Below are 48,952 nucleotides of genomic sequence, written 5' to 3' on the forward strand. Positions count from 1 at the left end.
GAGATGTTCTACAATCCGAAGCGCAAGCATGCGAGAAACGGGATGCTGTCGCCCGTAGAGTTCGAACGGCAGCGGAAACCGAGACCCGAAGGCGTCTAGGAAACGCGGGGCTATTCAGTGCTACGCTCGCATCGACCGGTCCCGAAAACAGCTACGGGAGAGATAAGTGATGAATATCTTGGAGATCATCGGGGCAATCACGCAAATTCGGGAAGCCGTTTCTTCGATGAAGCGATCAAGGGCGGGGAGCGGTCATTCGCTGCGTCCTAGACGAATGACCGTGATGTGCACGAAGTGGACCTCCCGAAATAGATGTGGATCAGGCATCCACACTAAAAAGTCCCTTATGTATCTGGTCGAATAATTTTTTGAAATGAGGAAAATCCTTGCTGAGCAATCCAGAGCTTTTCGTGGCCTCAAGTAGCTTGGCTTTTAAATCGTTCCGCGCATCATTCTTTTCTTTAGAAACGACAGACCCCATAGCCTGAACAAGATCCGCGTTATCAGCATAAACCTTTGATTTTATGGATTTAGGGAGCAGCCCTTCTATACATCTACCACCCGGGGAATCTTCTCCGATCGCGCAGAAGTCTCTTCCTTCGACAAGCTCCAAAGCTTCAAGTTTTTTCTGAACCTCACCCTTAGCATCCAAATCAAATGTGATAAACGCTCTTTCCATTCTGCCTATCATAAACTTGAGAATTTGCGTGTTTTTTAGGGCATCTTTTCCATTATAGGGAAGAATCTCGACATCTTCTCCAATTTTGTAGATGTCTGCATGTTTATCTTTGAAGTATGCAAAGTACTCGACATCTATGTCTCCCTCCACCAATACTACTTGGCCGGTTCCGGCACTGAATATCTGAGACCACTCTTGGAATTCTTCCGGAACAACACCCAATATCTTCGAGAACGGAAGCATCCACTTTTCACCATCAGTAGACACGCGTACAGTCTCCTTTAGCGCCCCTCGGAAAGTCTTCCTGTCGAGCAATGTGTTTGCCAATGGCTCCTTCATATTCAGAAGGTAAGGGCTGTGCGTAGTGGCGATAATCTGAATGTCATGCTCATCGGCCAACCCTGCCAACACTTGCCCAAAATCGCTTTGAGCTGACGGGTGCAAAAAGCTCTCAGGCTCCTCTACGAGGAGAACAGGCGTTAGCCTTTCTTGATCATCCGTGTGGCTTTTCTTTCTGATTGCTTCCAGGAGCGTCATGAGAAGCCGAGTCCTATTTTGTGTTCCAGCGCCCCAGTCCTTCAACGGAACATCAACACTTTTATCAAGCAACTTCACTTCTAGGCTATAAGATGAAGGCTTCCCTCTATCGACCGTCGCAAGTTCTACCTGATATTTATCTTTTAATCTCCCAAGCAACTTATCTATTTCACTTTTGTGCTGCTTCGTTGCAGCTTTTATTCTCCTCTGTAACGTTGTTTGAGCGCTAGAGATTTTGCTTCTATCTTCAGCTGAAAAGTGAGCCTCGACAACTTCGAGCACCCTTTGTCCGCCAAAGTAGAAAGACCTTCCAGGCATCACAGAGTTATGAAAGATAATGGAGTTGGTGCTTCGTATTTTCTTTAGTATTTCGCTACCAATACGATCCGCAACTGTTTTGTCGTTTATCTGACAAACAAGGTTTGTGGTAGCTTCATCTATAAATTGATGGGTAAATTTTAATGTGTATGCGCTGCCAGCCGCCTTATCTCCGATGTATGATTTAATTACGAAAAATACTTCGGAGTCTTCGTGCTCAAGCACCTCAATTGAGATGGAGACTTCGATTCCATCATCGTTATTCGAGACCCATTTTGTCTTGTCGCTCGCGAAGTCGATTTCACCTTCATCGAACATGAAGAACGGGTCGTCACTTCCTTTCACCAAAAAATGCTGAATGATTCTTAGTATTGAAGACTTCCCACAGTTATTGCGTCCGGAAATCGCGCAATAGTTGTGATTAAAGTCAATGGAAAAATCCTGAAGTGTGCGGAAGTTTTTCGCGGCAACGTTCGTAATTCGCAAACTTATCGTCCTTGTTCTGCAAGCTAGACGGGTAAACAACGCCCGAGATTGGTTCAAATTGCTGGCCCTTAAGTGCACTGTCAATGCAGGGTCGTATTTATGGTGTGCCAGACACGCTCCGACTATCATACTGCTGGAACTGTGAGGCATCTCCTGCCTGCTTGTAGGGTTGCGCAGCCATGGATGCTCCTCCACAGTGCCCTCCGTTCCGCAGGTCCACCTGTTCCCCTTCGTGTCGGCCCTGATCTCGGTGCTGCGCTGGTCAGGAATGTCGCGAAAGGACAGACACCGGCCATCTGCCGCACCCGGCACGGATGGCGAGCCTGGGCCGGGCGCGTCGATGAACGCCTCGCTTCAAGTGCAAATAGCCGGCGGAGAGCGATGGTCAGCTAGCCTCGAAACGGACCCTTGCCGCGCCGGGTCTGAACGGCGGCCATGGGCCGCCACAATCGGGCTGAACAGCTTTGTGGCCCCTCGAGAATGATTGTAAGAAAATTATCCCTCAATTCTCGGACCAACGACTCGAGCGGGTAAATCTCTACTTGCTGGTCGTCCTCGCTTATGCGCCCGGACCCGTACCACTTTCCCGTCCGCGTAAAGTCTTTCATGCTCGGCTACCCAATGTTCAGTGGGCGCAGCTCGGCTCGCGGCCTGTGCTTTCTCAAAGCGAAGCCTGGCCTTTTGCTCTACCAAGTGTCGCTCACCGGCCGGTCCAATTCGAATGGTCACGTGAGACTTGAGCACTTCGGTCATCCAAGCCTTGCCAAACTTCCGCGCTGACTTTGCCTGTGATGTCGAGAGGCTCGCCACCTCGTTCGACATCAAGTCGTCCTCCCGCGCAGCGAAGGCAGCGAAGAGCATGAACCCGATTACCATCTCGTACGTGAGGTGACCTTTGTGTTCCTCGAAAAATTCTCTCAATGAACTTTCATCGGGCAACAGTCCGGCCCTCATAAGCCCCGCAAGCACGGTCCGCTGAGGTTTCCAACTGGTGTTACTAAAGTCGGGTCGACCATCTTGCGATTTTGATATCTCCAGCACAAAGGGCGCATCAATGAAGATGTTGTCCGCAATTGCAGAGAAAAGACGCACACTCAGTTTTTCAGAAGAACGATTATCAAAGAGGAACCCTCGCTGATGCCGGTTGCTCAGCTCCCTCTCTTCGAGGGTCGTTATTCCTCGAGCGGAACGGTTTTCCCACAGTTGGCGGTCGTCATACTCGATCCAAATGAGCTCTCGCGGAAGTTCGATATCGCGTACATAGTCTTGAATGACGGACTCAGGATGATCCTGCCAGGGCATGCCCTGGATATCCATTCTCAACGAGTCGAGATAATTCGCTGCGTTGTGGTCCAGCAAATAGATCCTCGCCGAGGAGAGGTCGCTAAGAACTCCTTTCCAGTGCTGGCGAATTTCGTTTGATGAGACCCGCTGCCCATCGGCGTCATGCATACCCACCGGCACTTCATTTTCGAGGTGGTGTCCAAACTTTAGTGCGATCGTCTTGTAAAGGATCATTGATTTTACTCAAGAACTAGGTGGTGACATCCCGGATAGCTCGGATAACCCTCAAGGAATGTCAACTTTGATGCCGCCGCAATGTGGCAGAGCCGCTTGTTGCAAAGGATGGTTCGGGCCGAGGCTCTATGGAAACGCTGTTTCGTGGCAAGCTTCTGCGAGGCAGCGGGCGCAGGACAAAACCAATCGTCGTGTTTGTGCCAGCGGCGCTGTTTCCCACATTCACGTCTTGTTCATTGTATGTCTGTGGGATGAAATTCGTGCATGGCGTTGATCTGCATCGGTTTCGTCAGAATTCAAAATCCGCCGCCGCAAGGCATGCCGGTTCGAGTCCGGCCTCGGGTACCATTATCATATGCAGCATCAGGAGGCGTGCTTGACCTAGCGATAGCCTTGGGCTTGCAGTTCGAAAAGCTCTCGATACTGTCCGTTCTGCTCTACAAGCTGATCATGAGTGCCACTGGCTTCGACCCGGCCATTTCCAAGCACGATGATCCGATCGGCCATGCGGACGCTGCTGAAACGGTGTGAAATCAACAATGCGCTGCGTCCGCTGGAAAGCTCTTTGAACCGCTGGAACACTTCGTATTCGGCGCGTGCATCCAGCGCGGCGGTGGGTTCGTCCAGGACCAGCAACTGAGCGTCGCGCATATAGGCCCGCGCAATCGCCAGTTTCTGCCATTCACCGCCTGACAGCTCGACCCCGCGGGCGAAACGCTTGCCGACCATCTGGTCATAGCCCTCGGGCAGTTTGGCGATCACCTGATCGGCCATGGCGCGTTCGGCGGCGGCGGTGATGCGCGACCGGTCCGCGCGTGCCTCGATCCGGCCGGTGGCGATATTGTCGGCGGCGGTCATGGCGTAGCGGACGAAATCCTGAAACACGATGCCGATGGTGGCGCGCAGCTGATCCAGATCGTAATCGCGCAGGTCGCGCCCATCCAGCAGGATGCGCCCTTCGGTCGGGTCGTAAAGGCGGCCCAGCAGTTTCACGATCGTTGTCTTGCCCGCGCCGTTTTCGCCCACCAGCGCAACGCTTTCGCCGGCGCCAAGGTGAAAGGACAGGCCGCGCACCGCCCAACGGTCGGAACCTGGATAGCGGAATCCGACATCGTGAAAGCTGAGCCCCTTCCGGATCGGGGTCGGGACGGGCAGGGGCCGCGCGGGCGAGGCGATGGCCGGTTCCTCGTCGAAAAAGCGGTACAGGTCGTCCAGATACATCGCCTGTCCTGCCATGCTGGAAAAGGACGACAGCAGGCCCTCGATCAGTCCGCGCATCCGCAGAAAACTGCCGGAGAGGAAGGTCAGATCGCCGATCGACAATTGCCCGGTCAGGGTCGATCCGATGATCCACAGATAGGCGCCATAATAGCAGATCGTGCCGATCCCGGTCAGCAGCGCCAGCGTGATCAGCTGGCGGCGATTGATGGCGCGGTTCTCGGCGTAGAAACGCTCGGCCAGGTCCAGATAGCGGTCGCGCAGGAACCGGTTCAGGCCAAAGATCTTGACCTCTTTCGCGGTCTCAGTCGTGGCGCCGATCATGCGCAGATAGTCGCGTTGCCGCCGTTCGGGCGCGCGCCGCCAGTTCATGTCGTAAAGTGCCGCGTTGAAATGCATCTGCCCGATCAGCGTCGGGATCAGCGCGACCGCCAGCAGCAGGACCAGCCATGGGTTATAGGCGATCAGACCGGCGGCAAAGCTGGCGACGGTGACGCCGTCCTGCAATTGCTGCATGATCTGCCCGACCAAGGGGATCCGCCCCATCGTCTGACGGCGGGCGCGGTCCAGCCGGTCCTGAAAGCCCGCATCCTCGAAACTGGCAAGGTCCAGATCGGCGGCGTGGTCCATCAGCCGCATCGACAGCGAAATCACCAGCCGTTCCTGCAACAGGGTGTCGGCATAGCTGACCAGCCGCCCGAAAATGTCCGAGGCCAGCGCCAGCCCCAGCTCCGCCAGCATCAGCAGGATCAGATGGTCGGCCAGCCCCGATTGCCACCACGCGATCAGCGTTTGCAGCGTGTCGGGCAGGGCCAGCAGGCGAACGACCTCGTCGATGATCAGCTTGCCCAGCCACAGCATCGAAATCGGCAGCAGGGCGCGGATCAGCCGCAGCAGGATCATGGCGACGGTCAGGGCGGGGCTGGCCTGCCAGACCATGCGCAGAAAGGGCGGGATGTTCTTCAGCGCCGCCCACCGCGCCCGATAGCTGGTTCCGCCGACGGGCGCGGCCATGTCAGGCGGCCTCGGTCTTGCGGGCGCGCGCGATCTCTTCCTCGGTCAGGGGGCCGGGGAAATGGCACGCGGTCCGGTGATCCTGACCCATCAGCGCGGGCACCTGTTCGGCGCAGGCGGCCTGCGCGCGGGGGCACCTTGTGCGAAAGACGCAACCCGATGGCGGGTTCATCGGCGACGGCAGATCGCCCGACAGCGGCACGACCGAGCCCGCAACGTCATGGTCCGGATCGGGCACCGGCACCGCCGACAACAGCGCCTGCGTGTAGGGGTGCTGGGGATCGGCGAACAGATCGTCCGAACTGCCGATTTCCATGACCTTGCCCAGATACAGGACCATCACCCGGTCGCTGATATGTTTGACCACCGACAGGTCGTGGGCGATGAAGACAAGGGCCAGCCCCAGTTCCTTCTGCAACCGGATCAGCAGATTGATCACCTGCGCCTGGATCGACACATCCAGCGCGCTGACGGGTTCGTCGCAGATGATCAGCTTCGGCTCGACGATCAGGGCGCGGGCGATGCCGATGCGCTGACATTGCCCGCCGCTGAATTCATGGGGATAGCGGTTGATCTGGTTGGGCAGCAGCCCGACCTTTTCCATCATCGCCTTGACGCGGGTCTTGACCTCGGCCGAGGACAGGCCGGGGCGATGGGTCTTCAGCGGCTCGGCGATGATCTGGCCCACGGTCATGCGCGGGTTCAGGCTGGCCAGAGGGTCCTGAAACACCATCTGGATATCGCTGCGATAGCGCATCATCTGGCGCGGGGTCATCGCGACCAGATCCTTGCCGTCGATCCATTCGGCCCGGCCCGTCGCCGGAACCAGACCGATCAGCGCCCGTGCCAACGTGGATTTCCCGCAGCCGGATTCGCCCACGACACCCAGCGTCTCGCCGGGATTCAGGCTGAAATCGACGCCGCCCACCGCATGCAGCGGCGTGGGCGCGGTCCAGGGCATCGCGCCTTCGCGACGGATCTGAAAGGTCACGCGCAGATCGCGCACATCAAGCAGGGGCTTAGTCATGTGTGTCCACCTTGCTGGGGGCGGCCGCCATGCCGGCGCCTGCGACGGCGGCTTCGGGCATGAGCTGGTCGTCCTGTTGATCGCCAAGGGCGGCATCCAGATCCGCGACGCGCACGGTTTCGCGGCCCGCCAGCACATCGGCCAGGGGCGCGAAACAGGCACGCGCGCGGTCTGGCGCGAAGCCTTCCAGCGGCGGGCGCTGATCGTCGCAGCCCCCGCGGCGATAGGGGCAGCGCGGCGCAAAGGCGCAGCCTGCGGGCGGATGGGTCATGTTGGGCGGCGATCCGGGGATCGCGGCCAGTTCCTCGCCCTGTTGGTCGATGCGCGGGATCGCGTGCAGCAGACCCTGCGTATAGGGATGCGCGGGTTCGGCAAACAGCGGACCGACCGGCCCGGTTTCGCGAATACGGCCGCCATACATGACCGCCACCCGTTCGCAGGACCCGGCCACGACACCCAGATCATGGGTGATCAGGATCATGGCCATGCCGAATTCGCGTTGCAGATCGGCCAGCAGCGTCATGATCTGGGCCTGCACCGTGACATCCAGCGCGGTCGTCGGCTCATCCGCGATCAGCAGTTGCGGACGGCACAGCAGCGCCATCGCGATCATCACCCGCTGACGCATGCCGCCCGAAAATTCATGCGGATACAGCCGCACGCGCCCCCTTGCATCGGGGATCTTGACCGCGTCCAGCATCTGCACCGCCTCGGCGACGGCCTGCCGTTTGGACATGCCCTTATGCAGGGTCAGCACCTCGGCCATCTGGTCCGAGACCCGCATGTAAGGGTTCAGCGAGGTCATCGGGTCCTGAAAGATCATCGCGATCTTTTCCGCGCGGATCCTGTTCAGGACCCTGGGCGGGGCATTCAGGATTTCCTGCCCGTCAAAGCGCACGCTGCCGCTGGCGCGACCGTTCTTGGCCAGAAGCCCCATCAGCGCGAAGGACAGCTGCGATTTGCCCGACCCGGATTCGCCAACGATGCCAAGCGTTTCGCCCGGATCGACCGACAGGTTCACCTGATTGACGGCCTGCACCTCGCCGTCATTGGTGGCAAAGCGGACGGACAGATTGTCTATTTCCAGCAGGGCCATATCAACGATCCTTCGGGTCAAGTGCGTCGCGCAGGCCATCGCCCACGAAGAAAAAGCCGAACAGCGTGATGACAAAGAAGAACAGCGGGAAGGCCAGCTGCCACAATGTGCCATAGTTCATGGTGCCCGCACCTTCCGAAATCAGCGCACCCCAACTGGTCAGCGGTTCCTGCACCCCAAGTCCAAGAAAGCTGATGAAGCTTTCGGTCAGGATCATCAGCGGCACCAGCAGCGTGGCATAGACCGCCACCACGCCCAGAAGGTTCGGCACGATATGGCGCAGGATGATCTTCCATGACGGAACGCCGGTCGCGCGTGCGGCCTCGATGAATTCGCGGTTCTTCAGGGACAGGGTCTGACCACGCACGATGCGGCTCATGTCCAACCAGGAAATCAGCCCGATGCCCAGAAACAGCATCGCGATCGAGCGTCCGAACATCACCAGAAGCAGGATCAGCACGAACATGTAGGGGATCGACATCAGGATATCGACGGCCCGCATCATGATCTGATCGGTGCGCCCGCCGACATAGCCCGCGGTCGCGCCGTAAAGCGTGCCGACGATCACGGCGATGGCCGCGCCGACGATGCCGACCATCAGGCTGATCTGGGTGCCCTGAACGGTGCGGGCAAACAGATCGCGGCCCAGATCATCGGTGCCGAAATAATGCCCGTTTTCCAGCGAGGGGGCGCCCATGGTGGCGACCTGTCCCATGACGGCAAAGTCCAGATCCTCGTTCGACCATTGCGCGAAATACCCGCCCAGCAGCGCGAACAGCGCCACCGCGATCAGGATGATCAGGCCGGTCATCGCGGCCTTGTTGCGGAAGAACCGCTTGCGCGCATCGGCCCAGGGGCTGCGGCCCTTCACCTCGTCCTGCGCCATGCGGGCGGCAAGGGATTGCATCTTGTCTTGCTGAATGACCATGGCTCAGTACCTGATCTTCGGGTCGATCCACGCGTAAAGCACATCGACGATAAGGTTGAACAGGATGGTCAGCGCACCGACCAGAATGGTCACGCCCATCATCACCGCATAATCCCGGTTCAGGGCCGAATCCACAAAGGCCTTTCCGATCCCCCCGGTCGAGAAATAGATGTCGATCACGACCGATCCGGTGATCATCGACACGAAAACCGGACCCAGATAGCTGATCACCGGCAGCATCGCGGGTTTCAGCGCATGGCGCAGGATGACGCGATGTTCCGGCATCCCCTTGGCGCGGGCGGTGCGGATATGGTTGCTGCCCAGAACCTCCAGCATGGCCGAGCGCGTGATCCGCGCGATCGAGGCCATGTAGCTGGTGCCAAGCGCGATCACCGGCATGATCCAGAAGCTGGGATCGTTGAACGACCAGCCGCCGCCGGGCAAAAGCCCGTACCACAGCGTGAAGATCAGCACGAGGATCGGCGCCATCACGAAATTCGGCAGAACCTGCGCGCCGATCGAGATGCCGACCGCCAGATAGTCAAGAAAGCTGTTGTGCCAGATCGCGGCAACCACGCCCAGACCGACCCCCATTGCCACCGCCGCCACGAAGGCCAGCGAGCCATAGGTCAGCGTCACCGGAAAGCCTGCGGCGATCAGTTCGTTCACGCTGCGGTCGGGATAGACAAAGCTGGGCCCGAAATCGAAATGCGCGACGATGCCCCAGATATAGTTGATGATCTGTTTCCAAAGCGGGTCGTCCAGCCCGTATTTGGCGTTCAGATTGGCCAGAACCTGCGGCGGCAATTCGCGTTCCTGCGTGAACGGCCCGCCCGGTGCCAGATGCATCAGGATGAAGGAAAAGACGATCAGCAACAGTAGCGTGGGTACCGCCACCGCCAAGCGCCGCATGATATATGCGAACATCGCGTGCAGCCTCCCTGCAAAGGAAAGTTAAGCGTCTATGACGCAAAACCGGAAGGGGGCAATCCCCCTCCCGGCATGGTGATTGATCGGGTCGCGATCAGTCGGCCAGGCGATAGAGGTCCTTTGCATACCAGGTGTTCAGCACGTTTTCGGTCGGCAAGCCCTTGATCTCGGGGCTGATCATGTCGACGGTCGAATAGTGATAGACGAAGACGGCGGGCACTTCTTCGGCCAGGATTTCTTCGGCGCGCTTGTAAAGCGGTCCGGTATCTTCGGCGGTTTTTGAATCGGCCATCAGCTGATCATATTCGGCGTTCGACCATTTGCCGCTATTATAGCCGTCGGTGCGGAACCAATCGAGGAAGGTCGAAGCTTCGTTATAGTCCGCGCACCAAGCATAGCGGGCGATGTCGAAATCCTGATTCTGCATCCGGTCGGTATGCACCTTCCATTCGACATTGTTCAGCGTGATGTTGACGCCAAGCGGTTTCCAGAACTGCTGTGCCGCGATGGCCAGCTTCTTGTGGTTCTCATCGGTGTTGTATTGCAGCGTCAACGAGATCGGGTTGTCGGGACCATAGCCGGCCTCGGTCAGCAATTCCTTGGCGCGTGTGGTCTTTTCCTCTTGTGACAGGGTCGCCAGCTCGGTTTCCGGCTGCTCGAAACCTTCGATGGCCCAATGGGTCCAGGTTGTCGAAGGCCGCTGGCCGCCTTGCAGCACGTTGTTGACCAGAATTTCGCGGTTCAGCGCCAGAGAAAGCGCCTCGCGTACGCGCACATCCTTCAATGCCTCGGGGCCTTTGTCCGAGACGTTATAGACATAGGCATAGGAACAGGCATAGGGGATCGAGATCGCCTCGTCCGGCGCTTCTTGCGACAGGCGCGGATACTGGCCGGCGGGAATGTCCACGCGGTCCAGCTCACCTGCCTGATAGCGGGTCAGCGCGACATTGTTGTCATTGACGGTGATGCCCTTGACGGTCTGCATCACGACATTTTCGGCGTCCCAGTATTGGGGGTTCTTTTCCATCGTGATGTCGACGCCCAGGTTGTGCCCGGTCAGGACAAAGGCGCCGTTCCCCACCAGATTGCCGGGCTGGGTCCAGGCGTCGCCATGTTCCTCGATCACCTTCTGCGGTACGGGATAGGTGGTGGCATGCGACAGCGTCTTGATGAAATAGGGGGTCGGCGTCGTCAGCGTGACCTCCAGCGTCTTGTCGTCGATGGCCTTGACGCCAAGGTCTTCCGGGGCAGCCTCTCCTTTGACGATTTCGGTGGCATTCACGACATTCATCAGCTCGATGAACCAGGCGTATTCCGACGCGGTGTCAGGGTTTACCACGCGTTGCCAGGCATAGACGAAATCGGCGGCGGTAACCGGATCGCCATTGGACCATTTCGCATCGCGCAGGTGAAAGGTGTAGGTCAGCTTGTCGTCGCTTTCCTCGAAGCTCGATGCGATGCCGGGGATCATCGCACCGGCAGCGTCTTCGTTCATCAGGCCCTCGAACAGCGAACGCAGAACGTCCGAACCTTCGACATCGGTATTCTTGGCCGGGTCCAGCGACTTGATCGCATCGAGCAGCCAGAAATTGTAGGTCTGATTTTCTGCAAGGGTCTCACCCTCTGCGGGTTGGACGGCATAGGCCGGCAACGTCATGGCGGCCAACAGCGCAGTTGTCGCAAACAGCTTCGTCATCAAAGCCTCCTCCTGATTGTATGGCGGTGTCTTGATTGCACCTGAATGCGCAAAGACTAGCTATGTGATGGCGAGGGTAAAGCAGATTTGCCGCTTCCATCCTTGCGAGTGGTATGGAACAGATATGAACGATGACAGAATCTGGACGGATCATTCTGGTAACCGGAGGCGCGCGATCCGGTAAATCAGCCATCGCCGAACGGTTGGTGGCGCGCTACCCCGCGCCCTGGACCTATATCGCCACGGCCGAGGCGCGTGACGACGAGATGCGCGAAAGAATTGCGCAACATCAACGGCGTCGCGGCGATGGATGGCGTTGTATCGAGGAACCCAAAGACCTGTGCGGGGCCTTGCGTAACACCGATACCGGTGCCGTGAGGATGGTTGATTGCCTGACGCTTTGGTTGGCCAATTGCGGTGGGGCCGCTGATGTTCCACGGCTAGTTGCGACGTTGCGTCAGCAATCCTGTCCTGTTGTTCTGGTTACCAACGAACTGGGGCTGGGAATCGTGCCCGATAATGCAATGGCGCGTGAATTTCGTGATCGGCATGGCTGGATGAATCAGGCGGTCGCAGATATCGCGCAAGAGGTGTGGATGGCGGTCAGCGGCCAACCCCTCAGGTTGAAACCGACACGAGAGAATATTGATGAGATCCTTTGATCACGCCGCCGCAGAAGCAGCGCGCGCACGACAGAACAGCCTGACCAAACCGGAGGGTTCATTGGGAAGGCTAGAGGATATGGTCGTGTTTCTGGCCGGTTGGCAAGGGCGCGCGCGCCCCCGGCTGGATCGTGTTCAGGCGGTGATTTTCGCGGGAAATCATGGGGTTGTAGCGCAGGCCGTGAACCCCTTTCCTCAAAGCGTCACCGCGCAGATGGTGCAGAATTTCCGCACCGGTGGTGCCGCGATCAACCAGATATGCAAGGTGGCCTGGGCCGATCTGGATGTCGTGCCGCTGGAGCTGGATCGACCGACGCGCGATTTCACCCGTGAATGCGCGATGACCGCCCAAGAGGTTCAGGAAGCGATGCATCGCGGTGCCGAGGCGGTCAGCGCGGATAGCGACCTGATCCTGCTTGGTGAAATGGGTATTGGAAACTCGACGGTGGCGGCTGCTTTGGCGGCTTCGGTCTATGGCGGTGGGCCGGATGATTGGGTCGGACCGGGTACCGGGGCACAGGGTGACATGATGTCGCGCAAACGGCAGGCGGTTGCCGATGGTCTGGCCCGGCATCAGCCAGGGAACGGTGCCGATACGCTTGCGGCCTTTGGCGGACGGGAACAGGCCGCAATCTGTGGGGCGATCCTGCGTGCGCGCGAATTGGGTATTCCCGTCATTCTGGATGGCTTCATCTGCTGCGCAGCGGCGGCGGTGCTGACGCGCGACGATCCCGATGCGCTGGCACATTGCCTGTTGGGACATGAAAGCGCCGAGCCGGGGCATCAGCGGCTGGTTGCCGCGCTAGCAATGACTCCGATCCTGTCGCTTGACATGCGGCTGGGCGAGGGCAGCGGCGCGGCGATGGCCTTGATGATCCTGCGTGGCGCATTGTCGTGCCATAACGGCATGGCCACCTTTGCCGAGGCCGGCATTGGCTAGGCTGCACCAGTTTGTTCTTGCCGCGGTGTTCCTGACGCGGCTACCGCTGGCGCGGTTTCTGCCGACAGAAGAGCTGGCGATCCGTGACAGCATCTGGGCCTTTCCGCTGGTGGGGGCGCTGATTGGGTTGTTGGCAGGGCTGCCCCTGTGGATCGACGGGCCTGAATTGTTGCTTGCGGCGATGTCCTTGGCTCTTTCAGTCCTGCTGACCGGATCATTGCACGAGGATGGGCTTGCCGATTTCGCGGATTCGGCCGGTGGGCGGGATCGCGATGCGCGTTTGGCCATCATGCGTGATTCGCGCATTGGCAGTTATGGTGTCATGGCGCTGATCCTGACATCGGGCCTGCGCCTTGGGGCGTTGGCGGCGATCGGCAATCCGCTTGTGCTTGTCGCGGCGGCGGTCTGTGGGCGAGCCGCCATCGTCCTGACCATGGCCGCGTTGTTGCCGGCGCGTTCCGATGGTCTGGGCTGGGGGGCAGGGCGGCCGGGATGGCGGCTGGTGATTTTGGCGACCTTGCTGGCGCTTCTTGGGTTGCTGATTGCGGGTGACGGTCTGGCAGCCGCCGCAACCGCCGCGTTGTTGATGCTGGCCGTGGTGATCCGGCAGGCGCGTGTCTGGCTGGGGGGGCAGACGGGGGATGTGCTGGGCGCGGCATCGGTTCTGGTGGAAACGGCGGTGCTTTGCGCCTTTGCGCTGGTCCTGGCGGGGCAGGCGAACGGCTGATTTTCTTGACCGCTATCCATGCTTCGCGCATAGGTGGATACTCAGATGTTCTGCCGGGGACAGGCAGCCCGCATTGGCGGAGAAAGACCGAGGGAGGTTGACTATGGAAGGGCTACTTGCCCTGTCGCGCGGCATTGACCGCGTAAACACGATCATCGGTCGCAATGCGTCCTGGCTGATCTTGCTGGCGGTTTTTGTCAGCGCCATCAATGCCATCATCCGCAAGATGTTCAGTATTTCCTCCAATGCATGGCTGGAATTGCAATGGTATCTTTATGGTGGCGCATTCATGTTGGCTGCCGCCTATACGCTGCTGGAAAACGAGCATATCCGAATCGACATCATCTATGGCCGCTGGTCGCGGCGCACCCAGCATTGGATCGATCTGCTGGGAACGATGCTGTTTCTGATGCCGTTCTCGCTACTGATGATCTGGCTGGTTTATCCGTCGATGATGACCTCATGGCGCACGCATGAAATTTCGATGAATGCAGGCGGATTGCTGATCTGGCCGGCCAAGGCCATTTTGCTGGTCGGTTTCTGTCTGCTGTTCCTGCAAGGGATTTCAGAGTTCATCAAGAAAATAGCTGTCATGAAGGGCCGGATACCAGACGCCCACGCGCCGGTATCCTCGCATGAGGCCGCGGTCCGCGAGGCCGGTGTCATGTTGCTGGATGACGAAGAAAACGATGGGCGGGGAGATCGCGCGTGATCGATATTATCGCACATAACCTTGCGCCCATCATGTTCCTTTCGATGGTCGTGTTCCTTCTGATCGGCTATCCGATCGCCTTCGCTTTGGCCGCCAACGGTTTGCTGTTCTTTCTGATCGGCGTTTTCCTGACCCCCTATAGCGATCAGGTCAACCTTGGCTGGAATTTGCTTGGCGCATTGCGCGATCGGGTTTTCGGGGTCATGCGAAACGATACCCTTCTGGCGATCCCTTTCTTTACCTTCATGGGGATCGTTCTGGAACGATCCCGCATGGCCGAGGATTTGCTGGACACGATCGGTCAGCTTTTCGGCCCGGTTCGCGGCGGGTTGGCCTTTGCCGTGATCCTGGTTGGCGCCCTGTTGGCGGCGACGACAGGTGTTGTTGCCGCTTCGGTCATTTCGATGGGTCTGATCTCCCTGCCGATCATGATGCGCTACGGCTATGACAAGCGCCTATCCTGCGGGGTGATCGCGGCATCCGGGACCCTGGCGCAGATCCTGCCGCCATCCTTGGTGCTTATCGTTCTTGCGGACCAATTGGGGCGTTCGGTGGGCGATATGTATCGTGCCGCGATGGTTCCTGCGCTGGCCCTGACGGGCATCTATATCGCCTATGCGGCCATTCTGTCGGTGATAAGGCCGAAGTCGATGCCGGCCCTGCCGCCCGAGGCACGGCAACTTGGATCGGGCGGTTGGTCGTTGTTTCTGGCTTTTGCCGGTGCTGTCGGATTGTATTTCGTGGCGGCACGTCTGCTTGTGCCCTATGCGGGGGATGATGCCGGGATCTGGGGGGCGTCGATCGCGGTGATCGGGCTTTTCCTGCTTGCGATCCTTGATCGCGCGCTGGGTGTGGGGCTGCTGTCCGCGATGACGAGGCAGGTCATTCTGGTGATGATCCCGCCATTGGCACTGGTGTTTCTTGTGTTGGGCACGATCTTTCTGGGCATTGCGACGCCGACCGAGGGCGGCGCGATGGGCGCTGTTGGCGCGTTGGCATTGGCGGCCATGAAGAAACGGCTCAGCTATACCGTGATCAATCAGGCGTTGCTGGCTACCGCACGCCTGTCATCTTTCGTGATGTTCATCCTGATCGGCGCGACGGTCTTTTCGCTGACCTATTATTCGATCAATGGACATGTCTGGGTCAAAGATCTTCTGACGGCATTGCCCGGCGGGGAATATGGCTTCCTGTTCGCCGTTTGCTGCATCATCTTTTTCCTGGCTTTCTTTCTGGATTTTTTCGAGCTGGCCTTTGTCATCGTCCCGCTGTTGATTCCGGCAGCGAATGCGCTGGGGATCGATCTGGTCTGGTTCGGGGTCATCCTGGCGGTGACGATGCAGACGTCCTTCCTGACACCGCCGGTCGGTTTCGCGCTGTTCTACCTGCGATCGGTGGCCCCACGAGAGCCGTATAAGGATCCGGTGTCCGGCAGGCAGATGGATGCAATCACCACGGGGCAGATCTATCGCGGGACCATTCCGTTCGTGATCCTGCAGATCCTGATGATTGCCATGGTCATCGCGTTTCCGCGCATGGTGATGCATTACAAGGGGCCGGTCGTGGATACATCCGACATCCAGATCCAGATCCCGACGGGGGGCTTTGGTGGCAATAGCGGTGCCGGCGGTTTTGGCGGGCTTGGTGGCTTGGGCGGATCGCCGTTCGGCGGCGCATCGGGTGGCGACGACACGCCAGCCGGAGGGCTTGGAGGACTGGGCGGCGTGCCCGATTTCGGCCAAACCCCGAACACGGCCGAACAGGATAATGGCGGTGGGGGCGGCATTGGCTTTGGTGCGCCACCCCCCGGCCTTGGTGGCAACTGAGCGGGACCAAACAGAAAAACCGCCGCAGTGTCCTGCGGCGGTTCTTCTTTTCGGGATGTCAGACGCGCTTACGGGGCCAGTTTGCCGTTGCGCTGCTGGATCATCATGAAAGTGTCGAAGGTGTATTCCGACGTCTGGGCATAGAGATACCAATCGTCACGGAATTGCAGCATGGCGTCATACTGCTTTTTGAACCATTCGTTTTCGGCCGACAGCTCTGCATAGACTTCGTTGGCGGCATCGAAGGCTGCGGTCAGGATTTCCTCGCTGAACGGACGCAGCTGGGCGCCTGCGCCAACCAGTTCTTTCAATGCGGCGGGATTCTTGCTGTCGTATTTCGCCAGCATGTTCTGATCGGTGGCCTGGGCGCAGCTGCGAACCAGCGATTTATAGTTGTCGGGCAGCTGGTCCCACTGTTCCTTGTTGAAGAAGAAGCTGACCGTCGGGCCGCCTTCCCAGAAGCCGGGATAGTAATAATAGGGCGCGACTTTCTGGAAGCCCAGCTTGTTGTCATCATAGGGACCGACCCATTCGGTTGCGTCGATCGTGCCCTTTTCCAGCGATGCATAGATGTCGCCACCCGCGATCTGCTGTGGCACCACGCCCAGCTTGCCAACCACGCGGCCCGCAAGCCCCGCGATGCGCATTTTCAGACCTTGCAGATCCGCAAGGCTGTTGATTTCCTTGCGATACCAGCCACCCATCTGGGTGCCGGTGTTTCCGCCGGGAAAGCTGACCAGATTATACTGTTCCAGAAACTCGTTATAGTTTTCCAGACCGCCGCCATGATAGTTGAAGGCCGCCTTGGCGCGCCCTGAAAAGGTGAAGGGAAGATCGGCGCCGCAGGCAAATGCCGGGTCCTTGCCCCAGTTGTAATAACCGACCGAATGCGCACATTCGACGGTGCCGTCGGTTGCGGCGTTGATTGCATCCAGCCCGGGCACGATTTCGCCACCGGCAAAGACCTGAATCTTGAACTTGCCGTCGGTCGCCTCTTCCAGGCGTTTGGCAAGCTCGGGGCCACCGCCATAGATGGTATCCAGCGAGGTCGGGAACGACGATGCCATGCGCCAGTTGATCGAGGGCATTTCCTGGGCGATGGCTGGTGCGGCCAGGGTGGTTCCTGCTGCGGCAGCGGCACCGCCCACGGAAGCCCGCGTCAGGAAAGAACGCCGGTCCAGAGCTTTGGATTGTTTCATGTAGTCTCCTCCAGATGGGTCGGGTGGGACGATCGCCCCGACGAATACCCGCCCTGCATAAGCCAGCAGTTTAGCCAGTAACGTGCACCTGTCGAGGGGGCCAAGCAGGTAATATTTCGGGATTAATTCGCTTTACCCTGCGTCATCCGGCGGTCGCTCACCACTTTGATCGTTAGGGCTGAAAATGCCCCGCCCGATACATCCGGACGGGGCATCTGTCTTAGCGCAGGATCGAACGTCCCGCGTATTCGGCGGTCTCGCCCAGCATTTCCTCGATGCGGATCAGCTGGTTGTATTTTGCCAGCCGGTCCGAACGCGCCAGCGAGCCGGTCTTGATCTGCCCGCAATTGGTAGCCACGGCCAGATCGGCAATGGTGGCATCTTCGGTTTCGCCCGAACGGTGCGACATGACACTGGTGAAACCGGCGCGGTCGGCCATGCGCACGGCGTCCAGCGTTTCCGACAGTGTGCCGATCTGGTTCACCTTGACCAGCAGGCTGTTGCCACAGCCCTTGGCAATGCCATCAGCAAGGCGAACAGGGTTGGTGACGAACAGGTCGTCCCCGACCAGTTGCACCTTGTCGCCCAGCTTGTCGGTCAGCAGCTTCCAGCCGTCCCAATCGTCTTCCGCACACCCATCTTCGATCGACAGAATCGGATAGTCGGCGCAAAGCGCGGCAAGATAGTCGACATTCTCGGCAGGGGTCAGGGATTTTCCTTCGCCCTTCATCTCGTATTTGCCGTCCCTGAAATATTCCGTCGATGCACAGTCCAGCGCCAGCATGATATCGTCGCCTGGCTTGTAGCCGGCTTTCTCGACCGCCTTCAGGATGAAATCCAGCGCGTCACGGGTGCTGGACAGGTTCGGCGCAAAGCCGCCCTCATCGCCGATGCCGGTGGACAGGCCAGCCGCCGACAGTTCCTTTTTCAATGTGTGGAAGACCTCGGAGCCCATTCGCACGGCTTCGCGGATATTGCCCGCACTGACCGGCATGATCATGAATTCCTGAATGTCGATCGGGTTATCGGCATGTTCGCCGCCATTGATGATGTTCATCATCGGCACCGGCAGCACACGTGCCGAGGTGCCGCCGACATAGCGATACAGAGGCTGGGCGCAGGCTTCGGCAGCGGCCTTGGCGACGGCCATGGACACGCCAAGAATGGCGTTGGCGCCGAGACGGCCCTTGTTGGGGGTGCCGTCCAGATCGATCATCAGTGCGTCGATGGCACGCTGCTCGGTGACATCCTCGCCGATCAGGTTCTCGGCGATCTCGCCGTTTACGGCGGCAACAGCTTCCAATACGCCCTTGCCCATATAGCGCGACTTGTCACCGTCGCGCTTTTCAACGGCCTCATGCGCCCCTGTCGATGCGCCCGAAGGCACCGCGGCACGCCCCATGGTGCCGTCTTCCAGCGTGACATCGACCTCGACAGTCGGATTGCCGCGGCTATCCAGGATTTCTCGGGCGAAAACGTCGATGATGGCGGTCATGAGCCTCTCTCCATTAATCAATGTTAGCGCCTACATACTTGCCGCCGGGGCAAGTAAAAAGCGCCAATTTCATGGCAGGGTGATTTCGGCCCAGATCGGCAGGTGATCCGATGCCATTCGGGCAGGCATTTCGTTGAAAACACCGCTGCGCAATAACCGGAGGTCGCGCGAAATGACAAACTTGTCCAAGGCAAGTTGGGGCATCGGGGCGGGATAGGACGGGCCCGGCGTCACGATTCTGTATTGAGCCAGGGATTCCAGGCCCCGATCGTCGCGCCATTCGTTGAAATCACCCATCATGACGATATGATCTTCCGAGATCCGCGCGGCCTGTGCTGCGATACGTGCCAGCTGTGCGCGCCTCGATGAACGCGCCAGGCCCAGATGCATGCCGATGACCGTGATGTCAGGCAGCCGGATGGCCAGGGCGCCACGGGGTTCCAGACCGGGCAATGGCAGACGCCGGATCACGGCCTGCCGGGCCAGATCGGGCCGTAGCAGCAATGTTTGCCCGTGCCATCCAAGCGATCGCACGCCCGTCCGACCTGAAATCTCCAGAGGAACCAGGCCGGTTTCCTTTTCGATCAGACTGCGGGGCAGGGCCTCGGGGCGGGCTCCAAAGCGGAAGTCTACCTCTTGCAAGGCAATGATGTCGGGTTTCAGCGCGCGAATGACGGCCAGATTGCGTTCAGGCGCGTGCGGGCCGGTCATGCCACGGCATTTGTGAAGGTTGTAGCTGGCCAGTCTTAACACGCGCGCCCCTGCGTTCCCGTAGAAAACACCATAACCTCGACCGTCAGCACCGCAAGGGTGTGGTCGGGTGTAATCCGGTCAGGTTCCGCAATAGGTATGCTGAACAACCTGTTGCGGCGTCGGCTTGTCGGCCAGATCGTTCCATTCATCCCGATGATCGCAGGGATGGGTGATCGCCGCGAACAGCCTTTCGAACGGAGCCAGATCGTCAGCCACGGCCGCGGCGATCACCTCTTCGATGCGATGGTTTCGCGGAATTCTTGCCGGATTCGCTCGGCGCATCACATCGATATCGGGGCCAAGCGCCTGCCAGCGCCCGGTCCAGTCGTCAAACGGGGCCGGATCCACGAATTCGGCCCGGGCGCTGCCATCTGCAAGGCCCGCGAATACGCGCGTGAAATCTGCGCGCTGGCTGGCCATTGTCGTCAGCAGTTCCTCGATCAGCGGCTGGGCCGCATTGCCGTCATGCAGGCCCAGCTTTTCACCAAACCGCCTTAGCCACGCGGCCTGATAAAGTGGGGCGAAACTGTGAACGGCCCGGGTCGCGGTTTCGATTGCAGCATCGCGATCACCCATCAGCGGGATAAGACAGGTCGCCAGTTGCGCGAGGTTCCAGACGGCGATCTGTGGTTGTTGTGCCCAGGCATACCGTCCCGCTTGATCGATCGAGGAAAACACCGTGTCGGGGTGATAATTGTCCATGAACGCACAGGGGCCATAGTCGATGGTCTCGCCCGAAACCGCCATGTTGTCGGTGTTCATGACCCCGTGAATGAAACCAAGGGCCATCCATTGCGCAATGGTTTCCGCCTGTCGCGCCACGACCTGTTCAAGAAATGACAGCGGGCCGTTTGCATGCGGGTAATGGCGGGACATAACATGGTCGACCAAGGCCGACACTGCCTCGGTCTGGCCGCGCACGGCGAAATACTGAAAGGTCCCGACCCTGATATGGCTGGCCGCCACACGCGTCAGCACGGCACCGGGCAGGCCATGTTCGCGCCATACGGTTTCTCCGGTGGCGACGGCGGCAAGGGCGCGGGTCGTGGGCACCTGCATCGCGGCCATGAATTCGCTGACGATATATTCGCGCAGAACCGGACCCATCCATGCGCGCCCGTCACCCCGACGCGAAAATGGCGTCTGGCCGCTGCCCTTGAGCTGGATGTCAAAGCGCGTGCCGTCAGGCGCGATCATCTCGCCCAGCAAGACCGCCCGTCCATCACCCAGCTGTGGAACAAACCCGCCGAACTGATGCCCGGCATAGGCCTGGGCCAATGGCTCGGCACCTTCGGGAACCTGGTTGCCTGCCAGGATCTGGACCCCTGCATCCGATCCAAGCCACGCAACCGAAAGGCCCAGCCGCGTCGCCAGTTCGCAATTCAACGCCAGCAATCTGGGTTCCGCAACGGGGGTCGGGCTGACCCGGGCAAAGAATCCTTTGGGCAAGCGGGCATAGCTGTTGTCAAAGCGGATCATGCTGTGACCTCCTGTTTCGTTTATCTAGGAACGCAAGAGGCATAGAAAAAGGGCCGCCCCTGCGGGCGGCCCCAAATTTAGCGGCTCAGGACTTAACCTTGGGGTTTGACATGGGGTGAACGCGTGATCCCGGCACCATGCAACAACCCGGCAAGCAGCCCCCCCGCCAGTGGCGCCAGGATGAACAGCCACAGATCCGCCAAGGCCTGTCCGCCGGCAAAAAGGGCCGGGCCGATCGAACGTGCGGGGTTCACGGAGACGCCCGTGACATCGATGCCCACCAGATGGATGCCGGCCAGGGTCAGGCCGATGGCCAGCCCGCCGAAACCGACAGGGGCATCGGATTGGGTGGCACCCAGAATGACGGTGACGAACAGGAACGTCGCCACGAATTCGAAGATCAGAGCCGCCAGCATCGAATATCCGCCATTATATCCTGCACCATAGCCGTTCTGGCCCAATCCGTTTTCAGCAAGTGAATAATCGGCCTTTCCGGACGCGATCATCAACACCACGGCGGCGGCTGCGACCGCGCCGAGGATCTGGGCAATGCAATAGGTCACAAAATCGGACATCCCCATGCGCCCGGATGTCAGAAAGCCAAGGGAAACTGCCGGATTGAGCTGTGCGCCCGAAATGGCACCGAACCCATAGGCCGCCGCGACGATCGAGAACCCGAAAGCCATGGCAATGCCGTGAAAGCCGATCTGATCGCCCATCAGAACTGCGGAACCGACGCCGAAAAAGACCAGGATGAAGGTTCCGATAAATTCGGCGATTGCCTTGCTGGACATGTTGGATCTCTCTTGAAAAAATATGGTGATCGTTAAAGGTGATAACATTTTCGCGATCAGGGCGATTTGGTCAAGCAATAAACACATCTGTCCCACCCCTTGCGTGTGGTGGGCTGGGCGCGTATCGCGTTGCCGAAAGGAGCCAGCCGATGAAATTTCTCGATCTCGCCAAAGTTTACATCCGCTCGGGCGGCGGGGGCGCGGGCTGCGTGTCGTTCCGGCGCGAGAAGTTCATTGAATATGGCGGGCCGGATGGCGGCGATGGAGGGCGTGGCGGTGATGTCTGGGCCGAAGCCGTCGAAGGGCTGAACACGCTGATCGATTTCCGGTATCAACAGCATTTCTTTGCGAAATCGGGCCAGCATGGCATGGGCAGCCAGATGACCGGCAAATCAGGCGACGACATCGTGTTGCGGGTGCCGGTCGGAACCGAGATTCTGGAAGAAGACGAAGACACCGTTATTGCCGACCTCACCGAGGTCGGTCAGCGGGTGCTGTTGGCCAAGGGTGGAAATGGGGGCTGGGGCAACCTGCATTTCAAATCCTCGACCAACCGCGCCCCCCGGAATGCCAATCCGGGCCAGCCCGGAGTCGAACGCACCATCTATCTGCGTCTCAAGCTGATCGCGGATGCCGGTTTGCTTGGCTTGCCCAATGCAGGCAAATCGACATTCCTGGCCGCCGTTTCCAATGCGCGGCCCAAGATCGCGGATTATCCGTTCACGACGTTGCACCCGAATTTGGGGGTTGTGGGCGTTGACGGGCATGAATTCGTTGTCGCCGATATCCCCGGATTGATCGAAGGCGCCAGCGAGGGGCGCGGCATCGGCGACCGGTTCCTTGGCCATGTCGAACGCTGTGCGGTGCTGTTGCACCTTGTCGATGGCACATCCGAAAATGTGGCCGAAGACGCCCGGACGGTGCTGACCGAGTTGCAGGCCTATTCGCCGATCCTGATGGACCGGCCACGTGTGACGGCGCTGAACAAGATCGATGCGCTGGACCCCGACACGATCGCCGAACGTCGCGCCGAGCTGGGGGCCGAGATCGGCGGACCGGTTCATCTGATGTCGGGTGTTGCGCAACAAGGTGTCACCGAAGTGCTGCGCACCCTGTGGACCGAGGTCGCCCCCACCCGCGAGATCATCAAGGACGAACCCGACGCACCATGGCAGCCCTAGCCCCAAGCCTGAATGCCGCGCGACGGCTGGTGATCAAGATCGGATCGGCATTGCTGGTCGGTCCGGATGGATTGCGGTCGCAATGGCTGCGGGGCCTGTGTGGCGATGTGGCCGAATGGCGGCGCAGGCAATGCGATGTCGTGCTGGTGTCTTCCGGGTCGATCGCGCTTGGCCGAAGGGTGCTTGACCTGCCCGATGGTCCCCTGCCGCTAGAACAGGCGCAGGCAGCCGCTGCGGTCGGGCAGATCCGGCTTGCGCGCGCCTATGAGGAAGCACTGGCACCGCATGGGGTGAAAACCGCACAGATTCTGCTGACATTGGAAGACAGCAGCAATCGCCGGCGCTATCTGAACAGCCGCGCGACCTTGCAGACCCTGATGTCCCTGGGCGTTGTGCCGATCGTCAATGAAAACGATACGGTGGCCACGGACGAGATCAGGTTTGGGGACAATGACCGCCTGGCCGCGCAGATTGCGGTGACCTGCGGTGCGGACCAGTTGTTGTTGTTGTCGGATGTTGATGGGTTGTATACGGCGAACCCCAAGACGGATCCGACCGCGCGCCATCTGCCGGTCATCGAGTATTTGACCCCCGAGATCGAGGCCATGGGCGGGGATCCGGTGTCGGGGCTGTCCAAGGGCGGGATGAAAACCAAGCTGATGGCGGCGAGAACCGCCGTATCAGGCGGCTGCGCGATGGCGATCGCAGAAGGCTCGGTTGATCGGCCGTTGACGGCGGTCATGAATGGCGCCCGCAGCAGTTGGTTCCTCGCCGAAGGCGACCCGCAGGCGGCGCGCAAACGTTGGATTGCCGCAATGAAACCCAAGGGAACGCTGGTCATCGATGCTGGCGCGATGCAGGCATTGCAGCACGGAAAATCGCTGCTGCCTGCCGGGGTTGTCACGGTCGCCGAGACATTCGGCCGCGGCGAGCCGGTGAAGATCACCGGTCCCGAGGGGCAGTCACTGGGTTGTGGGCTAAGCCGTTACACCGCAGATGAAATCCGACGCATTGCGGGCAATCACTCGGGGCGTATCGAAGCGATTCTGGGGTATCCGGGCCGTGCGGCGGTCATCCATCGCGATGACATGGTGCTATAGGCCCCGGGCGACGCTTTTCGATCCGCGCACCAGCCGGTTTCCGCCGCTGCCTTGCATCAGCCGCGCGGCCTCGGGGCCGGGGGGCGGCAGGGACAGCGTGGCTTCGCGCAGGATCGCGATGGCCTCGTCGCTGTTCCTGGGGAGTGACCTGGCCGGGATCGGTTTGCCAATCGTAATTCGATAGGATTGACGCGGCTTGTTCAGCACCTCGTTGAACAGCGTGACGTCGCGCAATGTGGGATGCAGCGCATCCAGAAGGTAAAACAAGGCCGAGTTGCGCGCCCGAATCCGCAAGGGAATGACCGGCACGTCGAATTTGCGTGCGATCATCGCGGCGCTGGCCATCCAGGGGCGCTCGGTCAGGGTCAGGCCGCTGCGTTTTGCCAGCCGCCCCGAAGGAAAGATCAACCCGATCCGCCCGGCGCCAAGAGCGCTGCGGGTGTAATCCATCGTGGCCTTGGTCTTGGCGTGACTGCGCTTTTCCAGCCGCCATTCGACCGGGGCGATCAGGTCTGCCATCTGGGGCAGGACGCGGATCATGTCCTGATTGGCATAGATGAACAGATCATCGCGAAGTGGCGAAATCATCGCATTCAGGAAAATGCCGTCGGCAATGCCGGTCGGGTGGTTCGAAACGATCAGCGCGGGTCCGGTGGCGGGAATATGGTCCATGCCGTCAACCTGAAGGTCGCGCACGATCAATTGCGCCATTCTGCGCATGATTTCCTGAACGGGCAGATCGCGGAATTCGGCCCCAAGACGGATCGTGCGCGGATATTGCAGCAATCCCATCATTGCCAGCCGCGCAAGCCGGTGATGCGGTTTTCCCGAATAGAGCCAAGGGGCCCGCTCGGCGATGAGCGGGTCCAGACGTGCGCGCATATCGGCGCGGGCTTGGGCAGATCGGTCAATCATCCCGGGTATCCTGCCGTGGCTTGATCAGGTTCACAAGCGGGCATTGCCGCCGGCGGCAATCATTCGCGACACCATTTCGCCAAGATTGCGGCTGATCCCGTCCATGTCCGCGATCCGTTGCAGGGCATTCAGGGCCTTGGCTCGCCGTTCGGGATCATAACGCGACCAGGTTTCAAAGGCCGTAGACATCCGCGCGGCGATCTGAGGGTTGGCCCTGTCCATCTTCATCAACCATTCTGCGGTGAAATCATACCCCTTGCCATCAGCCCTGTGAAAACCCGCGTGATTGGCGGCAAGCCCGCCCAGAAGCGCACGAAAGCGGTTTGGGTTCTTCCAGTCGAAATCGGATCGACGCGCCAGTTCCGTCGCCACATCGGCGGCGTCTTCGGGTGCAGCAGCCATGGGCTGCACGGCGAACCATTTGTCCATGACAAGCCGGTTCGATGCGAATTGGTCTGCCATCGCTGCAAGGGCGGCCTGACCGCGACCGCGCCTGATCAGGCAGGACAGGGCGGCCATGCGTTCGGTCATGTTGCCTGCTGTGCCGAACAGAACCTCGGCCCGATCGCCACCGTCGATCCGGTTCAGCAATCCCAACGCGGCGATCCGCAACGCGCGTTTCGCGGCTGCTTCTGCATCGGGTGAATAGGCTCCGGGCACCGCCATGTCGTCATAGATCTGGGCCAGAAGATGCGCATGGGCATTCGCGACGCGGCGGCCCAGATCCTCGCGCGCCCCGTGAATGCGGTCCGGGTCGGGCGTCGTGCCCGCCGCCGCCAATCGGGTCGCTATTTCTTCTTCGGAAGGCATGTTCAGGCACAGGGCACGAAATGCAGGGTCCGCCCTCTGGTCACCGGCAAGCTGGCCGATCGCGTCAACATATCCCGCGCCGGCATCCTTGCCCATGGCCAGATCGGTCAGTGCCGACAGGGCCAGTTCACGCCCGGCTTCCCAACGGGCAAACGGATCCGTGTCATGGGCCAACAGAAATGCGCGCATGTCATCATCGATCTGGCGGTTCAGCATGACGGGCGCCGAAAAAACCCGCAATGCCGAAACCACGGGCTGTGCGCCCAACCCGTCGAACACGAAATCCTGTTCCGGTTGATCCAGTTCCAGAATACGGGTCTTGCCGACCTCTTGACCGTTCGGCCCGATCAGCCCAACGGCAACGGGAATAACGCGGGCAGGTTTTTCCGGCTGGCCCGGCGTGGCGGGGGTGTGCTGGCGCAGGGTCAGTGTCAGCCGACCATTTGCGGCGTCCCAGCTTTCCTGCATGTCGACATGCGGGGTGCCTGCATCCGTATACCAACGCTTGAATTGCGACAGATCGCGGCCCGTCGCATCTTCGAAGACCTTCAACCAGTCTTCGATCGTGGCGGCATCGCCATCGTGGCGGTCGAAATACAGATCCAGTGCCTTGCGGTAACCGTCATCACCGACAAGCTGACGCAGCATGCCGATGACCTCGGCACCTTTTTCATAGACCGTCGCGGTGTAGAAATTGTTGATTTCCTGATAGTGGTCCGGGCGGACGGCATGGGCCAGCGGCCCCTGATCCTCGCGGAACTGCCGGGCGCGAAGGGTCTGCACATCAGCGATGCGTTTCACCGGTGCGCTGCGCATGTCGGCGGTGAACTGTTGGTCGCGATAGACCGTCAACCCTTCCTTCAGGCAAAGCTGGAACCAGTCGCGGCAGGTTATGCGATTGCCGGTCCAGTTGTGGAAATACTCATGTGCGATAACGCCTTCGATACGTTCGTAATCGCCATCGGTTGCCGTTTCCGGCGAGGCAAGGACCAGCTTCGAGTTGAAGATGTTCAGCCCCTTGTTTTCCATTGCACCCATGTTGAAATCATCGACCGCGACAATGTTGAAAACCTCCAGATCGTATTCGCGACCATAGACCTTTTCATCCCATTGCATGGATTTGATCAGCGATTCCATTGCGAATCCCGCGCGATCCTCGTCGCCGGGGCGCACCCAGACATTCAGCGCGACGTCACGGCCCGACATCGTGGTGAAACGATCACTGATTGCGACCAGATCCCCCGCGACAAGCGCAAAAAGATAGGCAGGTTTGGGCCAGGGGTCCTGCCAACGCGCCATTCCCGGACGGCTTTCGACCGGATTGCCGTTGGACAACAGAACCGGCTTGTCGGACTGAATCGTCACATCAAAGGGCGCCATCACATCGGGGCGGTCGGGGTAGAAGGTGATATGGCGAAAGCCTTCGGCTTCGCATTGGGTGCAAAACATGCCACCCGAGATATAAAGACCTTCGAATGCGGTGTTCGCTGAAGGATCTATTTGCACCTCGGTTTCCAGCACGAATGTCGTCCGGGGCAGGGCCTCGGCGCGAATCGTCAGGGTTTCGCTCTGACGCAGCACCATTTCGGCCGCAGGCTCGGCCCCGTCGATCGTCAATGACAAAAGCGTCAGCCCTTTGCCGCCGTCAAGAACCAGATCCCGGGGATTGGCCGGGTCGCGTGGCTGAAAGCTCAGCCTGGCGGTGACTTGCGTGTTGTCGGGCGCAAGCTGAAAGGACAGCGCCGTCGAATTCAGCGTGAACGGATAGGGGCGATAATCGGAAAGATACTGGGTTGCGTGCTGTTGCGGCTGAGACATTTTGCTCTCCGTTCAGAAAAAAGCTGCGCCTGGGATGGAACCCGACGCTTTCGCTTGTGTTAATCGCCTGTAAGCCGGGTCGCAAGCCGGGCCTCTGCGTCTATGCGATTGACTTGGGGGCGCGGCAGGATCACAGGGATACAAGTGTAACCCGGTGTTTCGAAAGTTTAATGGAGGCCAGTAATGACCTATGACCCGAACGACCCCAAGCGCACGAATCCCGTAGACAGCGATCCGGCCGCGCCAAAAGAGGCCTATGTGGAACCGGTCGAGCGCCGTTCGTCGCCGCTGCCGTTGATCATTGGCGTTCTGCTTGCGCTTGCGCTGGCCTATTTCGTGCTGCAGCGCTTCATGACCGAAGATACTGTGGAAGTCGAAGGCGACACCACGACTGTAACCACCGAAGAAGCGCCGGCTGCAGCTGTCGAAGATGCGACGACCGAGGCTGAAACCGCAGTCGAAGACGCTGCCGCAGATACCGAGGCTGCTGCCGATGCAGCCGCTGCGGATGCAGAGGCTGCCGTTGATGATGCCGTCACGGATGCCGAAGCTGCGGCCGACAATGCCGAAGCTGCTGCGGAAGATGCGGCCGCCGACGCGGAAGCCGCTGCCGATGATGCTGCGGGTGATGCCGAAGCCATGGCTGACGACGCAACGGATGCCGCCAGCGAAGCCGCCGACGAGGCTGCCGCCTCGGCTGAAAGCGCGGCAGACGCAATTGGTCAGGCTGCCAGCGATGCCGGAGAGGCCGCTCAGAACGCCGCAAGCGATGCGATCGACGCGGCGAACGAGGCGATCGAAGACGCAGGTGATGCGTTGAACGACGCGATCACGGTCGAAGACCCGGCTGCCGATACGACCGAGCCCGCCACGACCAACTGATTGATCGACCCGAAACCATGAAAGGGCCGCGCAACTGGCTTGCGCGGCCCTTTTTCATTCCTGTCCCTGCATATTAATCATCGATGCGTGGCAATAAGAAAGCTCGCGCCCTTGTGAAAGATTATTGCGCGATGCTATGGAGTGCCGGTTGCGAACTCAGGACACGGGGGCTTGAACGCCATGAAGATTGGCGCTTTGAAGGAGAGTTTTGAGGGTGAGGCGCGTGTATCGATCACGCCTTCATCCACCGGACATCTTCAGAAGCTTGGACACGAAATCTACATCGAATCCGGTGCCGGGCGGCGCTCGGGTTTTTCCGACGAAGACTATATCAAGGCGGGCGCGACGATCGCGGCAGACGCGGCAGAGCTGATCAAGGCCGTCGATGTCGTCGCCAAGGTGCGCCAACCCGAAGAAAACGAAATCACGCAGATGCGTGAGGGGCAATCGCTGATCTCGTTCTTCTATCCGGCCCAGAACGGCGAATTGCTGGAAAAGGCCAAGGAACAGGGCATTACCGCCATTGCGATGGACATGGTGCCACGCATTTCGCGGGCACAGAAAATGGACGCACTGTCCTCGATGGCGAATATCGCCGGGTATCGTTCGGTGATCGAGGCGGCGAATAATTTCGGTCGCTTCTTTACCGGCCAGGTCACCGCGGCGGGCAAGGTGCCGCCGGCCAAGGTGCTGGTCGTGGGTGCGGGTGTCGCAGGTCTGGCAGCCATCGGCACGGCCACCAGTCTGGGCGCACAGGTCTATGCCTTTGACGTGCGCCCCGAGGTTGCCGAGCAGATCGAATCCATGGGTGCCGAATTTGTCTTCCTCGATTTCGAGGAACAGGCAACTGACGGTGCGGCCACGGGCGGCTATGCCGCGCCTTCCAGCCCGGAGTTCCGTGAAGCGCAGCTGAAGAAATTCCGCGAGCTGGCGCCCGATATGGATGTGGTCATTACCACTGCCCTGATCCCGGGCCGCGATGCGCCGGTCCTGTGGACCAAGGACATGGTCGAGGCAATGAAGCCCGGCAGTGTCATTGTCGATCTGGCCGCTGAAAAGGGCGGCAATTGCGAACTGACCGTGGCCGATCAGCGCATCGTGTCCGACAATGGCGTGGTCATCGTCGGCTATACCGATTTCGCCAGCCGTATGGGCACCCAGGCGTCTGAGCTTTATGGCAACAATATCAGACACTTCATGACTGATCTTACACCAAAGAAAGATGGTGTGATCGTTCATGATATGGAAGATGATGTGATCCGGGGCGCGACCGTGACCCATGGGCATGACATCACTTTCCCGCCGCCCAAGCCGAAGGTCGCTGCGATTGCAGCGCAAAAACCCAAGGAAAAGCCCAAGGAACTGACGCCGGAAGAACGTCGCGCCCAGGAAGTCGCGGCATTCAAGGCCGAAACCAAGTCTCAGGTCATGATGCTTGGCGGCGGCGCATTGGTCTTGCTGTTGGTTGGCCTTGTCGCCCCTGCCAGCTTCATGTCGCATTTCATCGTCTTCGTTCTGGCATGTTTCGTCGGCTTCCGGGTGATCTGGAACGTGGCGCATTCGCTGCACACGCCGCTGATGGCCATTACCAACGCGATCAGCTCGATCATCATTCTGGGTGCCTTGATGCAGATCGGGTCCGGTTCCGCCTGGGTCGTTATCCTTGGCGCGCTGGCCGTGCTGATGGCGGGTGTCAACATCTTTGGCGGTTTCCTGGTGACGCGCCGGATGCTGGCCATGTTCCAGAAGTCGTAAGGAGAGGGGCAAATGGAATACGGATTTACCACGGCCGCTTATGTGGTCGCATCGGTCCTGTTCATCCTGTCTCTGGGTGGGCTTTCGGGACAGGAAAGTGCGAAACGCGCCATCTGGTATGGCATCGTCGGCATGGCGCTGGCCGTTCTGGCAACGCTGTTCGGTCCGGGTGCGGGCAATTGGTGGCTGTCGGCCATCATGATCGCGATCGGCGGCTCGGTCGGCTGGGTCGTTGCCAAGCGCGTCCAGATGACCGAAATGCCGCAGCTTGTGGCGGCCATGCACAGCCTTGTCGGTCTTGCAGCGGTGTTTGTCGGCTTCAACGCCCAGATCGAACTGGCCCGTGTGCTGCGCATCAAGGCCGAGGGCGCCGCGCATGAGTTTCAGGGATTTGCTGCCGTTCTGGCGCACAAGACCCCGGCCGAAATCGCCATGCTGAAGATCGAGGTTTTCCTCGGAATCTTTATCGGCGCGATTACCTTTACCGGCTCTGTCGTTGCCTTTGGCAAGCTGGCAGGCAAGGTCGACGGCAAACCCAAGAAGCTGCCCGGTGGCCATATGCTGAATGCCGGCGCATTGCTGCTGTCGATCCTGTTCGGCGTGCTTTACTGCGCAGGGGTCGGTTCGGGCGTGTTCTGGCTGTTGCTGATCATGCTGCTGGCCTTCTTCATCGGTTACCACCTGATCATGGGCATCGGGGGCGCCGATATGCCGGTCGTCGTGTCGATGCTGAACAGCTATTCCGGTTGGGCGGCTGCGGCCATCGGCTTCACGCTTGGCAATGACCTGCTGATCGTGACGGGCGCGTTGGTCGGCTCGTCCGGTGCGATCCTGTCCTATATCATGTGCAAGGCGATGAATCGCCATTTCGTTAGCGTCATTCTGGGCGGCTTTGGCGGTGAAACCGGCCCGGCTGCCGAGATCGAGGGCGAGCAGGTCGCCATCGATGCAGACGGTGTTGCCGCGGCGCTGAACGATGCCGATAGCGTCGTGATCGTGCCTGGCTATGGCATGGCGGTCGCACAGGCGCAAAGCGCGGTCAGCGAATTGACCCGCAAGCTGCGCGCCGCCGGAAAAGAGGTTCGCTTTGCGATCCATCCGGTCGCTGGTCGTCTGCCCGGTCACATGAACGTGCTGCTGGCCGAAGCCAAGGTGCCTTACGACATCGTTCTTGAAATGGACGAAATCAACGATGATTTCCCCGATACCGATGTTGTCATCGTCATTGGCTCGAACGATATCGTGAATCCGGCCGCACAAGAGGATCCGAACAGCCCGATCGCCGGGATGCCGGTTCTGGAAGTGTGGAAGTCGAAGCAGGTCTTCGTCAGCAAGCGCGGGCAGGGCACCGGGTATTCCGGGATCGAGAACCCGCTGTTCTTCAAAGAGAACACGCGCATGTTCTATGGCGATGCCAAGGATTCGGTGAACAAGCTTCTGCCGATGCTGGACTGATCGCCTGAACTGGCGAGTATCTGGGCAGTGTATCTGGGCCGTCCGCTTGCGGGCGGCCCTTTGCTTGTGGGGGTGGAGCCTTGCTTGACATATGTGCCACTTCACGCCAATCGAGATGGAAAGAATGTGAAAGGGCCATCATGGATCTGCGTCAGCTAAGCCCGTCTCTTGCGGTTTCCCCCCAAATCCAGCCATCCGATGTCGCTTCGCTGGCCGAAGCGGGGTTTCGCGTGCTGGTGAACAACCGTCCCGACCAAGAGGTCGATGCGGCAATCGATCACGAAGCCATGGCCCGCGCGGCCGAAGAGGCAGGAATGACCTATCATTACCTGCCATTCGTTCCCGGCCAGATCACGCCACAATTGATCAATGATTTTGCCGAAGCGACCGCCGGCCTGGGCCCCGTGATGGCCTATTGCCGGTCGGGCAATCGCAGTGCGGTTCTTTGGGCACTCAGCCAGGCCGGCAAGCGCCCGGAAGGCGAAATCATGCAAATCGCGGCCGAGGCCGGATACGACCTGACCCCGGTGCAGCCATTGATCGCATCTCTGGTCAGCCGCAAGGTCTAGTCGACCGTTGCTTTTGATCTAGGCCGGGACCCCGAGCGCGCGTTTGACATTCGCGGTCCAGCCCAGCAGGCGCAGGTCCGCGGCGATGATCGCCGGGCGTTTCATGACACTGGGTTTTGCGCCCATCATCTGAACGGGATCTGCCTGCTTTTCTTCGTCTGACATGCCACGCCAGGTCAGGCTGGCACGGTTGATGATCTTTTCACCGAATTCGCCGGCCATTCGCTGACGTTCCTCGGTCGACAGCGGTTCTTTCTGGACGTCGTGGAATTCGACCGTCCAGCCATGTTCTTCCAGTGCTGTCTGGGCTTTTTGACAGGTCGAGCAATGCCCGAGTCCGAACATCTTCAGGGTCTTGGTCATGATAAGCCTTTGCTTGCAATCAGATGAAGGGGACAAAGGGCACGCCACAGGCCGACAGGCCAAGCAGGGCCGTCAGGGCGATAAAAAGGCGCATGGTCAACTCCGGTTGAGGTATGTGGCGTTTATCGCGGCCGGGATCTGCGCAGGCAAATCACAATTCCTTTCCGGATTCGGTGTGATGCAGGCTTTTGCGCACGCGCCGCATGCCCCACCAGACCGCCAGAACCGCCAGGGGCGTCAGCGCGGCCACCAGATAGGGCTTGTCGATATGCAGGGCCTTGGCCAGAGGATAAAGCCCGTATGACAACAGCCCGACGGCGTAATAGCTGATGGCGACGACCGACAGTCCTTCGACCGTGTGCTGCAATCGCAATTGCAGGTCGGCGCGGCGGTCCATGCGCTCCATCAAGGCCTGGTTTTGCGCCGAGCGCTCGACATCGACCTTCGTGCGCAACAGCTCGCCCGCCCGCGCCGCCCGTTCCAGCATGGTTTCCAGGCGCGTTTCATTGGATTTGATCGTGCGTATCGCCGGTTGATAGCGTCGGCGCATGAATTCGGTCAGCATCTGCCGCCCGTAAAATCGCGTTTCGCGCAGGGCTTCGATGCGGTCCATCACGATTGCCTCATATGCACGGGTGGCCCCGAACCGAAAGGCGCTGCGGACCGATTGGGCCTCCAACTCGGCGGAGACGGACAACAATTCTTGCAGGACGGCATCGGTGTTGCGCATCTCGTCCATCATGCTGGCCACGATCGCGGACAGCCGCGTGTCTACTTCGTTCAGCTTGTGGCCCAATGACCGGGCTTGCCCAAGGCCAAGCATCGACATCGCCCGGTAGGTTTCCAGTTCGACCAGACGGTGAACCAGACGCCCGGTGCGACCTTCACCGACCTCGGGGCGCACAAAGATGACAAAGCGCATCCACCCATCGGCGTCGATGCGGAAATCGCCGGCAATCATCGCCGTTTCATCCAGAACCCAGACCGCCGTCAGGCTATCCTTGGCGAACCAGTGCCCGATCTGTTCAAGCGCAAGTTTGGGATCATCGGGCATGGTCTCGATCTGAACCATCACGGCGGCGACCCGTTTTCCGGGGGCGCTCAATTGCCATTCGGTCGGAAAGATCGCCGCCGCGCTTGGATCGAATGGACGGATTGGAAGCCCGGGCGAGGTGGCCATATAGGTCACGAATTCGGTGTGGCTTTCCCATTTCAGGTCGTAACGGCCCAGACGTCCCTGATAGTGGCTTTCTTCGGGGTCGGGGCGCGGCCCCCCGTGGCGCGTGGTCAGCTCGCTCAGATGCGCCATATCCGCAGAGCGATCGCGGTTGGGGGCGTCTATCGGTTCCTTGAACGCCACGAACACGCAGCTGGCGGGTGCCTTGAGCCGGGGCGAGGGCCGGTTGTGCAACTCGTTCACCAATGAATATCGGAACGGATGTTCGGTCTCGGGGCCCACGCTCGTCTCCTGCCTGTCCTGATCGGCCCGAACATTCACATTCCACGCACAGATGGCAAGTCGTCGAATTGTCTCAGGACCGTGAAACGGACTGCGTCTCTGGATAGATGCATTGCATTTCCCGACATTGCAGGCATTCTACCATGGGTTGAATGCAGGTATTGTAACTGGGTTGGAGGAAGGGATGCGACAGCGCGTCATTGCACGGATCATTTCATTTGGGGTGGCCCTGGGCGCGGGGCAGGGCATGGCGCAATCCTGGCCTGACGGCCTGCAGGACGCGGTGGATTTTGGTGGCACCATATTTCATCTGGAAACACAGGTGCCCGGCCTTGTCGTCGGCGCGGTTCTGGATGGAGAAATCGCGGTTCAGGGCTTTGGTGAAACCCGGCGCGGCAATGGAATTGTGCCCAATGGTGACACGATTTTGCGGATCGGCTCGATCACCAAGGTGTTCACCGGGCAGATTCTGGCCGAGGCGGTGGCGCGGCACGAAGTTGCGTTTACCGATCCGGTCGCGCCCCTTTTGCCGCCGATCCTGTCCGAACCCGCATCACAGCGTCAGCCGATCCATCTGGTCGATCTGGTGACGCATTCCGGCGGTCTTCCACGTGAGGTGCCCCGCCAGCCCGGACCCGCGGATGATCCATATGCGACCATCACCCCAGAGGCATTTGCCGACTGGTTGCGGGAACATCCGCTGCAATACCAACCGGGAACGGCGGTTTCCTATTCGAATTTCGGATTTGACCTGTTGTCCGCCGCGTTGGCGACCGCAGGCGATGCGCCTTATCCCCAGTTGCTGAACGCGCGTATCACTGGCCCATTGGACATGGCTGATACCAGCTTCGCCGTGGCCGAAGAAAACAAGGATCGGCTGATGTCGGGGCATGCGCCGGATGGATCCCCCATGCAGGCAGTTCCGTCGGGCGACGTGATCACCGGATCCGGCGGGTTGCACAGCACGGCGCGTGACTTGTTGCGCTGGATGGTCTGGCATCTGTCGGATGATCAAGAGGGGGCAGAGGCACGCTTTCTTGATCATGCGGTGTATCTGCGTCGTGATGGCAAGAACCCGGTCGTCGCCATGGATGAATCGGGCCGCATGGATGGTATGGGGCTTGGATGGGTTGCGATGGAGGCCACGGGCGAACATCCGTTTATTCTGCAAAAGGCCGGCGCATTGGAAGGGCAGATGTCCTATATCGCCTTTGCGCCGGAACATGGTGCGGCTGTTTTCGTGTCGATCAATCAGTTCGATTTCGGTGCGGCCTATGAGATGGCCGATTTCGCCAATGACCTGCTGGCCCAGCTCAGCGGTTTTTAGGCGGCTCGCGGCCGGGATTGCGGGCGGCGGGGCGTGTTCACCGTTGCCCCCACAGCGTGCTTCGGCTATCGGGGGCGCAAAGTAAGCCGGGGGCCCAATGACACAGAACGGGATCAGCTATCGCGATGCGGGCGTCGATATCGACGCGGGAAATGCATTGGTCGAACGTATCAAACCAGCCGCCGCGGCGACCAAGCGCACGGGCGTCATGGACGCTTTGGGCGGGTTTGGCGCCTTGTTTGACCCCAAAGCCGCCGGATATGACGACCCGGTTCTGGTTGCTGCGACTGATGGGGTGGGCACCAAGCTGCGCATCGCGATCGATACCGGGCATCTGGATGGCATCGGTCAGGATCTTGTTGCGATGTGTGTCAATGATCTGGTGTGTCAGGGTGCCGAGCCGCTGTTCTTTCTGGACTATTTCGCCACAGGCAAGCTGTCTGTCGATGAGGGCGCGCGCGTCGTCGAAGGCATCGCGCGTGGCTGTCAGCTGGCCGGTTGCGCATTGATCGGCGGGGAAACCGCCGAAATGCCTGGCATGTATAGTGATGGCGATTTCGATCTTGCCGGGTTCTCGGTCGGTGCAATGCAGCGCGGGACCGCCTTGCCGGCCGGCGTGGCCGAGGGGGATGTCCTGCTGGGGCTGGCCTCGGATGGTGTGCATTCCAACGGATATTCGCTGGTGCGCAAGGTCACCGAGCATGCCGGGCTGGGTTGGGGTGATGCCGCGCCCTTTGCCGACATGTCGCTTGGCGAGGCGCTGTTGGTGCCGACGCGGCTTTACGTCAAACCGGCTTTGGCGGCGATCCGTTCGGGCGGCGTACATGCGCTGGCGCATATCACCGGGGGCGGTATCACGGAAAACCTGCCGCGTGTTCTGCCAGACGGTCTGGGCGCCGAGATCGACCTTGGAAGCTGGACGATGCCGCCGGTGTTTGGCTGGTTGGCCGAGGCGGGAGGCATCGATCAGGCAGAGATGCTCAAGACCTTCAACAGCGGCATGGGCCTGATCCTGGCGGTGGACGCGGAAAAGGCCGATGCGATCGCGGCGATTCTTGGTGAATCCGGCGAGACGGTCAGCCGTATTGGCCATGTCACGGCGGGCGAAGGTGTGCGCTATCGCGGAAAGCTTGCGTGAAAAAAGTTGCGATTCTGATCTCGGGCGGCGGGTCGAACATGCTTCGGCTGGTCGAGGACATGACCGGCGATCACCCGGCACGCCCCGTATTGGTTGCATCCAATGATCCTGAAGCTGGCGGTTTGAAAAAAGCCGCAGATCTGGGGGTGGCGACGGCTGCGGTGGATCACCGCGCCTTTCGCGGTGATCGTGCGGGGTTCGAGGCCGCATTGTTGAAGCCGCTATTGGCCGCCGATCCCGACATCATCTGTCTGGCCGGGTTCATGCGAATACTGACCCCGGCATTCGTCAGCCGGTTTTCGGGACGGATGCTGAATATCCACCCGTCGCTTCTGCCCAAATATCCGGGTCTGAATACGCATGCGCGCGCAATCCAGGCCGGTGACGCCGAGGCCGGCGCAACTGTCCACGAGGTCATTCCTGAACTGGATGCAGGCCCGATCCTGGGGCAGGCGAGGGTGCCGATCCTTCCCGGTGACACACCCGAATCACTGGCTGCGCGGGTCTTGGTCGAAGAACACCGGCTTTATCCGGCGGTGCTGCGGCATTTCGCCTCGGATGATTGCCGAGACGGATAGCTGGCTCGCGTCATGGTCGGGGCGCCGAGTGCGCCCCATTGCCCAAGCGCCTTGTGGCCCTAGATCCACAACCCGGCAAGCGTGCCTGCGGGCGAATCATCCGCCCAGATTTCAGGGCCAATGGCGATAAAGTCGCAGGCGGGAGACAGTTTTTCCACCAGTTCGCGCGTAATGGCGCCTTCGGCAACAACCGGAACTTCGATCATTTCCGACCACCACTGAAACAGCTCAAGCGGGGCGGGGCCGCCGCGGCCCAGCACGCTGTCTCCGACAGGGCCAAAACTGACATAATCAGCACCTGCCTCGCCCGCAGTCATGCCGTCATGGCGCGAATTGCCACAGAATGCGCCAACAATGGCATCCGGACCCAATTCGTCCCGCGCATAGCGCACACCGCGCGCACCATCGGTCAGATGGACACCATCAAGACCGTGGCGCTGCGCCAGCTTGATGTGATCGTCAATCACCACGGCAATGTCGCGGGCATGGGCGATTTCGCGCACCATGTCGGCCAGGCGTCCAAGTTCGTCTTCCTCGGCGCCGCCGCGTATGCGCAGGCAGGCGGGGGGGAAGCGATCCATCACCTCGGTCAAGAGAGGTCCAAGCGCCGAGGCCTGAGCGCCGGCGGGGGTCATCAGATATAGTTGCGGGGCGTCCGTCATTCGCGGTCTCCATCTTTATGTCGCAGATAGCGCAGCTTGCCGCCCGCTGCCAGACCGACTAATTGGCACCACATGCAAGATTTACGCAAGCCTGTCATCATCCTCGTGCGCCCGCAGATGGGCGAGAACATTGGCGCCGCAGCCCGGGCCATGCTGAATTTCGGCCTGACCGAAATGCGATTGGTCGCACCACGCGACGGTTGGCCGAACCCCAAGGCGGTCGCCATGGCCTCGGGTGCGGCTGGCCGGGTGCTGGATCAGGCGAAGGTCTATCCCGATCTGGCCAGCGCCATGGAAGGCGTCGGCTTTGCATTCGCCACCACGGCGCGAGGGCGCGATCTGACCAAGCCCGTTTTCACCCCGGCCTCGGCCATGGAAAAGGCGCGGTCCCATGAAGGGCGCTGCGCGTTGATATTCGGGCCAGAACGTGCCGGCCTTGAAAACGAAGATGTCGCCCGCGCCAACGCGATCGTGACCGTGCCGGTCAATCCGGATTTCCCATCGCTCAACCTGGCGCAGGCGGTGCTGTTGATGGGGTATGAATGGGGGCGCGAACATCTGCCGCCAGAACCCGCACCGCTGCAACGCCGCCCCGACGGCGAACTGCCCGCCGATCGCGTCGAAATCGAACGGCTTGGCGACCATTACGAGGATAAACTGGCCGAGGCGGGCTTTTTCTTTCCCGAAACCAAGGCCGCGAATATGCGGTTGAACCTGCGTAACATGTGGTCGCGCCTGTCGTTGACGCGAGGGGATGTGCGAATCCTGCATGGGGTGTTGCGACAATTGACCCGCCGCTAAGCCCGACCTAACCTCCGCCCAAGCCCAAAGGAGCCTCCAGATGGCCAAGCGACCTGTATTCGAGGAAATCTCGGACCAGTCAGCCACGCGTCCCGTTGCACAAACCGGCCTGATCGATGCCGCCCCAAAGGGTGCGCGCAAGGCGATTCGGCTTTGGTTGATGCTGCTGTTCGTCATGGTCGCGGCGATGATCGCCCTGGGCGGTGCGACGCGGCTGACCGGATCGGGTTTGTCGATCACCGAATGGGCGCCGGTCACGGGCGCGCTGCCGCCGATGTCACAGGCGGAATGGACCAGCGAATTCGAAGCATATCAGCAGATTCCGCAATTCAGTCAGGTCAATTCCGATATGGATCTGGCCGGGTTCAAGCAGATTTACTGGTGGGAATGGTCGCACAGGTTGCTGGGGCGTCTTGTCGGCATGGTCTGGGCCGTCGGCTTTTTGGGTTTCCTGGTCGCGCGCAAGATTCCGACGGGCTGGACACCCCGCCTGCTGGGGCTTGGTGCGCTTGGCGGTCTGCAGGGGGCGATCGGCTGGTGGATGGTCAGTTCCGGATTGGGCGAAGGCATGACACGCGTCGCGTCTTATCGGTTGGCCACGCATCTGGGGATTGCCTTCCTGATTCTTGGCCTGATCTTCTGGTATGCGCTGATGCTTGGGCGGTCCGAGGCCGACCTCTTGCGCGCAAGGCGCGCGGGGGAAGCCAAGCTGTTCTCGATGTCCACGGGTCTGCTTCACCTTGCTTTTCTACAGGTTTTGATTGGTGCGCTGGTCGCGGGAATCGATGCCGGGCGTCAATATACCGGCTGGCCGACGATGGGCGGCGAATGGGTGCCCGCGGCGATCTGGGACGGCGGCCTTGGCTGGCGGAACTTCTTTGAGAATCCGGCTTTGGTTCAGTTCATCCACCGGATGACCGGCTATCTGCTTGCGGTGTTCGGCCTTGTCGTCTGGATGCGGTCGCGCCGGTCGCCCCATCCTGTGACGCGGGGCGCATTCAGCGCGATGGTCGTGATGCTTGCGGCGCAGATCGCGTTGGGGATCATGAACGTCATTCATGCATCGCCACTGCCATTGGCATTGATCCACCAGTTCGGAGCGATCATGCTGATCGGGATGATTATCCGCGCACGCTTCAACGCCCGGTATCCGCGTGAAACTTCGGTCAGGGGAACGATCAGATGAGCGCCTTCGACGACCTACTTGCCTTCCAGCGTCAGACCGAGGCGCTGTCCTCGGTGGCCGAACGGTTGGGCTGGGATCAGGAAACCGTCATGCCTCGTGGTGCGACGGAACAGCGCGCCGACGAGATGGCGGCCATGGAAGAGGTGCTGCATGAAAGGCGCACCGATCCCCGTATCGGCGAATGGCTGGCGGCCGCACGCCCCCAGAACCAGGTCGAACAGCGAATCGTTGACCTTGTCGGACGTGATTTCAGCCGCAGCAGCCGCGTTCCTGCACGGTTGGCCAGTGAACTGGCCAAGACGACATCGCTGGCACAAGGGATATGGGCCGAGGCCCGCGCGAATGAAACGCCCGAAGATTTTCTGCCGACGCTGGATCAGGTTCTGATGCTGAAACGCGAAGAGGCGGCGGCGCTGGCGGATGGTGGGGATCTGTATGACGCCCTGCTGGACGATTACGAACCCGATACCACGGCCGCCGAAATCGCGGTTCTGTTTGATGCCATGCGTCCCCGGCTGGTGGCCTTGCGCGATGAGATACTGGGGGCTGACCACCAGCCACAGGCGTTGACCGGGCATTTTCCCCAGGAAACACAGCTGCGCCTGGCACGGACCTGCGCAACGGCCTTTGGCTATGATTGGTCGCGGGGGCGGATCGATCTGGCCGTGCATCCATTCAGCAGCGGGCGATGGCAGGACAGCCGGATCACGACGCGCGTCGTGGAACCCGAGCCTTTCAACTGCATTTACTCGACCATTCATGAAGTCGGGCATTCCAGCTATGAACTGGGCATCGATCCTGACTATGCCTTCACGCCACTGGGACGTGGTGTGTCGATGGGCGTTCACGAAAGCCAGAGCCGGATCTATGAAAACCAGATGGGGCGCGGGCGGGCATTTGCCGGGTGGTTGTTCAACCGTATGTCTGACGCCTTTGACGGGCTGAATATCACCGATCCCGACGCGTTCTATTCGACCGTGAATCGTGTTACCCCGGGCTATATCAGGACCGAGGCCGACGAGGTGCAATATAATCTGCATATCATGTTGCGCTTCGATCTGGAGCGCGATCTTATCTCGGGCCGCTTGGATGCAGAAGATCTGGTCGAGGCATGGAATGCACGTTTCCTGAAAGATTTCGACGTGGCGGTTGACAGACCCGCCAATGGCGTGCTGCAGGATGTGCATTGGTCTGTCGGATTGTTCGGCTATTTCCCGACCTATGCGTTGGGCAATGTCTATGCCGGCTGCCTGAATGATGCCATGCGCAACGCAGTTCCCGATTTGAATGAGTCCCTGGCCCAAGGGGACGCTTCACCCGGGGTTGAGTGGCTGCGCGAGAACGTTCAACGTCATGGTGGTCTGTTGCCACCCAGACAGTTGATTGAATCCGCCACCGAGTCCCTGATTTCGCCGGAACCTTTGCTGGATTACCTCGAGGATAAGTTCAGCCGGATCTACGATCTCTGATCCGATGGGGCATACTTCCTGAAGTTGTATTTTGGGGGCTGAGGTTGCGTCGCCTGCGGTGATCTGCGACGGCTCGGTCACAATGAGTTCAATTTTCGGGAGGAACGAATCATGGGAATCGGCGTATGGATCAGCTTGATCCTTTACTTCCTGTTGATGATCGCCATCGGGGTATATGCATGGCGAAAATCCACCTCTGACTCGGAAGGCTATATTCTGGGTGGCCGCAACCTGCCTCCGGCGGTTGCCGCATTGTCCGCGGGTGCATCGGATATGAGCGGCTGGCTGCTTCTGGGGTTGCCGGGTGCGCTTTACGCAACGGGCCTGGTCGAGGCGTGGATCGGGATCGGGTTGTTTGTCGGCGCATTGCTGAACTGGATCATCGTTGCGCCGCGTCTGCGCGAACAGACCGAACGCTATGACAATGCCCTGACAATTCCGGGCTTTCTGGCCAACCGCTTTCCAAGCCAGGCCTTTCTGCTGCGCGTGGTTTCGGCCATTGTGATCGTGGTGTTCTTTGCGGTCTATACCGCCTCGGGGCTTGTCGGCGGAGGCAAGTTGTTTTCAAGCGCCTTTGACGGCAATTATCTGACCGGGGTCTGGCTGACGCTGGGGGTGGTTCTGGCCTATACGGTTGTCGGTGGTTTTCTGGCGGTCAGCCTGACTGATTTCGTTCAGGGCTGCATCATGATGCTGGCACTGATCATCATGCCGTTGGTGGTGTTGTTCGGTGAAGGCGGCGGGGGGCTGGCACAGGCCACTGCCACGCTGCAGCAGGTTAACCCGGACTTCCTGTCCCTGACGACCGGGCTTACGCTGGTTGGCTTCTTGTCTGCCGTGACCTGGGGGCTGGGCTATTTCGGGCAACCGCATATCATCGTGCGTTTCATGGCGGTGCGCAGCGTGTCCGATGTTCCGACCGCGCGCAATATCGGCATGGGCTGGATGGCCGTTTCCCTGATTGGCGCCATCGGAGTCGGCGTGTTCGGGCGCGCCTATGCCGAACGCAATGGTCTGGTTATCGACGATGCCGAAACCATCTTCATCGTTCTGGCGGATCTGCTGTTTCATCCTCTGGTGACCGGCTTCTTGTTTGCAGCACTGCTTGCCGCGATCATGAGCACGGTTTCCAGCCAGTTGCTGGTTTCTTCTTCCTCTTTGACCGAGGACTTTTACCGGCTGTTCCTGAACCGCGAAGCCAGTGAACAGACCCTGGTTCTGGTTGGGCGCGTTGCGGTGGTTGCGGTTGGCGTTGTTGCGGCCTTTATCGCCCGCGATCCCGATTCGAACGTGTTGTCGCTGGTGGCGCATGCTTGGGCGGGGTTCGGCGCGGCATTCGGGCCGTTGATCATCCTGTCGCTGACCTGGTCGCGGATGACCGGACGCGGCGCGGTTGCCGGGCTGATTGTCGGGGCCGGAACGGTGATGCTCTGGACGGCGCTTGGCCTGAATGGCAGCTTTCTTGGTGGGCCAGGGGTCTATGAAATCATCCCGGGCTTTATCGCCGCACTGATCGCGATCGTGGTGGTCAGCCTTGCCAGCGAAGCCAAGGGCGAGTTCCGGCCGCTCGGCCGCGATTCTCAGCTATAGAACCCACGCACGGGGTCGGTTTTTCGACCCCGTGCAGCGGATTATTCTGCGGCCTTGGCCATCGGGTTGTTTGGGTGGGTCGTCCAGTTCGCATAGGCGCCGCGCTTCTGGCCCGTTCGCCTGTCCGTTTCTCCGATGTCCAACTCTCGCATGGTGATGCAGTTTTCGATCGGGCAGACATCGACGCACAGGTTGCAGGCCACGCATTCCTCTTCGATCACCTCGAAAACGCGACCGGGCTGCATGGCGATTGCCTGATGGGACGTGTCTTCACAGGCAGCATAGCAGCGCCCGCATTTGATGCATTCATCCTGATCGATGACCGCCTTTGTCACATAGTTCAGGTTCAGTTGGTTCCAATCGGTCACATTGGGGACCGCGCGTCCGATCAGGTCGGACAGGGCCATCTCGTGGCGGTCCAGATAGTCGCGCAACCCCGAGATCATTTCCTGCACGACCTTGAACCCATAGGTCATTGCCGCCGTGCAGACCTGAACATTCCCGGCGCCCAGGGCCATGAATTCCGCCGCGTCGCGCCATGTGGTGATGCCGCCGATGCCACTGATCGGCAGGCCGTGGGTTTCAGGGCTGCGGGCAATCTCTGCTACCATGTTCAATGCAATGGGTTTGACGGCGGGGCCGCAATAGCCACCATGTGCGCCGCGCCCATCAATCGTGGGTTCCGGGGCGAACTGGTCCAGATCGACCGAAGTGATCGAATTGATGGTGTTGATCAGGCTGACTGCATCGGCCCCCCCGCGTTTGGCCGCTTGGGCCGGCTTGCGAACATCGGTGATGTTGGGGGTCAGCTTCACGATACAGGGCATGCGTGAATATTGCTTGACCCATCGGGTCACCATTTCAATATATTCAGGCACCTGTCCCACGGCGCTGCCCATGCCACGCTCGCTCATGCCGTGGGGGCAACCAAAGTTTAGCTCGACCCCGTCGGCGCCGGTGTCCTCGATCTTTGCCAGAATGTTTCGCCAGGAATCTTCGTCACATGGCACCATCAGGCTGATGATCAAGGCGCGATCAGGGTAGTCGCGCTTGACCTGTTTGATCTCGCGAAGATTGACCTCCAGCGGGCGGTCCGTGATCAGTTCGATATTGTTCAACCCCAGCACCCGTCGATCCGGTCCGTGCACCACCCCATAGCGCGGGCCGTTGACATTGACGACGGGCGGCCCTTCGGCGCCGAGGGTTTTCCAGACCACGCCGCCCCAACCAGCCTGAAAGGCGCGACGGACATTGTATTCCTTGTCTGTTGGCGGTGCCGAGGCCAGCCAGAAGGGGTTCGGTGACTTGATTTCGATGAAATTGGAACGCAGATCTGCCATTGCCTGATCCTTTGCGGGGCGCATCTGTCATGCGCGGATTTTACTTAGCCGGGGCTGACCATCGCACGGCCGGTCAACCATGCATCGATATCTTCGGCGGCATCGCGGCCTTCGGCGACGGCTGTGACGGTCAGGTCATCGCCGCCTTCGGCGCAATCGCCACCAGCCCAGACCCCATCCACAGATGTGCGACCATGGCCAGTGATTGCGATCTTGCCACCCGCTAGTGTGAGGGTCTGGGCCTCAATCTCCAACCGTTGGCCGATGGCGCGGAACATCTGATCTGCCTTCAACCTGAAGCTTTCGGACCCCGGCACCAGACCGTCAGGACCATCCTCGCAATAGCGGAACTCCACCTCGGCTACCGCACCATTTCCGTGGATATCGTAAGGTACTGCGTTGCAAATTATTTTTACACCGCGAGATGTTGCATGGTCTTGCTCATGCTGGCTTGCGCCCATTCTCTCTGGTCCGCGCCGATAAACGAGGGTAACATTTTCCGCGCCCAGCAATTTGGCCTGAACCGCGGCATCGATCGCGGTCATGCCCCCGCCGATCACCACCACGTCACGGCCAACAGGGACTTCGCCAAGATCCGTCGACTGTCGCAGGTCGCGGATGAATGAGGTGGCATCAACAACATGTTTCCGATTTTCGCCGGGGCAGTCCAAGGCGTTGACACTGCCCAGACCAATGCCAAGGAAAACGGCGTCGAATTGTGCGTTCAGATCCACCAGATCAATGTCGCGGCCCAAGGCGGCGCCGTGACGGATGTCTATGCCGCCAATGCCCATTAGCCATTCGATCTCGGCTTGCGCGAATTCGTCAACGGTTTTGTAGCTTGCGATCCCGTATTCATTCAGTCCGCCGGGTTTTTCACGAGCCTCGAAGATCACCACATCATGGCCCTTTGCCGCCAGGCGATGGGCCGCGGCGAGTCCTGCCGGTCCCGCGCCGACAACGGCGATGCGTTTTCCGGTGGTGTCTGCCCGCTGAAAGGGATGCCCGGGTTGTGCCATCAGACCATCGGTTGCGTAGCGTTGTAGCGCACCGATTTCGACGGGGTTCCCTTCGGATTCCATTCGGACGCATGCGCCTTCACACAGGTTTTCGGTGGGGCAGACCCTCGCGCACATGCCGCCAAGGATATTGGCGTGAAAAATCGTCATGGCCGCAGCATCGGGCGTGTCGGTCGCGATCTGGCGAATAAACAAGGGGATGTCGATCGATGTGGGGCATGCCGTAACACAGGGTGCATCATGGCAAAAGTAACAACGATCCGCCGCGACAATCGCTTCGTGCCGGTCAATGACGGGGGCGATATCGGCAAAGTTCCGGTCCAGCTGATCCGGAGGAAGTCGGCCGGGAGCGACGCCCGGTGACAGTCTGGCTTGGGACATTTCTTGTGTCTCCTGGCTCACCTGTTGGTAAGAATCAGGCTGACACAGCTTCGATTTTTTATCAAATGGTTTAAAATTTACCGGAATATCCGTGCGTGCACTTGATCCACAGCGAAAGAATGTTTTGGACGCAGGCGGGTGCTGCCCAAAACCAAAAAGCCACTAACCTTAATTCAAGTTATGGATAGTTAATTTATCTACTTGAAATTTATATAAATTATGGAGTTATGAACTCTATTCCGGGAAGTGCTGCGATCTCGGCCGCATCCTCGTGGTAATTTCTGGTCACGCTGTCGACGACATCCTGGGTCCAGCCGGGAAGGTTGATATTTTCATCCAGAGCATCGGGGCGTGCCGCTTTTTTCAGCAGGTTCGCGCAGATTTCGCGACGTTGGGCTATGGACACCTGATCGCGACTGCTCAACGTGGTGCGCAGTTCGGCAATACCTGCGTCAGTCAGAATTTCTTGCATGTAGAGCAGCGTGCCTGAAAGTGCCGTTTCAGGCCCGATATCACCGACCAGCCGGACCAGTTCGGGCCATAGCATCGGCACATCCTCATGGCACCATATGACGACGCGGCGTCCTTGCGCTGCCCCGACCAAGCGCCGGATGGTATCGGGCCAGCGCAATTGCCGAGGGTCGCACCCTTGCATCAGTGATGTATAGCCGCCTTGTATCTGAGGCAGGATCTTGGTCAGCAGCACGGCGGGATTGCGAATTGCCACAAAGAATTCAGCATGGGCGTCCGGGAACAGATTCGCCAGCGCAGCGGCCCGATTGCCGATATTGGGATAGAGCCCGTCCGGGCCGACCATACGTGCCGGCCCGCCCAACAGGCTGGGCGATGACATGACGATCCGTTCAGGCGCTGCGCTTTCCAGCATGGCATCCAGCATGATCTGCTGCATTTCGTCGGTGGCCGCACCGCCGTTCAGGGCCATGATCGCTTCTTCGAAGATGCTGCGATGGCGCGAGGGAATGACCACTTCGGTTTGATCGCGAAACAGCAGTTCCCGGTTGTTCAGCAGCGTTTTCAGCAACCTGTCGCCGTCGGTGCCATGCACCCCGAGGTGAAAAACCATCTGCATCGTCACAGCCGTCCAATCGTGAATTCAATCAAAAGATGTAGCGCGCAGATTAGCCACCATTCGTGGACAGTCAAATCGCTTTGCAGTATCGCCACAACATGAGCAGTCAGGATATGTCCCGCCCGAAAAGGCGCCAGCATGACCACGCCCTGCGCCAGAGCGGTGGCGGGACATGGTCGGTTGCGGCCGTATTGATCGCAGCTTTGGTGCTGATGCCGATTGGCGCCGTTATCTGGCTGGCCATGAACCCGGTCGAGAATATCTGGCCGCATTTGCTATCTACGGTGATGCCGCGATACTTCCTGAACACGGTCATTCTTGCCGCGGGAACGGGGGTGTTGGCCGCTGCGATGGGGGCGGGATCTGCCTGGCTGGTGTCGATGTATGAATTTCCGGGCCGTCGGGGGCTGGAATGGTTGCTGCTGCTACCGCTGGCCGTGCCGGCCTATATCGGAGCCTATGCGCTGGCGGATTTTCTGGATTACTCCGGGCCGGTTCAGACGGCTTTGCGGGGCTGGTTCGGTTGGCAGAATGCGCGCGATTACTGGTTTCCCCGAGTCCGTTCGATCGAGATGGCGATTCTGGTGCTGGCTGCCGCGCTGTATCCCTATGTCTATTTGTTGACGCGGGCGGCACTGCATGAACAATCCGGCAGCGCATATGAGGTTGCCCGGGCCTTGGGGACAGGGCCGTTGTCGCTTTTTCGGCGCGTCGGGTTGCCCTTGGCCCGCCCTGCGATCGTGGCCGGATCGGCCATCGCGATGATGGAGGCGGTCGCGGATTATGGCGTCGTCAGCTATTTCGGAGTGCAAACGCTGAACACCGGGATCTTCACGACCTGGCTTGAGCGTCGCAATGCCGGCGGTGCGGCGCAGATTGCCTGTGTCATTTTGCTGGTGGTGGTGGTGCTGGCGTTGTGGGAACGCTTTGGGCGACGCAATGCGCGCTATCACCAAAGCGCAAGACAGCCTCGGCCGATCATGCGCCAAAGGCTGGCGACCGTGTCGGGGCTGGGCGCTGCAATTGCGTGCTTCATTCCCTTTGCTTTGGGGTTTTTGCTGCCGGTCGGCGTGATCTTTCACTATGCGCTTGCCTATCCGCAGGGTTGGATCACCCCCGGACTCGCCCTTGCGGTTTGGCATACTGTCAGTCTGGGCGCGGGTGCGGCGGCGGCGACCGTCGGACTTGCCCTGATCATGGTTTACGGGGTGCGCTTGTCGGGGCGCGCCCTGCCGCGATTGCTGTTGCCCGTCACGACTGTCGGCTACGCCGCACCCGGCGCGGTGCTGGCCGTGGGAATACTGATCCCGTTGGCGGCGTTGGATCATCGCGTCGCCGATTCCTGGCTGGCCTTGACGGGGACTGATCCGGGGCTGTTGCTGACCGGCAGCGGGGCCGCGATCATTTTCGCCTATATGGTCCGTTTCTTCGCCATTGCACAGGGCGCGATCGATGGGGCGTTCACGCGTGTATCGCCATCACTGCCGATGGCCGCGCGTTCATTGGGACGGGATTCGCGGGGGGTGCTGCGCGACATCTTTCTGCCATTGATGCAGGGTTCTGTCGGTTCGGCACTGCTACTGGTATTCGTCGATTGCTGCAAAGAGCTGCCCGCGACTTTGCTGTTGCGCCCTTTCAATTACGAGACGCTGGCTACGCGTGTTCATGAAAAAGCCAGCCTTGAAGATCTTGGAAATGCGGCTCCAGCCGCTTTGCTGGTGATGCTGGTCGGATTGTTGGCGGTTGGTCTGCTTGCGCGCGCCAACCTTGGCTTGCACAAACCGACGACAAGGGGTATCGGTCTGAATCAGACGGGATAACCCGTGGATGCCGGTTTAGCTCAGTTGGTAGAGCAGCTGATTTGTAAAGCGAACTTACTGCCCTGCTGACCCTCGCTGACGCAGTTCCTAGTGGACTTGTCGCGTATTTGTGCTGCCCCAAGTGCTCGTTTAGGCCACTTTCCGTTCGAAAGCGACCGGGCTTTTCCAGCCCAGTGCTGAGTGGCGTCGTCGCGGATTGTAAAACCCGTT

Annotated in this window: 40 protein-coding genes; 19 read left to right on the forward strand and 21 right to left on the reverse strand. The window is 59.9% G+C overall.

From position 1 onward, the window contains the following. Positions 1-319 precede the first annotated feature (319 nt). The 8 genes from PAF17_RS16940 to PAF17_RS16975 all read right to left on the reverse strand — a co-directional run bounded on the left by PAF17_RS16940 (position 320) and on the right by PAF17_RS16975 (position 11,447). Entirely contained in the window at positions 320-2,170 is a 1,851-nt protein-coding gene (locus tag PAF17_RS16940; protein ID WP_334223671.1) for an ATP-dependent nuclease, read from the reverse strand. Positions 2,171-2,515: 345 nt separating this feature from the next. Beyond that, positions 2,516-3,538, reverse strand: coding sequence for a hypothetical protein (locus tag PAF17_RS16945; RefSeq protein ID WP_271890282.1), 1,023 nt, complete (start codon positions 3,536-3,538; stop codon positions 2,516-2,518). A gap of 381 nt (positions 3,539-3,919) precedes the next feature. Beyond that, on the reverse strand, positions 3,920-5,770 hold the full coding sequence (locus tag PAF17_RS16950; protein ID WP_271890283.1) for an ABC transporter ATP-binding protein: 1,851 nt from the start codon (positions 5,768-5,770) through the stop codon (positions 3,920-3,922). A 1-nt stretch (position 5,771) separates the two neighbouring features. Then, positions 5,772-6,797, reverse strand: a complete 1,026-nt coding sequence (locus PAF17_RS16955; protein WP_271890284.1) for an oligopeptide/dipeptide ABC transporter ATP-binding protein — start codon at positions 6,795-6,797, stop codon at positions 5,772-5,774. Further along, positions 6,790-7,893 (reverse strand): oligopeptide/dipeptide ABC transporter ATP-binding protein, encoded by a 1,104-nt coding sequence (locus tag PAF17_RS16960; protein ID WP_271890285.1) that lies wholly within the window; start codon positions 7,891-7,893, stop codon positions 6,790-6,792. Before PAF17_RS16960 ends, PAF17_RS16955 begins: the two co-directional genes overlap by 8 nt. A gap of 1 nt (position 7,894) precedes the next feature. Further along, positions 7,895-8,821, reverse strand: a complete 927-nt coding sequence (locus PAF17_RS16965) for an ABC transporter permease subunit (protein WP_271890286.1) — start codon at positions 8,819-8,821, stop codon at positions 7,895-7,897. A gap of 3 nt (positions 8,822-8,824) precedes the next feature. Continuing rightward, complete coding sequence (gene oppB, locus PAF17_RS16970) at positions 8,825-9,748, reverse strand: oligopeptide ABC transporter permease OppB (RefSeq protein WP_271890287.1); 924 nt, start codon at positions 9,746-9,748, stop codon at positions 8,825-8,827. Between the two features lie 97 nt (positions 9,749-9,845). Then, positions 9,846-11,447: a peptide ABC transporter substrate-binding protein gene (locus PAF17_RS16975; protein ID WP_271890288.1), complete on the reverse strand. Its 1,602-nt coding sequence runs from the start codon at positions 11,445-11,447 to the stop codon at positions 9,846-9,848. Positions 11,448-11,578: 131 nt separating this feature from the next. On the opposite strand from PAF17_RS16975, the gene cobU reads away from it, so the two are divergent. The 5 genes from cobU to PAF17_RS17000 all read left to right on the forward strand — a co-directional run bounded on the left by cobU (position 11,579) and on the right by PAF17_RS17000 (position 16,314). Next, positions 11,579-12,109 (forward strand): bifunctional adenosylcobinamide kinase/adenosylcobinamide-phosphate guanylyltransferase, encoded by a 531-nt coding sequence (cobU, locus tag PAF17_RS16980; RefSeq protein ID WP_271890289.1) that lies wholly within the window; start codon positions 11,579-11,581, stop codon positions 12,107-12,109. After that, on the forward strand, positions 12,096-13,049 hold the full coding sequence (cobT, locus tag PAF17_RS16985) for a nicotinate-nucleotide--dimethylbenzimidazole phosphoribosyltransferase (RefSeq protein ID WP_271890290.1): 954 nt from the start codon (positions 12,096-12,098) through the stop codon (positions 13,047-13,049). The genes cobU and cobT overlap by 14 nt, the downstream gene beginning before the upstream one ends. Further along, the gene (gene cobS / locus PAF17_RS16990; protein ID WP_271890291.1) at positions 13,042-13,776 is read left to right on the forward strand and encodes an adenosylcobinamide-GDP ribazoletransferase; all 735 of its coding nucleotides are present in this window, start codon (positions 13,042-13,044) and stop codon (positions 13,774-13,776) included. The genes cobT and cobS overlap by 8 nt, the downstream gene beginning before the upstream one ends. Positions 13,777-13,879: 103 nt before the next feature. Next, positions 13,880-14,488 (forward strand): TRAP transporter small permease subunit, encoded by a 609-nt coding sequence (locus PAF17_RS16995; protein ID WP_271890292.1) that lies wholly within the window; start codon positions 13,880-13,882, stop codon positions 14,486-14,488. Then, positions 14,485-16,314, forward strand: coding sequence for a TRAP transporter large permease (locus PAF17_RS17000; protein ID WP_271890293.1), 1,830 nt, complete (start codon positions 14,485-14,487; stop codon positions 16,312-16,314). Before PAF17_RS16995 ends, PAF17_RS17000 begins: the two co-directional genes overlap by 4 nt. Before the next feature lie 68 nt (positions 16,315-16,382). Here the strand turns inward: PAF17_RS17000 and PAF17_RS17005 are convergent, their stop codons facing one another. The 5 genes from PAF17_RS17005 to PAF17_RS17025 all read right to left on the reverse strand — a co-directional run bounded on the left by PAF17_RS17005 (position 16,383) and on the right by PAF17_RS17025 (position 22,034). Next, positions 16,383-17,495: a TRAP transporter substrate-binding protein gene (locus tag PAF17_RS17005; RefSeq protein WP_271890321.1), complete on the reverse strand. Its 1,113-nt coding sequence runs from the start codon at positions 17,493-17,495 to the stop codon at positions 16,383-16,385. Positions 17,496-17,733: 238 nt separating this feature from the next. Next, the gene (gene eno / locus PAF17_RS17010; protein ID WP_271890294.1) at positions 17,734-19,008 is read right to left on the reverse strand and encodes a phosphopyruvate hydratase; all 1,275 of its coding nucleotides are present in this window, start codon (positions 19,006-19,008) and stop codon (positions 17,734-17,736) included. A gap of 69 nt (positions 19,009-19,077) precedes the next feature. Beyond that, positions 19,078-19,761, reverse strand: a complete 684-nt coding sequence (locus tag PAF17_RS17015) for an endonuclease/exonuclease/phosphatase family protein (RefSeq protein WP_271890295.1) — start codon at positions 19,759-19,761, stop codon at positions 19,078-19,080. A gap of 78 nt (positions 19,762-19,839) precedes the next feature. Beyond that, positions 19,840-21,240: a protein adenylyltransferase SelO gene (locus PAF17_RS17020; protein ID WP_271890296.1), complete on the reverse strand. Its 1,401-nt coding sequence runs from the start codon at positions 21,238-21,240 to the stop codon at positions 19,840-19,842. A gap of 92 nt (positions 21,241-21,332) precedes the next feature. Continuing rightward, positions 21,333-22,034: an aquaporin gene (locus PAF17_RS17025; protein ID WP_271890297.1), complete on the reverse strand. Its 702-nt coding sequence runs from the start codon at positions 22,032-22,034 to the stop codon at positions 21,333-21,335. Positions 22,035-22,183: 149 nt separating this feature from the next. Here PAF17_RS17025 and obgE point away from each other — a divergent pair, with 149 nt between their 5' ends. Both obgE and proB read left to right on the forward strand, forming a co-directional pair. Next, positions 22,184-23,215 carry a GTPase ObgE gene (gene obgE / locus PAF17_RS17030; protein ID WP_271890298.1) on the forward strand — a complete coding sequence of 344 codons (1,032 nt, stop codon included), beginning with the start codon at positions 22,184-22,186 and terminating at the stop codon, positions 23,213-23,215. Further along, positions 23,203-24,315, forward strand: coding sequence for a glutamate 5-kinase (gene proB, locus PAF17_RS17035; RefSeq protein WP_271890299.1), 1,113 nt, complete (start codon positions 23,203-23,205; stop codon positions 24,313-24,315). The genes obgE and proB overlap by 13 nt, the downstream gene beginning before the upstream one ends. Here the strand turns inward: proB and PAF17_RS17040 are convergent. Together PAF17_RS17040 and pepN are read right to left on the reverse strand one after the other, a co-directional pair. Continuing rightward, complete coding sequence (locus tag PAF17_RS17040; RefSeq protein WP_271890300.1) at positions 24,310-25,230, reverse strand: 1-acyl-sn-glycerol-3-phosphate acyltransferase; 921 nt, start codon at positions 25,228-25,230, stop codon at positions 24,310-24,312. The genes proB and PAF17_RS17040 overlap by 6 nt on opposite strands. Positions 25,231-25,260: 30 nt before the next feature. Then, positions 25,261-27,858 carry an aminopeptidase N gene (gene pepN / locus PAF17_RS17045; protein ID WP_271890301.1) on the reverse strand — a complete coding sequence of 866 codons (2,598 nt, stop codon included), beginning with the start codon at positions 27,856-27,858 and terminating at the stop codon, positions 25,261-25,263. Between the two features lie 183 nt (positions 27,859-28,041). Between pepN and PAF17_RS17050 the strand changes: the two genes are divergently transcribed. The 4 genes from PAF17_RS17050 (at position 28,042) to PAF17_RS17065 (ending at position 32,519) form a co-directional block, all read left to right on the forward strand. Next, positions 28,042-28,740 (forward strand): hypothetical protein, encoded by a 699-nt coding sequence (locus PAF17_RS17050; protein WP_271890302.1) that lies wholly within the window; start codon positions 28,042-28,044, stop codon positions 28,738-28,740. A gap of 180 nt (positions 28,741-28,920) precedes the next feature. Continuing rightward, a complete protein-coding gene (locus PAF17_RS17055; RefSeq protein WP_271890303.1) occupies positions 28,921-30,495 on the forward strand; it encodes a Re/Si-specific NAD(P)(+) transhydrogenase subunit alpha in 1,575 nt (524 codons plus the stop codon). 12 nt (positions 30,496-30,507) lie between these two features. Continuing rightward, a complete protein-coding gene (locus PAF17_RS17060) occupies positions 30,508-31,950 on the forward strand; it encodes an NAD(P)(+) transhydrogenase (Re/Si-specific) subunit beta (protein ID WP_271890304.1) in 1,443 nt (480 codons plus the stop codon). Positions 31,951-32,090: 140 nt separating this feature from the next. Next, the gene (locus PAF17_RS17065) at positions 32,091-32,519 is read left to right on the forward strand and encodes a TIGR01244 family sulfur transferase (RefSeq protein ID WP_271890305.1); all 429 of its coding nucleotides are present in this window, start codon (positions 32,091-32,093) and stop codon (positions 32,517-32,519) included. Between the two features lie 18 nt (positions 32,520-32,537). On the opposite strand, the gene PAF17_RS17070 is transcribed toward PAF17_RS17065, so the two are convergent. Both PAF17_RS17070 and PAF17_RS17075 read right to left on the reverse strand, forming a co-directional pair. Continuing rightward, a complete protein-coding gene (locus PAF17_RS17070) occupies positions 32,538-32,882 on the reverse strand; it encodes an arsenate reductase family protein (RefSeq protein ID WP_271890306.1) in 345 nt (114 codons plus the stop codon). Between the two features lie 151 nt (positions 32,883-33,033). Next, the gene (locus PAF17_RS17075) at positions 33,034-34,341 is read right to left on the reverse strand and encodes a DUF3422 family protein (protein WP_271890307.1); all 1,308 of its coding nucleotides are present in this window, start codon (positions 34,339-34,341) and stop codon (positions 33,034-33,036) included. Positions 34,342-34,525: 184 nt separating this feature from the next. Between PAF17_RS17075 and ampH the strand changes: the two genes are divergently transcribed. The 3 genes from ampH (at position 34,526) to purN (ending at position 37,384) form a co-directional block, all read left to right on the forward strand. Continuing rightward, entirely contained in the window at positions 34,526-35,668 is a 1,143-nt protein-coding gene (gene ampH, locus PAF17_RS17080; protein ID WP_271890308.1) for a D-alanyl-D-alanine-carboxypeptidase/endopeptidase AmpH, read from the forward strand. Between the two features lie 97 nt (positions 35,669-35,765). Beyond that, a complete protein-coding gene (gene purM / locus PAF17_RS17085; RefSeq protein ID WP_271890309.1) occupies positions 35,766-36,806 on the forward strand; it encodes a phosphoribosylformylglycinamidine cyclo-ligase in 1,041 nt (346 codons plus the stop codon). Further along, positions 36,803-37,384: a phosphoribosylglycinamide formyltransferase gene (gene purN, locus PAF17_RS17090; protein ID WP_271890310.1), complete on the forward strand. Its 582-nt coding sequence runs from the start codon at positions 36,803-36,805 to the stop codon at positions 37,382-37,384. The genes purM and purN overlap by 4 nt, the downstream gene beginning before the upstream one ends. A 59-nt stretch (positions 37,385-37,443) precedes the next feature. On the opposite strand, the gene PAF17_RS17095 is transcribed toward purN, so the two are convergent. Next, positions 37,444-38,046 carry a thiamine phosphate synthase gene (locus PAF17_RS17095; protein ID WP_271890311.1) on the reverse strand — a complete coding sequence of 201 codons (603 nt, stop codon included), beginning with the start codon at positions 38,044-38,046 and terminating at the stop codon, positions 37,444-37,446. A 72-nt stretch (positions 38,047-38,118) separates the two neighbouring features. On the opposite strand from PAF17_RS17095, the gene PAF17_RS17100 reads away from it, so the two are divergent. The 4 genes from PAF17_RS17100 to putP all read left to right on the forward strand — a co-directional run bounded on the left by PAF17_RS17100 (position 38,119) and on the right by putP (position 43,092). Continuing rightward, positions 38,119-38,847: an RNA methyltransferase gene (locus PAF17_RS17100; RefSeq protein ID WP_271890312.1), complete on the forward strand. Its 729-nt coding sequence runs from the start codon at positions 38,119-38,121 to the stop codon at positions 38,845-38,847. 40 nt (positions 38,848-38,887) lie between these two features. After that, positions 38,888-40,033: a heme A synthase gene (gene ctaA / locus PAF17_RS17105; RefSeq protein ID WP_271890313.1), complete on the forward strand. Its 1,146-nt coding sequence runs from the start codon at positions 38,888-38,890 to the stop codon at positions 40,031-40,033. Then, positions 40,030-41,502: a carboxypeptidase M32 gene (locus tag PAF17_RS17110; protein ID WP_271890314.1), complete on the forward strand. Its 1,473-nt coding sequence runs from the start codon at positions 40,030-40,032 to the stop codon at positions 41,500-41,502. The genes ctaA and PAF17_RS17110 overlap by 4 nt, the downstream gene beginning before the upstream one ends. Before the next feature lie 111 nt (positions 41,503-41,613). Further along, a complete protein-coding gene (gene putP / locus PAF17_RS17115) occupies positions 41,614-43,092 on the forward strand; it encodes a sodium/proline symporter PutP (protein ID WP_271890315.1) in 1,479 nt (492 codons plus the stop codon). A 41-nt stretch (positions 43,093-43,133) separates the two neighbouring features. Here putP and preA read toward each other — a convergent pair whose 3' ends face one another. From preA to PAF17_RS17130, 3 genes are all read right to left on the reverse strand, one after another. Then, positions 43,134-44,432, reverse strand: a complete 1,299-nt coding sequence (preA, locus tag PAF17_RS17120; RefSeq protein WP_271890316.1) for an NAD-dependent dihydropyrimidine dehydrogenase subunit PreA — start codon at positions 44,430-44,432, stop codon at positions 43,134-43,136. A gap of 44 nt (positions 44,433-44,476) precedes the next feature. After that, a complete protein-coding gene (locus PAF17_RS17125) occupies positions 44,477-45,832 on the reverse strand; it encodes an NAD(P)-dependent oxidoreductase (protein ID WP_271890317.1) in 1,356 nt (451 codons plus the stop codon). A 217-nt stretch (positions 45,833-46,049) separates the two neighbouring features. Beyond that, positions 46,050-46,922, reverse strand: a complete 873-nt coding sequence (locus PAF17_RS17130; RefSeq protein ID WP_271890318.1) for a hypothetical protein — start codon at positions 46,920-46,922, stop codon at positions 46,050-46,052. A gap of 113 nt (positions 46,923-47,035) precedes the next feature. Between PAF17_RS17130 and PAF17_RS17135 the strand changes: the two genes are divergently transcribed. Further along, positions 47,036-48,742, forward strand: a complete 1,707-nt coding sequence (locus PAF17_RS17135) for an ABC transporter permease (RefSeq protein ID WP_271890319.1) — start codon at positions 47,036-47,038, stop codon at positions 48,740-48,742. Positions 48,743-48,952: the final 210 nt, after the last annotated feature.

Origin of the sequence: Paracoccus onchidii, assembly GCF_028294535.1 — a bacterium.
In the GTDB taxonomy this organism is placed as follows: Bacteria; Pseudomonadota; Alphaproteobacteria; order Rhodobacterales; family Rhodobacteraceae; genus Paracoccus; species Paracoccus onchidii.

What these genes read in the sequence shown, in the direction of transcription:
- PAF17_RS16960 (WP_271890285.1), bottom strand. Translation starts at nt 7,893, where the DNA reads ATGGCCCTGCTGGAAATAGACAATCTGTCCGTCCGCTTTGCCACCAAT.
- ctaA (WP_271890313.1), top strand. Translation starts at nt 38,888, where the DNA reads ATGGCCAAGCGACCTGTATTCGAGGAAATCTCGGACCAGTCAGCCACG.
- PAF17_RS17040 (WP_271890300.1), bottom strand. Translation starts at nt 25,230, where the DNA reads ATGATTGACCGATCTGCCCAAGCCCGCGCCGATATGCGCGCACGTCTG.
- purM (WP_271890309.1), top strand. Translation starts at nt 35,766, where the DNA reads ATGACACAGAACGGGATCAGCTATCGCGATGCGGGCGTCGATATCGAC.
- PAF17_RS17055 (WP_271890303.1), top strand. Translation starts at nt 28,921, where the DNA reads ATGAAGATTGGCGCTTTGAAGGAGAGTTTTGAGGGTGAGGCGCGTGTA.
- PAF17_RS17135 (WP_271890319.1), top strand. Translation starts at nt 47,036, where the DNA reads ATGTCCCGCCCGAAAAGGCGCCAGCATGACCACGCCCTGCGCCAGAGC.
- PAF17_RS17130 (WP_271890318.1), bottom strand. Translation starts at nt 46,922, where the DNA reads ATGCAGATGGTTTTTCACCTCGGGGTGCATGGCACCGACGGCGACAGG.
- oppB (WP_271890287.1), bottom strand. Translation starts at nt 9,748, where the DNA reads ATGTTCGCATATATCATGCGGCGCTTGGCGGTGGCGGTACCCACGCTA.
- PAF17_RS17065 (WP_271890305.1), top strand. Translation starts at nt 32,091, where the DNA reads ATGGATCTGCGTCAGCTAAGCCCGTCTCTTGCGGTTTCCCCCCAAATC.
- PAF17_RS17025 (WP_271890297.1), bottom strand. Translation starts at nt 22,034, where the DNA reads ATGTCCAGCAAGGCAATCGCCGAATTTATCGGAACCTTCATCCTGGTC.
- PAF17_RS16940 (WP_334223671.1), bottom strand. Translation starts at nt 2,170, where the DNA reads ATGCCTCACAGTTCCAGCAGTATGATAGTCGGAGCGTGTCTGGCACAC.
- PAF17_RS16950 (WP_271890283.1), bottom strand. Translation starts at nt 5,770, where the DNA reads ATGGCCGCGCCCGTCGGCGGAACCAGCTATCGGGCGCGGTGGGCGGCG.
- PAF17_RS17020 (WP_271890296.1), bottom strand. Translation starts at nt 21,240, where the DNA reads ATGATCCGCTTTGACAACAGCTATGCCCGCTTGCCCAAAGGATTCTTT.
- cobU (WP_271890289.1), top strand. Translation starts at nt 11,579, where the DNA reads ATGACAGAATCTGGACGGATCATTCTGGTAACCGGAGGCGCGCGATCC.
- PAF17_RS17050 (WP_271890302.1), top strand. Translation starts at nt 28,042, where the DNA reads ATGACCTATGACCCGAACGACCCCAAGCGCACGAATCCCGTAGACAGC.
- PAF17_RS17110 (WP_271890314.1), top strand. Translation starts at nt 40,030, where the DNA reads ATGAGCGCCTTCGACGACCTACTTGCCTTCCAGCGTCAGACCGAGGCG.
- PAF17_RS16995 (WP_271890292.1), top strand. Translation starts at nt 13,880, where the DNA reads ATGGAAGGGCTACTTGCCCTGTCGCGCGGCATTGACCGCGTAAACACG.
- eno (WP_271890294.1), bottom strand. Translation starts at nt 19,008, where the DNA reads ATGACCGCCATCATCGACGTTTTCGCCCGAGAAATCCTGGATAGCCGC.
- PAF17_RS16945 (WP_271890282.1), bottom strand. Translation starts at nt 3,538, where the DNA reads ATGATCCTTTACAAGACGATCGCACTAAAGTTTGGACACCACCTCGAA.
- PAF17_RS17100 (WP_271890312.1), top strand. Translation starts at nt 38,119, where the DNA reads ATGCAAGATTTACGCAAGCCTGTCATCATCCTCGTGCGCCCGCAGATG.
- PAF17_RS17125 (WP_271890317.1), bottom strand. Translation starts at nt 45,832, where the DNA reads ATGTCCCAAGCCAGACTGTCACCGGGCGTCGCTCCCGGCCGACTTCCT.
- PAF17_RS16965 (WP_271890286.1), bottom strand. Translation starts at nt 8,821, where the DNA reads ATGGTCATTCAGCAAGACAAGATGCAATCCCTTGCCGCCCGCATGGCG.
- proB (WP_271890299.1), top strand. Translation starts at nt 23,203, where the DNA reads ATGGCAGCCCTAGCCCCAAGCCTGAATGCCGCGCGACGGCTGGTGATC.
- PAF17_RS17095 (WP_271890311.1), bottom strand. Translation starts at nt 38,046, where the DNA reads ATGACGGACGCCCCGCAACTATATCTGATGACCCCCGCCGGCGCTCAG.
- PAF17_RS16955 (WP_271890284.1), bottom strand. Translation starts at nt 6,797, where the DNA reads ATGACTAAGCCCCTGCTTGATGTGCGCGATCTGCGCGTGACCTTTCAG.
- PAF17_RS17060 (WP_271890304.1), top strand. Translation starts at nt 30,508, where the DNA reads ATGGAATACGGATTTACCACGGCCGCTTATGTGGTCGCATCGGTCCTG.
- pepN (WP_271890301.1), bottom strand. Translation starts at nt 27,858, where the DNA reads ATGTCTCAGCCGCAACAGCACGCAACCCAGTATCTTTCCGATTATCGC.
- obgE (WP_271890298.1), top strand. Translation starts at nt 22,184, where the DNA reads ATGAAATTTCTCGATCTCGCCAAAGTTTACATCCGCTCGGGCGGCGGG.
- preA (WP_271890316.1), bottom strand. Translation starts at nt 44,432, where the DNA reads ATGGCAGATCTGCGTTCCAATTTCATCGAAATCAAGTCACCGAACCCC.
- PAF17_RS16975 (WP_271890288.1), bottom strand. Translation starts at nt 11,447, where the DNA reads ATGACGAAGCTGTTTGCGACAACTGCGCTGTTGGCCGCCATGACGTTG.
- putP (WP_271890315.1), top strand. Translation starts at nt 41,614, where the DNA reads ATGGGAATCGGCGTATGGATCAGCTTGATCCTTTACTTCCTGTTGATG.
- ampH (WP_271890308.1), top strand. Translation starts at nt 34,526, where the DNA reads ATGCGACAGCGCGTCATTGCACGGATCATTTCATTTGGGGTGGCCCTG.
- cobT (WP_271890290.1), top strand. Translation starts at nt 12,096, where the DNA reads ATGAGATCCTTTGATCACGCCGCCGCAGAAGCAGCGCGCGCACGACAG.
- PAF17_RS17070 (WP_271890306.1), bottom strand. Translation starts at nt 32,882, where the DNA reads ATGACCAAGACCCTGAAGATGTTCGGACTCGGGCATTGCTCGACCTGT.